The organism is Paenibacillus sp. MER TA 81-3, assembly GCF_023713585.1.
Lineage (GTDB): Bacteria > Bacillota > Bacilli > Paenibacillales > Paenibacillaceae > Paenibacillus_B > Paenibacillus_B profundus.
Genome location: NZ_JAMAWB010000037.1, coordinates 1 through 53399 on the forward strand (window position 1 = coordinate 1; position 53399 = coordinate 53399).

Genomic DNA, 53399 nt, shown 5'->3' on the forward strand with positions numbered 1-53399 from the left:
CCTGAGCCAGGATCAAACTCTCCGTTAAAGTTAGTTTGACTTGCTCATGTATTGCTGACGAGGTTGTTAACCTCTATTACACAAACGTTTCACTCGTTGTTCAGTTTTCAAAGAACAATCTTCATTTCATCAAGCAACCAATTTCTTAGTTGCTTTCTTTTTCTCACCGCCGTATCAGCGGCGACTTATATAATATATCATGTCTTTCAATCGAAGTCAACATCTTTTTTTAAGTTTGTTTGCTTCTTTGTCTTGCCTCCAACCTCTTAACGAGGCAGGAAATAGAATATACCATAGCTTCGCAATAGATTGCAACCCTTTTTTCAAAATTAATTCAAGCAAGATGTATTCAAAGCACGTTCCGTACAAAATCAATTCGCTTCATCTTATACCTAATCGTTGTGACGGACCATTAAACAGGCTCATCTGACTTCGGCTTTTTCATTGTACTTATCACCGCTTTCTTCTATATATAACGCAATCAATTGTTCATCTCAAATATCATGGGGATGCCCGGTAATCATCAGGCACGATCACGGATCATCCCGTCATCCTTAACGTTTAGCTTAAGCGTTCTGTGCCAACTGCTTCAGCCTCTTCTGCACCGCCTGTTTCTTGGCTGCATTTTTCGTCTGATCGTAACACGCTTCCATCAGTTTCAAATCTCCGGTGGTCGGATGCTGAATACGTTCCAAATACGTAAGCGCCTTCGCATAGTCTCCGTCCTGTTCCCATTCAAGACCGCTGAAATATATGCGTGCGATTTTACGAATCGCGTCTTCCGAGCCTTCCCGTTCATACATAGCAATGGCCTCGGAATATTTGCCATCCAATGCCAAGCGATCCGCTTCCGTGAACCCGGCAGGTGAAGTGGTCAGCAGCGGCAATTCGCCTGTAAACTGCATATAATCGTTCGAGCTGCTTATTGCATTATCATTATGATCATAGCCTTTTACTGTCCATTTCCACTGGCTCCCCGGATAGGCAATTCCAAGAACATAACCATTATCAATATAATAATGATTATCGAGCGTTAGATACGTAGCTCCTCCTACTAATGGATAGTGCCGCAATTCATCCACCGTATACTCAGCTTCAGGCTTCACATGCTTCTCCTCAAACAGATGCGTCCCCTTCATCTCCCATTTGCCTTCTGCCTGCTTCACGACTTCCGTCAATTCAACCTTATAGTAGGCAGCCTCTGGATCAGAGCTCCAGCGTAACGCGACAACATCCTCCGCATCATACACCGGCTGGGAGACGGGTTCATATCGGATGTTTTTTCGAAATCGCACATCCACAGTCTGCGTGCTCTTATCTGAGGAAAGTTCGATTTCATCAACACCCGCAGATGATAGCGTATGGCCCTTGATATTTCGAAACACGGTGCCGAGAGTCAACGTATACGCTCCAGCTTCAATACCATAGAAGCGAAATCGCCCATTTTCATCCGTCATTACGGTCGGATAATGATCTGGCGGGGGCATATAATAAGAAGAAGCTTCTGTCGGAACAAGAGATACATATGCCCCTGGCAATGGCTTCTCCTCCACCAAAACAGTGCCGCTGAGCTTCGGCAGCTCATATGGCCGTTCATGTCTGGTGGCTAAGAACTTTATTTCCGATGCATTTCGGGAGTTGATATACTTTTCATTTTTTGACAGTTCCTGAAATATCTGCTCCGCCTCATCCCAGCGGTTTTGGTTCATATATAAATAGGCAAGGCGCCCCTTGGCTGCATTCACATATTTATAAGTAGGGAAATGATGAAGCAACCATTCCAAACGCCGTACCGCCTCCTCTTCCGACATCGGTTCAGGCAACTCGGCAGGTCCTGTCATAAATGTGCCTTTCTCGCCGACATAGATCATTTGATTATCCCGAACGAACACCCCATCAGTACTCTCATAAAGCACATCCGCCATTACCGCAGAAGTTGGAAACCACCGGATTATGGTATTGTATTTTCCTGCTTGATAAAACAATGCCGGAGCAATAAAGTACATCATTAGCGTTAGCACGCAGGCAAGTCCCAGCCCCAATACAAGATGCTTCACCTTTATTTCAACGATACGCATCCTTCTCCCCCCTCGACAGCAAATCCTCACGTACCAGCCACTTTCCCTCTACAATATATGTAATCTGCTGTTGTCCCGGGACCGCATCTGTCTTCACGTACGACGAAGCCGCAAATGGCAGCCACAAGGGCGCTACAATAAGCAGCATTCCAAAACAACCGCACGCAATGGCTCTCGATAACCGAAAGCGAACGGTCCGCTCCCATATTGATGGTCGAGCCTGAGAGAGAATGTAAACCTTCACCGCATCATCCAGCTCATATTTGGACATGTCCTCCTGCAGCTGTCGTTTGATCTGTTCATCCTGTTGTGTCATCCTTCTCCCCCTCTTTCCATAATAGAAGCATGTGTTCACGCGCTCTCGATAAGCGACTCTTGATCGTCCCCTCGGACGTTCCCAGCATATCGCTCATTTCGGCCACCGATTTATCGTGAAAATAATGAAGCACGACCACTTCCCGATAAGGATACGATAGCTGTCCGATGCATTTCTCCAGGCTTATCCGGAGCGCGATTCGGTCGACTTGGCTTTCCTCCACCGCTTCGGGCAAAGACCCTCCTTGCCTGGGAGTCAAAAGAATGAGCCGTTTCCATGCGGCCTTGCGCATGTAGGCTCTGCATAGATTGACCGTAATGGATATCATCCAGGGACGCAGGCAGTCTGGATCACGAAGCTGGCCGATTTTGCGGTACACCGTCAAAAAGACCTCTTGAGCCATATCCTCCGATGTATGCTTATCTCTAAGCAGAAGCAACGCTGTCCGATACACCTCACCGCCATAGGCGTCCATCAGCAACCCCAGTGCTTCCCGGTCTCCAGACCGCAGTCGTTCACCCCATTCCCGCTCCGCTTCCATCTCCTCACCCCGTTTCTCTCTATAAGTATAGAGGAGGCAAGGAATAAATTAGGTTGCAGGCTGAAGCATATTTGTAGAATTGCCTTCAGTTCCTGAGCTGTTCATTGCACTATCTGAATCATGGGGAGAGTGAACAAAAGGGCGCTTCGACAACTCTTAATCATACTCAATCTGAGTCACTGGGTGAATGGACAAAAGGTCATACATCACACGTCACAGCGTTTAGAGATACATAAGCGGCAGAGGGAATTAACAAAAGGAAAGTCCATCCCCATCTGACAAGGGAACGAACTTTCCTCAATAAAAGCTTATAGCTCGTTATGGATTATACTTCATCCCATAGACGGCGCAAATTTTCGAGTCCGAGCCGGGAGCCCATTCGGCACTCCTCCATCCCTTCGAATTCGAGCGTAATGTAACCGTCATAGCCGGATTGCTTGACAAGGCGCAAAATTTCACGTATCTCCAAGTCACCCTGTCCGAGAATGGAGCCGCGCAGGAAGTTACCGTGGGCCGTCTTGAACCAGTCGCCGCCGCCCGGAGGTTGGTAATACGGACGGAAGTAGAAATCTTTGACGTGAACGAGCGAAGCATACGGTAAATTCTTCTTCACGCCGATAAGCGGATTCTCGTCTACACACATAAAGTTGCCGACATCGAGCGTTGTTTTGAAATTAGGACGATTTACCGATAACAGCACGCGCTGTACGCGGTCGCTCGCCTGTGCCGAGAATCCGTGATTCTCCAGCGTCGTCGTAATGCCGAATGGAGCCGCATAATCGGCGATACGGCGGCTTCCCTCCACCATTAGATGCAGATTGCTCTCGAACCATTCGATGCTCATCTGCTCCTCCGGTATCGTAAATGCCGTGACATCGTGGCGCATATGCTTGATGCCCATGCGTACGAGCAAATCAACGTGCTGCTTCACCCGCTCCACTTCCGCCTCGAATGCTTCCTCCGTATCCTGCACGAAGTTCGCCGGCATGGAATAGTTGGACAGGGCGATGCCGCGGGACTTCGCCTTATCGCGTACTGCATCCGCCAACTCTGGATTGTCTACCAGCGTAAAACCATATGGGACAATTTCCATATGCTCGCCGCCATTATCCGCAATCCAATCAATTACGTCAAGGACCGTCATTTCTTCTGCTCTAATCGCCTGCAGCAGACTATACGTACTGAGACCTACCTTCATCGTTCCACCCCTTCGTTGGCTAGAGTTACCGTATTCAAAATGAGATATCGGTAACATTCAAGCCCGATTGTAATCGCTTACCGATTACTTAACTATATCATAGTTTTATGGAAGAATCATGTATCACCAATGCATTCTAACTATGCTAGCCAAATAAAACAAGCTGCCGAAAGCTTCGGCAGCCCGATGTGATGACGCTTATCACTCTACTGCAATGTGACAGTGACAACGTATTATTCTATTTTTATGCCGCGATGCCTAAAGGAGAGAACAGAACATACACAGCAATCATCAGCACCACCATAACGATCGTAAACGCTTTCGCATGTTTCCATGGCGTCAGATCGACTTTGCCCGATTCATACAGCTTGAAGTCTTGCTCGCGCGGTTTTATTTTGCCTACGATAAGCATGACCAGAACACAGACCGGGAACAACACGCTTAAAATGTACAAGAAATTGAGCGTACCTAGATAGAACTTGGATAGCGTGTACAACACGATGTGCACGACAAGCGCAATCTTCGGCGCGATAGCCGGCACCTTTTTGCTGAAGAACCCTACGACGACTGCAGCGATAATCGGGATGTTATAAAATCCGAACATTTCCTGCAAGTAGTAATACAGTCCTGAAGGCGCATACAAAATGAATGGCGATACAATGACGGCCACGATACCGAGCGCTACGGCAAAGATTCTGCCTGCCTTCACCAATTGTTTATCCGTCGCATTCGGCTTGAATATAGGTTTATAAATATCTAATGTGAACAAGGTTAAGGAGCTGTTCAACGCCCCGTTAAAGGAGCTTAAAATCGCACCGAACAGGACAGCTGCGAAAAATCCGGACAACAATGTCGGCAACACTTTAATAACGAGCGACGGATAAGCCATATCCGCATTGCTTAACGAATTGTTGAACAGATGATAAGCGATGATGCCAGGCAGCACCAGATAGAAGGCGCCAAAGATTTTGAACATGCCGGCGTACAACACGCCTTTCTGCCCTTCCTTCAGGTTCTTCGCCCCCAACGTGCGCTGGACGATCGCCTGGTTCGTACACCAATAGAACAGGTTGTTGAAGAGCAGCCCCGCGCAAATCGTAATCCACGGCACAGGAGATGAGCTGTCTCCAATCGAGTTCAATTTTTCCGGCTCTTTGTGCAGCAGCGTGCTCACACCTTCGACCAGATTGCCACCGCCGAGCGCGAACAAGCCGAGAACAGTAATGAGAAGCCCGCCGATAATGAGCCCGACACCGTTCAACGTATCTGAGAGCGCGCACGCGCGCAGGCCTCCGAGCACGACATAGGCGATACCCGTTATTCCGATAGCAAGGGACATAATCAGAATAATATTGAAATCGCTTAGACCGAACAGGTCTGAAATGTTGAATATCGTATCCAGCACCAGCGCCCCGGAGTAGAGCACCGTAGGCAAATAAGCAACGGCATATCCGAGCAAGAACAGAACGGAAATAATCTGGCGTGTCCGTAAATCATAACGCTGTTCCAAAAAATCCGGAATAGTTGTAATGCCTGTCTTCAAATAACGCGGTAAAAAGATGAAGGCCATAAAAATCAACGCAATCGGAGACGTCACTTCCCAAGCCATGACGACCATGGACGTCGCGTAGCTCTGTCCATTCAACCCGACCATTTGCTCTGTTGACAGGTTCGTAAGCAACAGCGAGAAAGCGATTACAACGCCGGTCAAGCTGCGCCCACCGAGAAAATATCCATCCGAGCTGTCGAGGTCAATGCTGCGCGTCTTGTACCAGGAGTACCAGGCCACGATTCCGGTATACAATAAAAAGGTAATGACAGTAATGTAGGTCATGAGAGCCCTCCTTCTCCATGCATAGAGAAATCTGTTTGCTTACCGCGCCTTGTGCGGGCTGCATAATGCCGCTGGCGTACTCACCTCAACCAATTGCCCGGTCTCGAACGATTCCTTGCATGCATAGCCAAGCGCAGTCGACAGCACGCCATCTTCTACCTTCACTTCTGGCTGTCGTCCATCTAGAATCGCCCGCACAAAGTCAATGGCTTCGTCCAAGTAAGCCTGCTCGAACCGCTCCAAGAAGCCGTTCGCACATTCGCGCACCACACCGCGGTCATCCATAATTGCCACCTGGTTTTTCTCTGGCACCGTACCGATGCGCAGCGTTCCGAGTGTGCCGATAATTTCCGTTTCAATATGGTAACCGTGCGCGCAGTTGCGCCCCGCTACGAACATCCCCATTTTATTCCCGGCAAATTGAACTAGAGCCGCACCCGTCTCAGCATCTTGCAGCTGTGCAAGCTCTGTATAGCGGTGAGATCCGCCAAGCGCCCACACCCGCTCTGCTTCCGCACCCAAGTACCACCGTGCCAGATCGAGGTCGTGAATGGCCATATCCAGGAACAAGCCTCCGCTGTAGTTGCTCTTAGCAAATTGTAAAAAGCCGGGCATAGCTTGAGCCGGATCAATGCCATAGCAGCGGATGAGCACAGGTTCGCCGATCGCTCCCGCTTCAATTTTCCGCTTGGCATAGACATAGGAACGGTCATATCGCCGCATAAAGCCGAGCATAAACACTTGATCGGGGTGACGGCGCACCGCCTCTTGCACGCGCAGCGCTTCCTCCATATACAGTCCGAGCGGCTTCTCGCTGAATACATGAAATCCTGCCGCCAATGCCTTTTCAATCTGATCGCAATGATAAGAGGACGGTGAGGCAATAAAAATAGCGTCCAACTCTTTGTTGCGCAGCATTTCCTCATAATCGGTATAGCCGTAAGGTACGCCAAGCTGCGCCTGTGCCTCCTCAACCTCCTCTGGCTTGATGCTGCATACCGCCGCCAGTCTGCAGTTCGGAATGCGGAATGCCAAATTGTCGGCGTGCTGTCGTCCGAGCCGTCCTAAGCCTACGAGCCCTACTGATACACATCTGTTGTGTCCCATATGTCAGCCTCTTCCCTTCCTCATATAGAGGTTGTTCAAAAAGTCACCTTTTGATCACGAAGTATACCGGGAGGCACATTCGACATCGAATCGGGCGCTCACCATCGAAAAGCTGATGCTTCTGGTTCATGCAACCTTCTCGGTGCTGAAAAGTCGACTTTTTGAACTCGTAATTATACGCCTGCTTGCCGTAAAATGTAGTCTCTCGCTTTTAACGCATATTCGAACGGATTCGCTTTGGCAGGATCCTGCTCCGCTTCTACGAGCATCCATCCGTGATATTTAGCCGCGGACAAGGCTTTGAACGCTGGAGCAAAGTCTATGCAGCCGTCTCCAGGAACGGTAAATACCCCTTCCTTCACCGCTTGCAGGAAACTGAGCTTATCTTCACGCACGCGGCGCGCCACATCGGCACGAACGTCCTTCAAATGGACGTGCTTAATCCGATCCATATAGCGGCTCAATATGCTCAATGGCTCTTCGCCCGAGAATACGAGATGGCCGGTATCATAGAGCAATGACACCAAGTTCGGGTCCGTGCCCTCCATGAGACGGACAATTTCCTCTGTAGTCTGAACGCCTGTACCCATATGATGATGGTACACAACATGCATCTCTTTCTCCCGGGCCAGCTCTCCGAGAACATGCAAGCCATCGATTAAGCGCTTCCAATCATCGTCGCTGAATACTGGCTTGCTATCGAACAGCGGCGTATTCATCTGACCTTGGACACTGTGTCCCTGCTCGGATACGACAATGACCTTCGACCCCATCGCGTGCAGGAAGTCACGGTGCTGAACGAATGCAGCCGTCGTTTCTTCCAATGGCTTTACGGTAAGGAACGCGCTGAACCAAGCGCTGGCCACCTCCAGGTTGCGCAAACGGAGCGCCTTTTGTAAGACACTTACATTCCGCGGGTACTTATTGCCCACTTCCGTTCCCGCATATCCTGCGAGCGCCATTTCGCTTACACACTGCTCGAACGTATTCTCACCGCCCAATTCGGGCATGTCGTCATTCGTCCAACCGATGGGCGCAATCCCAATCTTTACGCTGCCTGCTGCAAACACGTCTATTCCTCCCCGATGTCATCGTAGCTTGGCAGGGCTGGCCGGGCGGCGCAGCCCCGATGGCCGTTACATGCTTTATTCTGATAGGTTGCATGCTCCGAGCCATCCCGTATCGCATGATATCTTCCTTCTATGCGATTATCATGCCGCTCTGCGCGCCCGCTCCCGCCAATCTGCGATCTTTATTGTAGCTTCCGTGTCAATAAGGTCTCGCCTGCTGCAAAAATCGGCGGCGCTCCTCGCTTGCCTGCGCAATTTCCGGCTTGCCGGAAACTGCCGCGACGCCTACATTCCACCAAGCGCCGTATCCATTCGTCATTGTCTTCGGCAGTACTTTAATATCAATGAGCGTAGATACCGTCTGCCGCTGTGCGGCCGCGACGGCTTGCTCCAATTCCTCTAGCGTGCGAACCGTATACGTGAGCGCGCCGTAGCCTGCTGCGCTGAGGGCAAAATCAATGCCCACAAGCGGACCGTCCAGCTTGCCGGTCGACTCGTTGCGCGCGCGGAATTCAGTGCCGAAGCTGCCCATGCCATTGCCCATTTGCAAGTTGTTAATGCAGCCGAAGCCATTATTGTCGAACAACAGCACATTTATCTTCTGTCCTTCTTGAATGCTTGTGACCAATTCAGAGTGAAGCATGAGATAGCTCCCGTCACCCGAGAATGCATACACTTCGCGATCCGGCTCCGCCATTTTCACACCAAGCGCCCCGGAAATCTCATAGCCCATACAGGAGTATCCATATTCCATGTGGTACGAATGTGGCGCTTCCGCCATCCACATTCGCTGCAAATCTCCAGGCAGACTGCCCGATGCGCCGACGATGACTGCGTTGTCTCCAAGCAGCCTGTTCAATGCCGCGAGCACCTGTGTCTGCGTCAGGCAGCTGTCAAGCTCCTCCGCATATTCCGGCAGCGCCTCATCCAAGTGCCCCGCGATTTCTGGCGTGAATGAGCCTTGAACGTATTGGATGCCGGCCAGCCGCTTCCATTCCTTGCTCCATGCGGCGCGCGCCGCTTCAATCTCCATCGTATAGGCAGAACGGTATCCTGCTGCCTCCAGCCGCTGCTGCATGGCTGCAAGAGCTGCCTTCGCATCTGCCACTACCGGCGTTGCATCGAGCTTGAGCGCTTGGAACTCCGACACGTTCACGGTCAAAATATCTGCGCCAGGGCGGCCGAACAGCTCCTTCGAGCCGGTCGTAAAGTCGGTAAAGCGCGTGCCAACGCCGATAATGAGATCGGCTTCCTTGGCGATCTCATTCGCCGCTCCGTTGCCCGTCACCCCGATGCCGCCGAGGTTGAGCGGATGCGAACCAGGCACCGCGCTCTTGCCCGCCTGCGTCTCGGCTAACGGAATGTGGAACGCCTCCGCGAAGGCTTGCAGCGCCGCTCCTGCCTCGGAGTAGCGCACGCCGCCTCCGCATATGAGCAGCGGCTTGCGCTTGCGCGCAATGAGCCGGACCGCGTCTTCAAGTGCTGCTTCCGTCGCCGGGCGGCGGTCTATCCGATGCACACGCTTCGCGAAAAATGATGCGGGATAATCATACGCTTCCCCCTGTACATCCTGCGGCAGCGCGATTGTGACAGCTCCCGTATCGGCCGGATTCGTGAGCACGCGCATCGCTTGAATGAGCGCAGTCATCAGTTGCTCCGGCCGCACGACGCGGTCCCAATATTTGCTCACCGGGCGGAACGCGTCATTCGTCGATACCGTCAGGTCATGCGGCTGTTCAATCTGCTGCAGCACCGGATCCGGCTGGCGCGAGGCGAACGTATCCCCCGGCAGCAGCAGCACGGGGATTTGATTGGCCGTAGCGGTGGCTGCCGCCGTCACCATATTGGCGGCGCCAGGGCCGACAGACGATGTGCAGGCACAGATCTGCTTCCGCCGCATCTGCTTGGCGAACGCCACTGCCGCATGCGCCATCCCTTGCTCGTTGCGCCCTTGATACACTTCCAAGCCGCCGCTGCCTTCTTCCAGCGCCTGACCCAATCCCAATACGTTGCCATGGCCGAATATCGTAAAAATGCCTTTGACAAAGCGCTGCTCCACTCCATCAAATTCGACATATTGCTGATTGAGAAACTTTACGAGCGCTTGCGCCGTAGTCAATCGAATCGTTTCCATACCGAACACCATCCTTACCAGCGCAAAGTGACCATCTTTTTACGAGTGTAAAATTCCACCCCATCCGTGCCGTTCGCATGCAGGTCGCCATAGAAGGAATCTTTCCAGCCCGAGAACGGGAAGAACGCCATTGGTGCCGGAACGCCTACATTCACCCCGAGCATGCCTGCATCGATATGTTCGCGGAACTGGCGCATATACGCGCCGCTCGTCGTAAAGAGACAAGCGCCGTTGGCAAACCGGGATTCATTCGCCCACGCAATCGCTTCATCGATATCCTTCACGCGCACAATCGACAGCACCGGCGCGAAAATTTCATCCTGCCAGATCTTCATTTGCTGGGTTACGTCATCAAAAATCGTCGGTCCCATAAAGAAGCCCTCGCCGTTGGCTTCCGCATCTTGGCGGCCGTCGCGGACCAGACGCGCCCCTTCCTTGACGCCTGCGTCAATATAGCCGAGCGCGCGCTCTTTATGAGCTTCACGGATAACGGGACCGAGGAATACGTCCTCTTCCACGCCATTGCCGATAATCAGTTCATCGGATGCTTTCACCAAGCGGGATACAAGCTCATCTGCAACCGATTCCTGCACGAGCACGACAGAGCAAGCCATGCAGCGCTCTCCGGCGGAGCCGAAGGCAGCGTTAATGATTTGTGTCGTGGTCTGCGCCAAATCGGCGTCCTCCATGACGATCGAGTGGTTTTTGGCCCCCGTCAACGCTTGCACACGCTTCAAGTTGGCAGTACCGCGCTTATAGACATACTCGCCTACAGGCTGGGAGCCGACGAATGAGATTGCCTTGACCTGCTTATGGTCGAGCAGACCGTTCACAACGTCATGTGCACCGTGCACGATGTTAAGCACGCCTTGAGGCAGCCCCGCTTCTTCCATCAGCTCTGCCAGACGGCAAGCCAGCATCGGCGTACGCTCGGAAGGCTTCAGCACGAACGTGTTGCCGCAAGCGATAGCCAGCGGGAACATCCAGCACGGCACCATCATCGGGAAGTTGAACGGCGTAATTCCGCCGACAACGCCAATCGGATAACGGTACATGCCAGATTCGATGTTCGTCGCAATGTCAGGCAGTTGCTTGCCCATCATAAGCGTCGGCGCGCCTGCGGCGAATTCGACGCATTCGATGCCTCGCTGCACCTCGCCGTACGCTTCTTTGTAGTTTTTTCCATTCTCCAATGTAAGGAGCTTCGCCAGCTCGTCCCAATGCTCAACCAGCAGCTGCTGGTATCTGAACATAATGCGCGCCCGGCGCGGCACGGCGGTGCGCGACCACGTCTTGAACGCCTGATCAGCCGTCTCTACCGCCTCATTCAGCTCTTCCATGCTTGAAAGCGGCACGTGCGCGATAATTTCACCTGTTGCTGGATTGAATACTGGCTCGGTCTTGCCCGATGTGGACGCTTTCCACTCTCCGCCGACATAGTTGCGAATGGTTGTTACTTCTGCCATGTTCCATTCTCCTCTCGTCATTTCCGTTGTCCGTCTTCATTAAGTCTTCATTAAGCTTGCAGCGCATGATGCGCGTTCAGCAGCAGCATCTTCTTCTTCGCTCATTCGGATCGGTCAGACGCGCCTCCACGTTCAACGCAGGATCGCTGTAGCCGACCGCTCCGATTTCCGCTTCGACGGGGATGCCGCAAGCATGCGCCATCTTCACGATTTGTTGCGTGTTCCGAATGTTTTCTTGGAGCGGCAGCTGCGAGCCGTCGTACATGATGGACGTATAGCCGCTCATAATCGCTTCCGCCGCTGTCTCGTATCCGTCGCCATGGTCCAGATGGATGCAGACCGGTACGCTTGCCCGTTCGGCCAAGCTCCGATACAAGGCCCCTGACACCTGCAGCGGCATATAGCGCATTGCAACCTTATTCGTCGCAAAATAACCGGCGCCTTCACTTCCTCCGCCGCACCGATAACCGCGGCAGCATCTTCATAGCCGAATACATTGAACGCCGGCACGGCGCCATTTTTCTCGTCATTTCCGTCAAGGTGACGAGCATGTGCCGTTCCTCCCAACCTGTCTCATATATGTGCCTTCGCTATTCCTTACTCCCCGCGCTCCGCACTAGCTATCAACGTATCCAGCTCTTCTGTTGTCGGCATGGCGTCAGAGCAGCTGTGACGGGAAATGACGATGGCGGCGGAAGCACTTCCGTATTCCATCGCACGCGGCAGCTCCCATCCTTGCATCAAGGCGTAAATCATAGCGGATGCGTAGGAGTCGCCGGCACCGAACGTTTTCAGCACCTTCGTCTTAAAAATACCGCCTTTATATGCTCCGCCTTCCTTCGTGTAAGCGATGGAGCCGTCCGAGCCGTGCTTGATGAGCACCACTTGCGCGTGATGCCCGAACCATTTCTCTGCCGTCAGCTTGTCATCCGCCTGATGACCCGCGAACTTCTCCATCATGTCGAACTCTTCGCGGGTGCCGATGATGAAATCGCACTTTTCCGCCGCAAGCTGATAATAGATCGAGGTTTCGGCAACGTTCTTCCATGTGTAAGGACGGTAATCCAAATCAAAGAACACAAATACCCCATGCTTGCGCGCATAGTCCAAGGCGACAAACACCGCTTCGCGCGACGGGCTGGCCGCAAGCGCCGTCCCCGAGATAAGCAGCGCCTTCGTCTGCTTGATATACTCCTCCGACACTTCCTCCGGCTTCAGCAGCATATCAGCCGCATTGTCCCGGTACATCAGAATGCTGCAGTCGGTTGGACTTTTGATTTCTGTAAAAGCAAGACCGGTCACAGCGCCCGTATCGTCCACAGACAACTGCGACGTATCTATTGATTTATCGTTTAAATATTGTTCAATGTAACGCCCCATTTGGTCATCGGCCAGCTTGCCGATAAAGCCGCTCTTCATTCCGAGGCGGGCCGCGCCAATCGCTATATTAGCCGGTGATCCGCCCACATATTTCGTGAACGTTCTCGTCTCTTCCATCGGCCGATGAATTTCGTTCGCATTCAAATCAATGCACAATCTCCCGATTGCAATCAGGTCAAACGGCCGATTCGTTGGAAATGTTAATGCACTCATGCCCAGTCAGCACCTCCGTGTGGTCTGCTTCAAGCAATATCCAGCAGGCTGAAGCAAAGCTATGATGTAATCACTGAATTCATGCAATTTGAGTTAAGCGCTTACCTTGATGATAATTATAAACACACCTTTTTGGGAATGTAAACGCTTTTCCATACAAATTTTAAGTTCTTTTTTTCACAATCATATGTCTTTTCATATTGAAAATGATTCGCATATTTATCAACGACGACGCTAGTTTTCTCATTTCATATGCGCTTTTCATCTTGCCAATGTCTTGCTTATCACGTATAGTTAAATTATGAGTTAAGCGCTTTCTCTTGCTTTGACTATTTCATTATTCAGAAAGCAGGGATGTTCATGCTTCAAGTTGGAATCATCGGTGCCGGACGAATCGGCAAGCTGCACGCAGACCATATTCAACACATGTGTAATGTGCGTGTCCGCGCCATATCGGATGTATGTATTACGGGATTGGACACTTGGGCTTCTGAGATGGGAATTCCCATTGTAACGAGTGATTATCACGATGTGCTCCATGATCCGGAAATTCAAGCGGTGTTCATCTGCTCGCCGACGAGCACACACGCTGCGATTATCCAGGAGGCTGCAGAAGCAGGCAAGCATATTTTCTGCGAGAAGCCCGTCAGCTTCTCTGTAGAGACGACCGAACAAGCATTGGCAGCGGTGAAGACAGCCGGCGTAAAGATGCAGGTCGGCTTCAACCGCCGTTTTGACCATAATTTCAAAAAAGCGCGTGACGTTGTGCAAGCGGGCCAGATCGGAGCTCCGCACCTGCTGCGCATCACGTCCCGCGATCCAGAGCCGCCTTCGGCCGAATACATTTCCAAATCCGGCGGCTTGTTCATGGATATGACGATTCACGACTTCGACATGGCGCGTTATGTCATGCAGAGTGAAGTGGTCGAGGTGTATGCGCAAGGAGCCAATCTGATCGATCCGAAGATCGGCGAATTGAACGATATTGATACGGCCGTAATCAACCTCCGCTTCGCCAACGGTGCGCTGGGCATCATTGAGAACAGCCGCAAGGCGGTATACGGTTATGATCAACGCTTGGAAGCCTTCGGTTCCGCAGGCTGCGTCACCACGAACAATGACCGCGCATCCACAGCCATTGTCGCAACGGCTGACGGAGTGCAGATGGACAAACCACTGTATTTCTTTTTAGAGCGGTATACGCAAGCCTATATTCAGGAGGTCGAGGATTTCGTCCGCGCCATTCTCCATGACGGGCCTATCGTGTGCGACGCGAACGACGGACTGCAGGCGGAACGAATCGCGCGTGCGGCGAAGGAGTCGCTGCTTAGCGGACGTCCTGTCAAGCTGGAGCATGAATCGGCACCTATGCAGCATCAATAAGCGCAACATTTGCAGCAGGAGTTTGGAGTTCGCAAGAAATAGCGGATGTTTGGAGTTTTTCGCAGCGCCAGTCGCCCCCTTTTGGCACTGGACATGTTCAATTGGCTCAGGAGGAGGTTCATTGATGTCGAAATTAATAGTAAAACCTGCACCGAGAGATGAAGAAGGCAATGTTTTATCCGTAACGCCGCAAAGCGCGGGCTGGAAATATGTCGGATTTGACCTGTATTCGTTGCGCCCGGGCGAGACCTTGCAGCGGGAAACGAAGGATCGGGAGGTCTGTCTCGTATTGTTGAGCGGAAAAGCAACGGTCGATACCGGCAAGCAATCATTCGGCGTGCTCGGACGTAGAATGAGCGTCTTCGATCGCATTCCGCCCTACTCCGTCTATGTGCCGAACGATGATCGCTACACGGTTCAGGCGGAGACGGCACTGGAACTGGCCGTATGCTCGGCGCCGGGGCGAGGAACTTATCCCGCTCGGGTCATCGCGCCCGAGGATGTCGGCGTGGAGACGCGCGGTTCAGGAAGCATTGAGCGGCATATCCATAATATTTTGCCGGAACAGAAGAAGGCGGACAGCTTGCTTGTCGTGGAGGTATTCACGCCTGCGGGACATTGGTCCAGCTATCCTCCTCATAAGCATGACCGTGACAATTTGCCGGAAGAGTCTTATTTGGAAGAGACGTATTATCATGAAGTCAATCCAGGACAGGGCTTCGTCATGCAGCGCGTCTATAATGACGACCGTTCGCTCGACGAGACGTTGGCTGTTCCTCACCGCCACGTTGTATTGGTTCCGGAGGGGTACCATCCCGTTTCGGCTCCTCCAGGCTACGATTCCTATTACTTGAACGTGATGGCCGGACCAGAGCGGACATGGAAGTTCCACAACGATCCTGATCATGAATGGCTGTTTACAAAATAGCACGTATAAGCTATCGAACTACTAAGGGAGAATGGGTGTAGTCCATTCTCCTTTTGTTGTCTATAATTATAGTAAAGTATAAGTGCGTGTTCACAATGGCCTCTTTTGATCACGCACAATATGTTTTCATTTGATGAGCCAGAGGAGTTAGGTATGAAATCAACTATTTATGACGTCGCCAGAGCTGCCGGCGTCTCTATCGCCACCGTATCGAAGGTCGTCAATCAGACTGGAAACATTAGCGAGAAAACGCGGGAACGCGTGCTTCATATTATGAAAGAGCTGCAATACCAGCCGAGCGTCGTCGCGTCAGCGCTGACCGGAAAGAAGACGTCTACCTTCGGACTGCTCATTTCCGACTTGGCGAACCCGTTCTTTGCCGAGGTCGCTCGCAATTTGGAGGATCAGGCCCAAGCGGTAGGCTACAGCATTGTCATGTGCAGCACCGACAACAAAGATGATAAAGGTCTTAATTATATTTCACTGCTGCAGCGCAAGCAGATCGACGGACTTATCGTTGCTTGCCAATTCTCCAAATGGTCACTGTTGCAAGACAGCGTCACCGCCAATTTCCCCGTAGTGCTGTTCTCCAAAGACATTCCTTCCTTATCCATGCATACGGTCACCGTGGATGATTACAAAGGAGGCTATGAAGCAATACAGCACTTGATTTCCTTAGGGCATAGCCGCATCGGTGTCGTCACGGAGGACAGCCCGAGCGGCGATCACCGTGTGCTCGGTGCGAAGCAGGCGATGAGCGATTCCGGAATTACAGTCAATGATGATTGGATCGTGAAGGTGAATTCATCCATTGAAGACGGCTGCGAAGGCGCTGCGCGTGTGCTTCAGCTAGAGCATCGGCCAACGGCATTATTCACCTGCAATGACCTGATCGCCGTCGGCTCCATGCAGTCAGCGCAGCGGTTGGGCTTGAGCGTGCCAGGCGATCTGTCGATCATCGGCTTTGACGATACGATTCTGTCCAAAATCGTCGTTCCGCGCTTGACGACCATTTTGCAGCCAATCCAAGAGATGGCCAAGGAGAGCATTCAACTGCTGCTGCGCCAATCCGACACCCCTGATATGCCGAAACAGAAGATCGTGTTCCAGCCCCAACTGGTTGAAGGCCTCTCTACAAAGCTGCTGCAATCGGAATAATCGGGGGACTTATCGAGCTTCGTGAACGCATCCCGCGTTGCCATTGGATAACATACAGCCAAATGTAGGGATAGTCCGGCTAAAGGGTATGTAGACTGCATTTTATCCAGTGGATCTGGCTGTTTTCAGAATTTGCTGCGGAATGAGTGTCAAAACGCTGTATGAATTCCAATGAAACCTGCCGTAATGAGATATACGCTGCTGTCGCAATGTATAAAATCCACGGAAGAAGCGGTATGGACGGATACACCCCGTACTTCAGCCATGCTTCATCAGTCGTAAGAGGATAATAGGATGAGGTCATTTTGGAAAGAGATTATGCGGGATAACACGGTTGTAGAATAAAGGGCTGGACAAACTCCCCCCTCTGGGTTGAGAGGCCACCTAACCGGTGGCCCGCCCCCATAGAACCCGGCGTGAGGTTTTCCCTCATCCGGCTTGTATGCCGATACTACCCTATGCTTAAAAATTACGAACTTATCATCATCTATTCTACGATAAGCGGAACCACTTGGCCCGCATGTGTGTCGATTAAGCCGAGATCCGTCAGCTTGAGCGCCGGACTCACCGGCAAGGAATGCGTGCTGATAGACATTATCGGATTGTAATGCTCATATCCGATCGACTCCATAGCGGCCCGCAAATCCTTAATGGTCTCCCCGAACGTGCTGAGCGGCTCTTCGGAGAGAATGCCGCCTACCGGCAGCGGGACGTGCGCCAGTACTTTGCCGTCTGCGACGACGCAGAAGCCGCCTTGGTCGGCAATGACCGTATTCGCCGCGAGCGCCATGTCCTCAGGCGAGTGGCCGACGACGAGCAGGTTATGATTGTCGTGGGAATACGTCGTCGCAATCGCGCCGCGCTTAATCGTGTTGCCGGTAATGAGGCCGTAAGCGCGGTTGCCGTTCTTGCCATAGCGCTCGAACGTCGCGATAAGTCCGAACGGACTCGCCTCCCACTGCAGCTTGCCGTCCTGCGCCTGCACTGGCTTATGCAGCTCGGTCGTATTCGTAGTGCCGTTCTTGACCTCCATAACGCGGCATAGATGCTCGCCGTCCGCAGCCTTCACATCCACTGCGAAGTCGGCCGCGCTCATCGGCTGCAGCTGCACGCTGCGATAGAAGTGCGGCGGGAACTGGCCTTCCTCGCGCTCCTGTTCATATGGCGCCTGCGCGTCATATGCCAGCCGGCCATGCTTATACACCGCCTCGATTCGGAACTGCTCCACATCGCCGAGCAGGATGAAATCCGCCACCTTGTTCGGCGCAATCGCCCCGCGGTCATGCAGTTGCATGCGTCTGGCAGGCGTGTAGGTCGCCGCATAAATGGCACGCTCCGGCTTCATGCCCATGGCAATCGCCTTTTTGACGAGATGATTCAAATGCCCGTCCTGCACGAACGTATCTGCCATCACATCGTCGGTAACGAAGCAGAACAACTCAGCCACGTCCTCTTCGATGAGCACGTCCATAATATCGCGGTTCATCGATTTCTCCTGAATTTCCAGGAACATGCCGTTGTAGAGACGGTCCTTCATGCTTGCCACTTCTTGCTCAGTATGGTCGGAATCGACGCCAGCGAACATGAAGCGCGCCAGATCAAGATCGACCAGCTTCTTAGGCGTATGCCCCTCGACCACGAGGTTCGGATAGTTCGTGCGCACATGGTTCAAAATGCGGTTCGTCTTGCAGTCCGGGTTGCGCAGCACATCGACGGAGTTCATAATCTCGCCCAAGCAAATGACACGCTCATCCTGCAGCAGCTCATCGATATCCGCGATATCGATTTCCCCGCCTGTCGTCTCAAGCGGTGTCGCTGGAACCGAGCTTGGAATCGCATAGAGGATATCCGCCGTGCAGCCCTCGCTCGCGCAAATCATTTCCTTCACGCCTTCCACGCCGCATACGTTCGCCATCTCATGCGGCTCGGATACGATCGTCGTCACGCCGTTTTTGATGAGCCCGAACGAGAACGTCTTCGGTGTCACCATCGTGCTCTCAATATGAAGATGAATGTCCACGAGGCCCGGAATCATGTAGCGCCCTGCGCCATCCACGACGCGCTCCGCTTCGAAGGTATCCTCGGCACGCGAACCGATGTATAGGAACCGCCCGTCCTTCACGGCCACATTGCCTTTCACGAACCGTTTCATATATGCGTTATAGACCTGCACATTCTTCACTAACAACTCGATGTTCATTTCTGCACGCTCCCTCTTGTTTGTTAGTTCCCTTAACTGAATCTTGCAACCTTATCGGCGCTGAAAAGCGACCCATTCCGATTCGATTGCGCAGTGTATTCGCAGAACATCTGCCCGGCGCCCTGCTTGTTCCGGCGGCTCTGCGCTTTGAACCAGCACGACCTGCGTGCTGCGGTTACTTCGAGCTCTGTACCAGCACGACCTTCTCTCTCGGAAGCACCAGTTTCACCGCCGTACCGCGGTCGAACGGCTGCTCCATTTCACGGTTCACCGTAAATTCGCCGAGCGGCGTGTCCACGACATATTGATAGCTGCGGCCCAAGAAGGTGCTGATTTTCACACTGCCGTTAATGACATTCAATCCGGACGCCAGCTCGGCAGCCGTCAATCCGCCGACACCTTCCGCACACTCGCTGTCGGTCGCAACGAGCAAATCATCTGGGCGGATAGCACCCTTCATCGAATCCGTCAGCGGATGGCCAGAACGGTGACTGACTTCAAGACGTGTGCCTTCGGCGCCGTGCAGCATGACGACACTGCCATCATTATGCATTTCCCCGTACTCGATAAAGTTGTTGAAGCCGATAAAGCGGGCAACGAACTCGGTCGTCGGGTATTTATAAATGGTCGACGGCGCATCCAGCTGCTCGATGATGCCTTTATTCATTATGGCCACCTTATCCGAGATAGAGAAGCACTCCTCCTGATCATGGGAGACGTATACCGTCGTAATGCCGAGCTGCTTCTGAATACGGCGGATTTCGACGCGCATGTTGACGCGCAGGTTCGCGTCCAGGTTGCTAAGCGGCTCGTCGAACAGCAGCAAATCGGGCCGGATGACAAGCGCGCGGGCAATAGCGACACGCTGGCGCTGACCACCGGACAGTTCACCCGGGAAGCGCTTCTCGAAGCCCTTCAGGTCAACGACCTCCAGCATTTCTTGCACGCGCTTCGCGATCTGCGATTGGTCTACTTTGCGTAAGCGCAGGCCGTAAGCAACGTTGTCATATACCGTCATGTGCGGGAAGAGCGCATAGCTCTGGAATACGAAGCCGAAGTTGCGCTTGTTGACAGGCACGCGCGTATAATCCTTCCCTTTGAACATGAATTTGCCGTCTTTCGCTTCGAGGAAGCCTGCAATGAGGCGAAGCGTCGTCGTCTTGCCGCACCCCGACGGGCCGAGCAGCGAAATTAACTCGCCTTCCTGAATATGCAGATTGAAGTCCTTCAAGATTAGATTTTTTTCGTAAGCTACGGATATATTTTGCAGGGATAATAATTCCATGGTCGTCTGGCCTCCGATGTATGCTAGTTATTTTTCGTAAAGTAGGAGAGTCCCATCAAGCGTTCAATCGAGAACATGAGCAACGCCGTTACTGCCATCAACAGCACGGAAATGGCCGCAATGGTAGGGTCGAAGTAGTTCTCCACATAAGTCAGCATCTGAATCGGCAGCGTGCTTACTCCCGGTCCGGTCATGAAGACCGAAATATCGACGTTGTTGAACGATTCCAGAAACGCAAGCAGCACGCCCGCGATCAGTCCGGAACGGATATTCGGAAGCACGACCGTGAAGAACGTCTTCAGCCGGCTGGCGCCCAAGCTCATTGCCGCTTCCTCGACCGCATAATCGAAGTTCGATAAGCTCGATGCAATGACACGAATGATGAACGGAAGCATCAGCACGACATGACCGATAAGCAAGCTCGTATAGATCGGCAGATTGAAGGTGACGACCAAATATTTCAGCATGGTAAAGCCGAGAACAACGCCCGGAATTAGAATGGGCGAAATAAATATCGTATTTAACAACCCCTTGCCCTTAAAGTTAAAGCGGCTTAACGCGTATGCAGCGGGAACGCCGATCAACAGTGCGATCAGGTTGCCAGCCAGCGCCACCACTATCGTCACTTTAAAGGTGGTCATGAACATTTCCACATCAAATATATTTTTGTACCATCTGAAAGAGAAGCCTTCCGGTGGAAACTTCAACACCGTGCTGTCTCCGAAAGATGTGGCCATAATGATGAACAACGGCCCGAGCAAAAAGATAAATACCAGTGTCGTAAATAGGGCTAGTCCGCGATGTTTTTCCTTCATGTTCGTTACCCCCGTTACCCCTTCGGATTCAATTTGCGGGCAAGCTGGTTCATAAGCCCGATAATAATAAAGGTGACGACGATCATAACCGTAGCAACGATCGAAGCCATGTACCAATCGTTCAGCGTCATCGCATTCTGATACAGGAATGTCGCTACGACCCGCTGCTTGCCGCCCAGCAGCTGCGGAGTCGTATAAGCCGTCAGGCTGCCGACGAATACCAGTATGCTGCCGACGATAAGACCCGGCACACACAGCGGCACGATAATGCTCATGAACCCTTTCATCCGCGAAGCGCCCAAGCTTTCGGAGGCTTTCAGCAAATCTTCGTCGATATTTTCCATGACGCCGACAAGCGAAATAATCATCAGCGGCAGGAACAGGTGAATAAGACCGATCATCATGGCGGTCGGCGTATATAGGATTTTCAGCGGCTCGGCGACGAGGCCGACACCGACCAAGAAGTTATTGACCAATCCATTCTTCCCGAGAATGACCATCCAGCTGAACGAGCGCACGATGGCGCTAGTCAAGAGCGGAAAGAGCGCCAACGCAAGCAGGATGCCTTTCGTGCGCGCCTTCTGCTTCGAAATATAGTAAGCGGTCGGAAACCCGAGCAGGATGCACACGATGGTTGTAACGAGGCTCACTTGCAGCGTCGTGCCTAATATTTTCAAAATGTACGGATCACCGAGCAGCTTGACATAGCCTTCTATCGTGAATGTGCCTTCGTGGAAGAAGGTCGAGCCAATCGTCATAAAGATAGGAATGATCATAAACAATGTCAGGAACAAGAGCCCCGGAAGCAGTAAAAGCCATAAATATTGTTTTTTCATGGATATTGTTCTCCTGTTGTCTAGGCTATGATTAGGAACTATGCTGGTTGTTGTTCCGAGAGAATATAAAAGGAGGGTGCTACGAAACGGCAGCCCTCCAACGTTCCAACTATACCTTGCTCATGAACCCGTTACTCGATTTCACGATTCCAACGGTCTATCCAGCCGCTCATTTCTTGGTTTACTTTGCGCAAGTCGAGCGTCTTCAAGTTCTCAACGACGTCTGCGCCGTACGTCATGCCTGCCGCTTGCTCCTCTGTCAATTCGACCAGCTTGTTCGTCGGGGAATCGACGCGGTCGATTGCATTCGCTTGCTGCACTTCTTGACTGAGGTGCCAGTTGATGAACTTCTCTGCCAATTCTTTATGTTTAGAGCCTTTGACGACATTTACGGTGTTCAACAGCGCATAGGCTCCTTCTTTCGGAGTTATAAACTTCGCGGATGGGACGGCTTGGGACACGCTGCCATAGAACGTATCTTGCATTGGCGCCGCAACCACCTCACCTTGAGCAAACATGTTGACAAGGTCCGCGGATTTGGAATAATACTTCACGACACCCGGGTTAATTTCGGTCAGCGCCTTGAATGCGGCATCACTATTCATATCTTGGCTGCCTTCACGCTTGGCCGCCATGTCCATCAACATCGGACCGGTCGTAATCGTAATGTTCGGAAGTGCCAGCTTGTCCTTGAATTCCGGCTTCCACAGATCGTTCCACGACTCCACCGGAGTCTTCACTTCATCCCCGTTCACGACGAGCCCAAGCTGAGCTACCGTGTGGGCCGGACCGTAGTCATCGCCAAGCGGGGCTTTTGCAATATCATACAAATGATCCAGGTTCGGAATGTTCTTGCGGTCAATCTTCTCGAATAATCCTTCTTCAATGCCTTGCAGCGCATAGTAGTCAGACAAGTACACCAAGTCTACCTTCGAACTTCCTTGACGGATTTTATTCAAGCGGTCGGTATTGTTCCCGATTTCCGTCACAATCTTAACGTTGTACTTCTTCTCAAACGGCTCGTATACGTTTTTCTTCATCGCATCTTCTGCAAATCCCCAGGTGGAGATAACAAGCTCTGTCGGTTTGTCTTGGCCGCCTTCCGCATTGTTGCTGCTGGAGCATGCGGCAAGCAGTGTGCCGAGGGATAATACGATAGCGAGAGTCAAAGCGATTTTTCTCATGAAGTCATGTCCTCCTAGATGCTAAATCTGGGTGAGCCGATTGGGTTAACCATTTCGTTGCTCGTGCATATGTTTGCATGTGTTGTTCATCAAAATATTGAAAAGCTGTCAGCCAACCAGCGTTGAACTTGTTCTTCCTGCTCCAGATGGAGAAAATGTCCCGCTCCGTTCAATATAGTAACAGCGCTATTCGGGACAGTGTCCGTTAACATCACGGCATCATGCCAGCCGACGATGCTATCCTGCTTCCCGACAATGATGCGCATCGGATAAGCCGGCGGTTCGTCATGCTCGTCCGGCGGACACGACAAGGCGTATCCACCGCTGCGCAGCGGTGTCAGCACATCCCAGTCGGCGAGCGCTTGTGCCGGCAGCACTTCCTCCGTGTATCGCTGCCATACCGGCTCGGTCTGCACGACCAGCTTCCGCGCGGCGACTTCGCGTTCCGCAGGCGTCAGCCTCGCGAGGAACGCATCGTCACGCACCTTCGCTTGAAGCAGCGGCACAGTACGCACGGTCGGATGCACGACTGGAGCCAGCAGCACGAGCGCGCTGATTCGTTGCGGCATCAAGCGTGCGAGCCCGCGCGCAAGGTAAGCGCCGTACGAGTGACCGCAGATGGCAAAGCTTCCGTGAGGGATGACTCGCTTCACGAATGCCGCCAACACCTTCAGCATGTCATCCGAAGCCGTAACAGGACCGCCCGAGTGGGGCCGCCCCATTCCGGGGAGATCCGCATAGATGCGCAGCCAGCCGGATGAACCAGCCAACACAGGCTCTAGCGTCCGCATCATCGTACGGTGATCCAGCGTAAATCCGTGAAGCACGAGAAGCGGCTGTCCTTCGCCTATAGCCTCGAAGCAGATGCGATTCGCCGCTTCCTGGGTCGTTCCACATATTCCAGTCATGCACCGATTCCTTCTGTATTCACGGCAATCCGCTGCCGGATTGATGTAATGCCAGTCTGATTGGAGTGATTAGTGTCCGCCCATCGCCACATAGCGAATGATGACGAGCACGAACAATATCCACATGAGCCAATGAATTTTATATTTTTGCTCTCCTTTGCCAAATACGTTCGCTACGAATGCAAGCAGCACATAAGCGAGAATACCGAAGGAGACCCCGTTCGCAATGCTGTACGTAAAAGGCATGAAGGCAATTGTCATGAACGCCGGAATGCCGATGACGAGGTCTTGGAAATTGATCTCGCGCACGGCCTGCATCATGAGCACGCCAACCACAATCAGCGCGGCAGCCGTTGCGGAGCCTGGAATAAGCGCCACAGCCGGTGCCAGGAACAAGGACAGCAAGAAGCAAATGCCTGTCGTTACCGAAGTCAGACCGGTGCGGCCGCCTGCCGCTACCCCAGCAGAGCTCTCGACGAATGCCGTTACCGTGCTTGTGCCGAGTACCGCGCCGCCGCCGACAGCGATGGAATCGACGAACATCGCTTTGCCGACGCGCTTGTTGCCTTCTTCGCGGTTCTTCATGAATCCAGCGCGATTCGCCGTCCCGACGAGTGTTCCGAACGTGTCGAACAATTCCACGAAGGTGAAGGTCAAAATGATGGATACGATACCGACGCCCATAATGCCGGCAAAGTCGAATTCAAAGAAGCTAAGCTGTCCCAAATCCGGGATCCATGGCGTCTTGTCTGTCGACAAGTTGTTGAAGTCAACGACACCCATGAAAATACCGATGATGGTCGTGCCAAGAATACCGAACAAAATCGCGCCCGGCACATTCAGAATCATAAGCACCGATATAAGCGCCAAGCCGATAATGGTCAGCAGCACACTTGGATCGGTGAAGCTGCCCATACCGAATACCGATTCGAAGCCCATAAGCGGCGTGAACGTTCCCTTCGGAACATCATTCACTGTCTCGACCGATACGGACAACAGCCCGCTGTTCTTCAGGCCGACAATCGTAATGAATAGCCCGATACCGACCGTAATCGCATGCTTCAATGCATCCGGCACAGCTTCCAGCAGCATTTGGCGTATGTGTGTAATCGTCAATAAGAAAAAGATAATACCTGAAATAAAGACCGCCGTTAGAGCCATCTGCCACGTAATCGGATGGTCCGATCCAGCCGTGGAGACGACGACCGTCGCGAAATATGCATTAAGTCCCATCCCTGGCGCCAATGCGACCGGAAAGTTAACGAAAATCCCCATAGCAATGGTGAATACCCCGGCAGCAATGGCCGTCGCGAGGAATACAGCGTACCAATCCATGCCCGTTTTGCCGAATGCAGTCAAAATGTCCGGGTTAACGGCCAAGATGTAAGCCATCGTCATGAAGGTCGTAATCCCTGCCATTATTTCTGTCTTAATTGTTGAACCTTGCTCCTTGATTTTGAAGAAGCGCTCCATGCTCGTAACATCCTCCCCATGAACTCTCATGAATGTTTACTTGTTTACTCCCCAGCAACCTATACGGACAAAAAAAGAACTCAGGATGATGATCTCCCGAGTTCTGGCATTGAAAAGTACGGCGTGCTTCTTCCACTGTCCCTGTACATACATCTATGCATCACAAGTTCCCATCTTGAAAATGACATTCAAAACGCTTAGGGAGCAGGATGGTAGAGACGAATGGTATCGATTCGTCAGACAGACAGCGCCGATGCTCTTCGTAGCCAGATCATTTACGGTGATCCGTAGAAACTCTCAGGCCAATTCCCGAGATTATACGAAAAAACTTGACGTATTAGGTTATCTACAACCATTGTAAAGCGAACCTAGAAGGTTGTCAACGCTAAATCCGAACATTTAAACAGTAAATATAATCCTTGTTCGTGTTTAACGTTTTTCGTAGAGCGTTCATAGATTAGTATGAAGTCTTTCGAAAGGAGGGAACAGATATGATGAACTTGGATTCACTCATCAAAAATATAGACGCTCTAAAAGACAACGGAAAAGACATTCAAGGTTTTGCGAAAAATCTAGACAAACTTAAGCAAAACCTGACTGAACTAAATAATACGGTAAAAGGGTTCGAAACGCTCTGCCAAGAAATTGAAAAGCCTGCCCGGGAAAAATCGTAATCTATCAACATGCCTTGTCCATTATAGTTGAATTCTAGTAAATGTTGTAGCAATTGGGGAAACGTCGTTACCGTAATAAGTTTTATCTTCATATACTATCTCAAGCTCGGTAACAAAGTCATAGGGCAGATAAGAAATTTTGGCTTTGCCGCTGAGCTTCGCTTGCAGAAGATATGGGGTGGTGATAAAGGTGACTGAACAAAATAAGAAAAACAAAAGCTCCGAGATTGGACATGGCGCAGGTAAAAATGGCGTAGATGGTTCACACGGAATTAATGGAAGTAACGGGTTAAATGGAGTAAATGGAATCGATGGCGACGGTACAAGCTTGGGCTTGGATGGTGATAACGGGCTCAATATGGACATTCAGGGCGTCAAGCTGAATATCGACGTTGCGAAATTGATTCAACGGCTTATTTCATTGTCGAACCTTCAGAAGTAGCTTTCATGAAGCAAATTCAAATCTTATGAAACCATTAAAAATAATAGGAGTGATCTAAGATGTGGGGAGAAGAAGAAAAATATTATCCAAATCATCACAGAAAACGCGAAGTTGAAATTGAAGACAGCGGTAACGGCGGCGACGGCGGCAACGGTGGCGATGGCGGCAATGGCGGCGACGGCGGCGACGGCGGCTTTGGGATCGGCGTCGGGGTAGCCGTAGCAGCTGCAGGATCCATCGCAACTGCCAACGGCAATACAGGTAATGGCGGCGATGGCGGCAATGGCGCTGCCGGCGGTGCTGGCGGCGACGGAGGCGACGGCGGCAACGGAAATGCTGAAATCGAAAAAGGCGTATAACTGACAAAATAATTCAGGCTTTATCAAAAGAATATACAAACATGTTAGGGTGATGACGTTGAGTGAAGCTCGTCAGGACGAACAATTCGATAGCCAAAACGGTGACGAAGCAGGTGAGAACCTGGATTCAAGTATCGGCGCGAATGCAACTTCCAGCGCCATTGGTCAAGGCGGCGTTGGAGGGGCCGGTGGAGCCGGAGGCACTGGTGGACAAGCTCTTAATATTACGTACGTGGACAACTACTCCATCATCACGATGTTATACACCATAATCTTGATGCTAGCGGATGGGACAAGCAATCAGAGGGCAAAAATGGCTTCTTTGCTTCCGATGCTGCATTCGATTATGGAGGAGCAGAAGGAGTATCGCCAAACCTTATTGGAAACCCTCCAATCGGTACAGAAATAATTCCATTTCATTTGGCCTAAATATAATTACCGGGCAAAGCCTAATTCTCCGATTCACTGATGGAGGGCTAGGCTTTCTTTTGGTTGGAAAGGACATGCTCACCATGTTTTTCGACTATTGACTCCAAGCAAGCCAAGGTTTATGTGATATATCGATTAGATATATCTTATCGATATATATAGTAGAGCAACAGCTCCACATTTTATTTAGAAGGTGAATCCATGCTTGAACATATCATTCTCGGTCTGCTGCTTGAAAATGAGATGAATGGGTATGAGTTGAAAAAGACAATTATCCCCGGCACCCGCAACGAGATCCGCCGTGCAGATAGAGCGGAACACACCTCTTAATACATAAAAAAGGGCCGTCCCGCAGTCTGTATAGACTGTAGGGCGGCCCTTTATCTGCCTTACACTATTCCCATTCAATCGTTGCTGGCGGCTTCGACGTAACGTCATAGACGATACGGTTCACGTTGTCCACCTCATTGACGATACGAACGGAAATCTTCTCGAGAATATCCCATGGAATGCGCGCCCAGTCAGCGGTCATGCCATCAATGGACGTTACGGCGCGGATGCCTACCGTGTAGGAATACGTGCGCGCGTCGCCCATGACACCAACGCTCTTCATGTCAGGCAGTGCTGTGAAGTACTGCCAAATTTCGCCGTCCAAGCCTGCCTTGGCAATCTCTTCGCGCAGAATCGCATCGGATTCGCGCACGATAGCCAGCTTGTCCTCCGTTACTTCGCCAAGCACGCGGATGGCGAGTCCCGGTCCCGGGAACGGCTGCCGCCATACGATTTCGCGCGGCAGGCCAAGCTCTTCGCCCACCTTGCGCACTTCGTCCTTGAACAACGTGTTCAACGGCTCGATGAGCTTGAACTTCATATCTTCCGGCAAGCCACCCACATTGTGGTGAGACTTGATCGTCTGCGCCGTCGCCGTGCCGCTTTCCACGATATCCGTGTACAGCGTGCCTTGCGCTAGGAAACCGAAGTCACCAAGCTTCGCAGACTCTTCGTCAAAGCAATAGATGAACTCGTTGCCGATAATTTTCCGTTTTTTCTCCGGATCCGATACACCGGCCAGCTTGCTCATGAAACGCTCACGCGCGTCAATCTTCACCACGTGCATGTCGAATTTGCCAACGAACGTCTCCATAACGCCTTCGGCTTCACCCTTACGCAGCAGGTTGTGATCGATGAACATGCAAGTCAGCTGATCGCCAACAGCTCTATGAATGAGCGCCGCAACGACGGAAGAGTCCACCCCGCCACTCAAGGCGCACAACACTTTGCGGTCGCCGACCGTTTCGCGGATTTCACGCACTTTGTCCTCAATGAACGTCTCCATCGTCCAGTCGCCGTGGCAGCCGCAAATGCTGAACAGGAAGTTGCGAATCATTTCATTGCCGTAGACGGAGTGCCGCACTTCCGGATGGAACTGCACCGCATAGAAACGCTTCTCCGGATGACTCATCGCCGCGATCGGCGCATGCTCCGTACCCGCGTCCACGCGGAAGCCCTCCGGCAGCTCGACAACCAGATCAGTATGGCTCATCCATACCGTCTGATTTGGCTCTAGGTCATGAATCAAGCCGCTATCCGGTTGGAAGACTACATCGGCTTTACCGTATTCACGCTTGCCTGCGCGTTCCACCTTGCCGTTCAATTGATGGGACATCATTTGCATGCCGTAGCAGATACCAAAAATCGGCAGACCCAAGTCATAAATACGCGGGTCTACGAGTGGCGAGTTCTCTTCGTACACACTTGCCGGACCGCCAGAGAAGACAATGCCCTTCGGATTCAGCTCCTGAATGCGTTCTACTGGTGTATTGTAAGGAATGAGTTCGCTGTACACGCCCAAATCGCGAATGCGGCGTGCGATGAGCTGGTTGTATTGTCCTCCAAAGTCGAGAACAACGATCATTTCATGATGTGGCTTTGTCATTGCCGTGCCTCCCTAAACATATTGTCCCTAATTATAACGAACTGACAAAAGCGGAGTCAATCTGCAATCTAACCGCATCCGCTAGAACCGCGCTTACTCAGGCAGTATTTGAGCGGGGGATGCCCTTGAATTCCATGAACACCCGGTTGAACCGCTTGATATGTCCGTACCCGACGCGCTGACCGATACCGGCCAATGAGCGCTTCAGCATCCGAATCGCCTCCTTCATGCAATGATTAAGGTTGGTTGTAACAGTCTGTCCGCCATATGGATGTAGTAAACACCACTGTTGTCCGCCCCCCTCCTTGATTTCCTTGATTAGGGAGCATAGTCTATGGATTGTCGTTAGTGTTGGGATGAAGTCCCTTTTTTATGTCTGAAATCCTTGTGGTTCAAGAGCTCTGATTAATGAAAAACGCTCTGAATAAAAAAAGCACCTTATACAGGTGCAAAGTGGAATCCCAATTATTTGGTTGTTTTAATAGCCAATCCACTAAATGATATAGGACCTACTACATCAGCCCTAGTTCCCGCTGTGGTGTTTTCTGCAGTTACCGTATAGGTATGCGAACCCGATTCTACGTTAAAATCTATGGCTTGGAAAGTTACGATATAATTTTGCTCCGAGCCTGCGGATTCGATTCCTTGCTTGGTATTGAAGATTTCTGTTCCATCACGAAAGATCTTAAATAAAATTTGGGCAATGCCTGTGATTCCGCGAACACCGACGCTCGCAATTAATTGCACTCGATTCGCGCGCTTCGGAAGGCGCAGCCGTATCGATGCAAGGCGAACCCTTCTTGGGGAAAACGGGATAGTGAACGATTTAGCTCGGTTAAATCTCCGAAGTGGTTCCGTTGCTTTATAATCAAGAATCCGTGCCAAAAGATCATCTCCTCTGGATTAGTAACACAGAATTCAGAATATGTAATCCATGAGATGGTTGTTTGTGCGAAAGCCTACTCGGTATTTTTATCATAATAATATAATGCGCTTATCGATTAAGAAAACAATGCCCCGCTGCCGAGTACTCGACTTGCGGGGCATACACTCTTTAGACCAGATGACAAGCCACATAATGATCCCCGCCCATATGGCGAAACACGGGTACCTGCTCGCGGCAAACATCCGCAGCAAACGGGCAGCGCGTATGGAACTTGCAGCCTGCTGGCGGATTGGCCGGATTCGGGATGTCGCCCTTCAGCACAATCCGCTCCCGCTTCAGCCTGGGCACAGGAATCGGCACCGCTGATAACAGCGCCTTCGTGTACGGATGCAGTGGATTTTTGAACAGCTCGTCTCGCGAAGCGGTCTCCATCATCGTGCCGAGATACATGACGCCGATGCGGTTGCACAGATGCTCTACGACGCTCAGATCATGGGATATGAATAAGTAGGTCAGTCCGCGCGTCGTCTGCAGCTTGCGGAATAAATTAATGATTTGAGCCTGAATCGACACGTCCAGGGCAGATACCGGCTCATCCGCAATGATGAGATCCGGATCCAATATAAGTGCACGTGCTATGCCGATGCGTTGGCGCTGTCCGCCCGAGAATTCATGCGGGAAGCGGTCGATATGATAGGACGATAGACCGCAGGAATCCAGCACGTCCAAGACTCGTTCCCGAACTTCTTCCTTCGGCGCAAGCCCATGGTTGATGAGCGCTTCACCGATGGCATCCCCCACTCGAACCCGCGGATTGAGCGAGCTGTACGGGTCTTGGAAAATAAGCTGCATCTTCGGTCTCAGCTTGCGCAGCTCCTTCTCCGGCACATTGTACAGGTCGATGCCCTTGAACTTCACTTCCCCGTCCGTCTTGTCGGTCAGACGGATAATCGTGCGGCCCACTGTGCTCTTCCCGCTGCCGGACTCGCCGACCAAGCCGAACGTCTCGCCCTGCTGGAGAGTAATGCTAATATCATCCACTGCCTTCACATGACCGATGGTGCGGTTGAATAACCCGGACGTAATCGGAAAGTATTTCTTCAGATGGTTCACTTCTAACAACGGCTTAGACATGCTCGACCACCTCCTCGTACAGCCAGCAGGCCACTTTCTGTCTGCCGGCCACGTTCCGGAGATACGGCAGCTTCATCTGACAGATCGCCATGCAGTGCTCGCAGCGGTCATGGAAATAGCAGGATTCCTTTAGTTCAAGCGGATTCGGAACCTGGCCCGGTATGGAGTACAACTCCTCCTGACGCTCCCCCATAATCGGCTTCGAGCGAAGCAGACCTTGTGTGTACGGGTGCTTCGGATTTTCGAACAGCTCGACGACATCGCCTTCTTCTACGATTTTGCCGGAATACATAACCACGACATAATCCGCGATTTCGGCCACGACGCCGAGGTCGTGCGTAATTAGCAGGATGGACATGTTCGAGTCTGCCTTAATCTGACGCAGCATATCGAGGATCTGCGCTTGAATGGTTACATCCAGCGCAGTCGTCGGTTCATCCGCGATCAGCAGCTTCGGATTGCAGGAGATCGCAATCGCGATCATAATCCGCTGCAGCATGCCACCGCTCAGCTGGTGCGGATAGCTGTCCGCAATTTGCTCGGGTCGTGAGATGCCAACCATTTCGATGAGCTCGATCGCCCGCATGCGGGCCTGTTTCTTGTTCATCCGCTGGTGCTCCATCAACGGCTCCATTATCTGCTTGCCAATCGTGAGCACCGGGTTAAGCGAAGACATGGGCTCTTGGAAGATCATCGCGATGTCGTTGCCGCGAACGTGCCGCAGCTCATTTTTATGAAGTGACAGCAGATCCCGTCCATCAAACTGAATTTTGCCTTCCACCACCTTACCGGCCGGCTCCTCAACGAGTCCCATTACTGACATTGCTGTCACACTCTTCCCGCAGCCGGATTCGCCGACGATGCAGACCGTTTCCCCCTCGCGAACGCGCAGACTGACGTCGTTGACCGCCTTCACGGCCCCTTCTTCCGTATAAAAATAAGTGCTGAGATGATCAATCTCGATTACATTTTTCATCACATGTCATTCCCTTACTTCTTCTGTTTAGGATCAAGCACATCACGTAGACCGTCACCAAAAATATTGATGGCGATAACCGTTGTAAAAATGGCCACACCTGGCGGTATCCATAACCAAGGGTGCTTCTCGAAATCAATCAGGTTGTTCGCCGCATCAATCATATTCCCCCAAGTCGGCGTCGGAGGCATGACGCCAAGACCAAAGAAGCTCAATACAGATTCACTCAAAATAGCGCCGCCAATGCTGAGCGTAGCAACGACGATGAGCAGCGGAATGATGTTCGGAATCATATGATTGAACAGCTTCCGCCGATCATTTAAGCCGAGCACGATCGCCGCCTGCATGAATTCACGCTCGCGGATGCTAAGCATCTGGCTGCGAACGAGCCGCGCCAGTCCCGGCCAGCCGATGAAGCTGAGCATCAGCATGACGATATACATGCGATATTCGGATGGGATTTTCCACTCTGAGAGCAGGGCGCCCATAATAAACAAAATTGGCAAGCCTGGAATCGTTAGCAGCAGATCAGCCACGCGCATGATGATCTGATCAACAATCCCTCGATAATAAGCAGCAATTGCTCCAAGAATAGACCCGAGAATCACGGAAATACACATAGATGCAATGCCGACAGTGAGAGAAATGCGACCCGCCTGCAACAGCCGTGTCAGGACGTCCCTTCCGAGCATATCGGTGCCTAGCCAATGCTTCAGCGACGGCGCGGCATTCATATTGGCCGGATTAATCTTGTTGTCGGCATATGGTGAGAACAGAGGCCCTGCAAAACAAGCCAAAAGCATAAACACAATAAAAATAAAACCGGACATCGCCAGCTTATTTTTGCAGAGGCGGTGGAGCGCTTGACGCCACAATGATGAACGGATCGGCGTAACTGCTGCCTGACGAGCTTCCGTCTTCGTCACACTGCCTGATATGGATGACATGGTGAAACCTCCCTATTCATGCTGTTACAATCTGACGCGCGGATCGGCAGCATGGTATAAGATGTCCGACAAAAGCGTGCCGATGACCGTCAAGACGGCGATAAACATGGTGAAACCCATCAGCAGCGGGTAATCCCTCACAGTGAAGGACTGCATATACAATTGGCCGATACCCGGCCAGTTAAATATTTTCTCGATGATGAGCGATCCGCCGAACAAGCCCGGCAGCTCGAAGCCGACGAGCGTGATGGCCGGCAGCATGGCATTTTTCAACGCATGCCGGTACAGCACGACTCGTTCCCGCATTCCTTTAGCACGGGCGGTACGAATATAATCCTGACGGATAACATCGAGCATGTTGCTGCGGAAATAGCGGGTCAGCGAACCGACACCGAGCAGCGTCATGACGATAACCGGCAGCATCATATGATCGACGACTTCGCGAACGAACTCCATGCCTGTGGCATTGCTCCCTGTCGTCAGCATCCCGCCCGGCGGCAGCCATTTCAGGTCGACAGCGAACATCTTGATCAGGAAGAGACCGATAAAGAACGACGGAATCGACATCGCGGCGAAGATGCCGATCATGACCAGCGTGTCGAACCATGAATATTGTTTATAGGCGGCTATGACTCCGATAATGACTGCCAACAGCCATGTGAAGAAGGTCGACGTTACCGCTAGCAAAAATGAATTCCAAATATATTCGTTAAACAAGGTCAATACGGGCTTCTGCTGCGCCAACGAATAACCGAAGTTGCCGTGGAAGGCATTGTTCATCCAATTGAAATAGCGTTCCATAACAGGCTTGCTCAAGCCGTATATTTCTCGCAGTTCGGCTTTGCGTTCTGCGGTCAGCTTCATGTTGTTCGAGACGAAGTCGCCCGGCATCAATGCATACAACATAAATATGAGCAAAGACGCCGCAAACAATATAAGAATCATGTACAGAAATCTTCGCAGCAAATATGTACTCATGATCGGCTCCTTTGGAAGTCATTCACCCCCGTCAGACGGGGGCATAAAGTTCGAGTTTGAACAACCTCTACAATCCTACTTCAGCGACCAGTCAGGCAGGCTGGTGGCGAGTCCACGGAACGGACTCACGATCAACCCTTCAATACGTCCGTTGTAGGCGTATACTGATTTTCGATAGCTGGTGAAAATGTAAGGCGCATCATCGTTGATGACTTGATATAGCTCTTTGTATATCTTTTTTCGCTCTTCGATATCGGTGGTCTCCAAGCCTTTGTCATACAGTTCCTTCACTTTCGGATTGTCGTAGCCCTTCACTTCTCCGTTGACAAAAGAAGATACGCCATCAGATGGATCTATCAGCATCGGTGTAGAGAAGGATACGAGATCAAAATCACGACTTTCGAACTTGGACGACAACGCGTTGAAATCCGCGAACTGCTCAGCTTCCAACTGAACGCCAATCGCCGCATAGTTCTCTTTTGCCACCGCAATAAAGATATCCGTCCCTTTGCTCTTCGAACCGATGAAATGAATCGTCAGCTTCTGTCCGTCCTTCTCCCGAATGCCGCCAGCCCCTTCTGTCCAACCGGCTTCATCCAGCAAGGCCTTTGCTTTTTCCGGATCGTAGTTGTATGGGTTAATCCCCTCTTCCGTATATGACCATGAGATCGGCGCTGTCGGAACGTTCGCGATTTGTGCGCCGCCTTGGTTCGCATCGACGTAAATGGTTTTACGGTCCAAGCCGTAAGTCAGCGCCTGACGCAGCTTTTTATCCTTGAGCGTTGCATGCTCCAGATTGAACTGCAAGTAGCCGTAAGAACTGCCTGTCGACGGAACGATGTTAAGGAAGCCGAGCTTCTTCAGCTTATCAATATTGTCTTGTGTCGCCGTAAAGCTGCCATAGTCTTGCTCCCCCGTCTCGATAAACTGCCATGTGTCGCCTTCTGTCGTTTTGTAAATAAAATGTTCTGTCTTCGGCTTGCCTTTGTAATAGTATTCATTAGCTATGAAGCGCACCTCTTGACCTGGAATGAACTTATCCAGCTTGTAAGGCCCATTGCCCACCGGAGTGGCATGCAGCTTTTTAATATAATCCAGACTGCCGAACGTATAATCTTTCCCGTAGTAAGCTTTCGACAGCACATTATCGCCAAGCGTCAGTAAAGCCTTCGCGTTGACCTTCTCAATAGTTACCGAGATCGTCTGCGGATCGATAATGGTAATGCCCTCAATGGACTTGGACTTGCCCTCCTTATAATCTTGGCCGCCCTTAATCCTGAGGACCGTCGGAACTTCAGAGTCTCCGTCGTACGCCTTGTCATGGAGAATCGTCCATGTGAATGCCACGTCCTCAGCCGTTAGCGGGGAACCGTCACTGAACTTCAAGTCTTTGCGCAAATGGAATGTATATGTAAGCCCGTCTTCGGAAATGTCCCAGCTCTCCGCAAGGTCTGGAATCGGAAGTCCCTTGTCATCCACCGTCACAAGTGAAGCGTACAGGACGGAAGACACGTTGCCGTCATAGCCGCTCTGGTGGAAATAAGGCGTAAACGCGCCGCTCGGATCCGTAAGCCCAACAATTATCGTATCTGTACGCTTCTTCGCTTGCTCCGGAAGCTTCGACATGTCGGAGGCTGCGACCGGACCCGCAAGCAGTTCCGCGGCATTCGCCTCTGTCGTCGTACCGCCCGAATCAGAGCTGCTTGCCGGCGCGGCCTGATTGCCGTTGTCGGAGGCAGGTGCGGAGCTGTCGTTAGAGCAGGCTGCAAGAAGCAGGCTGCTAGCCATCGTCAAAGATAATAACGTCATCAATATTTTCTTCATGGTGACCCTCCCGTTAATACGGATATTTTAATAATTTCTTATTATTCCTATAAACTCAGTAGGAATTATAATGACCCCTATTATAAGCCTCTAGTAAAATTATGTAAACCATAAATTTAAAAATACTTATGCCTCATTTTGACCTCTGTAATTTCAAGGAACATACTATCCACTCTACTTGGTTAAGCATGACAATTGTTTAGCTTTCGAGTGATTCTAGGGGTAATATATGTATCAGTTTCAAAAAGTAGAATTACAGCGTTGCACGGTACTGTGGCTAAGCTTCCGTTTTCATTGGCGAGGTGGATGTATACTATTTTTAAGGAGTGTCCGTGATGTGGATATATGCAGGACCAATAATTCTATCGCATCATATAAATCCGAGACTGATCGTGAATATATGATTATGCTTCAGTTGCATGCGGACGGGTGCGTTACAATAATAAGGAGCGTCTTCCCGCATTGAAGGTGAATGCGGGAAGTCGTTGACGCATCACCTGACTCATGATGCATGGTGGTGCGCCAATCCCTTGCGATCGTTGACCGCAAGGGACTCTTAGAAAGGGCGGTTATTTCGAAGAGGTATAACGGTCATACGCCGCTTGGTAGATCTCTAGATAACGCTTCACATTCATCTTATCCAGCTGCTGCACGTAGCTGTCCCATTGGTCGAAGCCGAGGGCGCCAGAGGCGAACTTGTCGCGCATCTCGTCAACGAACGTGTGGATGTCCGTCTGAATTGTCGTTAATTCATCCTGCTCTTCCGGCGTAAAGTTGAATGCCGGCCAGATGTCGTCCAATTTAATGGAATTAGGCGCCGCATCCTCGGCGTTCTTGACAGAAGACGGCAAGCCTTCCGCACCTTTGAAGAACTGTTGCTTGACGATGCCCGGATAGTATCCGCCAGGCCACACGAGGTATTGGCTTACAGCCTGATCCAGATTCAAGCCGTCCGGATTTTTCGCAATGCTGTCTAAATACTCATATTCCCCTTTGTCGGTCATTTTGTACGTGACACCCTCAAAACCCATGAAAAACATCTTCGCGCCTTCATCGCTATAAAAATGATCCATCCAACGGATGGCGGCTTCCGGATTTTTTGCCTTGTCTGTCAGTACGAACATGCCAATATTGCCGAGCGGCGAGCCGATATTAGTTGCCATCTTGTCTCCATACGGCCCCTCAAGGATCGGCATCCCCACATAACCTTCCTGATTGTAAATCGCCTTCGGATCGACACCGTCCAGGAAGCCGTACACACCCGCGGTCGCCTTGGAAGAGATGTCGGTATCCTTCATCGTGAATGTCTCTTTGTCGAACATGCCGTCACGGTACAGCTTGGCCACATACTCAAGCAATTCCTTGTACTGCTTCGTTGCCGGCACGAAGCGCAGCTTGCCAGTGTCTGGATCGAGATCAACGTTTGGATTCGCGACACCGTTCTTGTTCAGGCCGAACGAGCCTTTCAAGTAGTTGATCATAATCCATACGCCTTTGGAGCCCCACGGAATTTCATCATTTTTGCCATTTCCGTTCGGATCGCCTTCCTTGATGGCCTTCAACACGTTATACAGCTCATCCAGATTGGTCGGCGGCTTCAGGTTGAGCTTGTCGAGCCATTCCTGCTTCATCCACGGCGTACCATAGAAGAGCGATATGAATTCCGGATCAAATACCGTCGGCAGTCCATAAATGCTGCCATCTGGCATCGTAATGCCTTTTTTGACGATCGGATATTTCTCCATCATGGCCTTGAAATTGGGGGCATTCTGATCGATGAGATCGTTCAGCTTCAGGAATGTGCCCTGGCTGCCGTACTTAATCAGATCGCTCTTGGCGAAGGCCGAGGCGAAGAAGATTTCCGGGTAATCCCCGCCTGCCAGCTTAATGTTGCGCTTCTCCTTCAGGCTGTCAATCTGCACCGTTTCCCAGTCGATATGAACGTTCGTTATCTTCTCGTACTCTTCCCACAGCATGAGCTTGCTCCAATCGGCTGATGCATACAGCTTCGCGGCAAAGCCCGTCATCGTTATTTTCTCTTTGGCGATCGGCATGCCTGCTTGATTCAGGTTCGCAAGCCGCTCCTCGCTCTTCCCCGAATCCGTTCCTTCATTACCGCCGCCTCCACCGCACGCCGTTACGAACAGTGAGAGGCTAAGCACCATGCTCATTGTCATCGCAAACCATTTCATTACAAGTCCCCCTTACGTATTGAAATTTATCCTTTTAGAGCCCCAATCATGATGCCTTTCACAAAATAGCGCTGCAGGAACGGATACAGGATGAGCATTGGCAAGTTGGCCACGACCAGCACCGCATATTTTAATCCTTCGACGCTCATCTTCATCTTGATGGCCGATTCCGAAGTCAGCTTCACCATATCCCCGGAGTCGCTCTGGATAAGAATTTCCCGCAGGATGAGCTGCAGCGGAAACTTGTCTTTGCTTGTCAAATAAATTAAGGCGTTAAAGTAGGAATTCCAGTGCCCTACCGCATAGAACAACACCATGACGGCAATAATCGGCATCGATAACGGCAGCACGATACGAAGCAGCGTCTGCATGTGGCTGCATCCGTCAATCATGGCCGCCTCTTGAATTTCACCTGGTATCGACTGCTGGAAGAACGTCCGCATAATGATGATGTTCCATACAGCGACCGCATTAGGGATAACCATGACCCATAGTGAATCGAGCATATGCAAATTTTTAATTAAGAGATAAGTCGGGATCAGGCCGCCGCTGAAGAACATCGTGAATACGATCATGCCGGTGATGAGACCCCGGCCGAAAAAGTCTTTGCGCGCAAGCGGGTAAGCAGCGCATATCGTCATGACGAGATTGATGGCCGTGCCGACTGCCGTATACAAAATCGTGTTGCCGTAGCCGCTTAAAATATCTTTGTTCTGAAAAATCGTGTGATACGCATCAAAATTAATTTCCCGCGGGATGAGCCACATCTCTCCGCGCAGCACCGTCTCTGGATTGCTGATCGACGCGCTCATGACGAACAGGAGCGGATACAGCACAATGATCGTAATGAATGATAATAAGATGTAATTGACGACATCGAAGATGCGGTCACCAAATGAACGGTCTATCATGTCTGTCCCTCCTTTACCATAAGCTCGTCTCATTTACACGCCTCGCTATGAAGTTCACAACGACCAGAAGCGTGAAGTTGACAAGTGAGTTGAACAGGCCGATGGCTGCGGAGAAGCTGTACTGAGCGTCCAAAATACCAGCGCGGTACACGTACGTCGAAATGACGTCAGAGCTCTCCAAGTTAAGCGAGTTTTGCATCAGGAAAATTTTCTCGAAGCCGATCGCCATTACGCTGCCCAAATTGAGAATGAGCAGGATGACGATGGTCGGTGCAATGGTTGGAATGTTGATGTGCCAGATGCGCTGCAGCTTGCTCGCCCCATCAATTGTCGCCGCTTCGTGCATCTGGTGATCGACGCCGGACAACGCAGCCAGATATATAATCGAGCTCCAGCCCATCGTCTGCCAGACGTCCGACATAACGTACAGCGTCTTGAACCATTTGGGATCCGTCATGAAGCTGGCGGATTCGCCTCCGAGCGCCACGATGAGGTGATTGATAATGCCTGTGCTCGGATTAAGGAAAATGAAAAGCATGCCGACCACGACGACAACCGACAGGAAATGCGGCGCGTACGTAATCGTCTGCACGGTCTTCTTAAACCATTTCGTCTTCACCTCGTTCAGCATGAGCGCCAATATAATCGGCACCGGGAAGCTGACGAGAAGCGTGTACAGACTAATTGTAAGCGTGTTCAAAATTAAACGTTCGAAGAAATAACTGTTAAAAAAACGTTCGAAGTGCTTGAATCCAACCCATGGGCTCTCCCATATTCCTTTTGACGCGATAAAGTCTTTAAAGGCGATCTGAACGCCGTACATCGGCAAATAGTGAAACACGATGTAATAAATGACGACCGGTGCAATAAGTGCATACAGCTGCCAGTTACGCTTCATGGAACGCCATATCCAGTTCGCCTTGCTCTCCTGGACCGGTAGGCGATTCGCAGCCTGTTCCACCGCGCCTGCTCTGCTCACGCATTGATCCCCCCTTTTTATTTACAAGAAATCCTAATATTTGTTAAATCCCAGATCTTGTAAAAATGAGTGTCCGATGTTATTTTTTAGCTTTTAAAATTTCGAGAATTTATTGGTATGAAAGGGAGCGTCAAAACGCCCCCTCTGTTAGTTATTGTCCAATGCCTTGCAGCGTGGAGAAGTCAGGAGTCGGAGACACTTGAACAACACCGCCTCCGGAACGGATGGATTCTGTGGCCGCACAGCCGACAGCGACGCTCATGCGACCCGCCAGGGGAGTAGCGATCGGCTCTTTGCCATCGAGAATCATGTCGACAAAGTCTCGGCAGATGTTCGGATCTGCCCCGCCATGAGTTCCCTTCGCTTCCTTCACCTCGTAAACGCGGTTCGAAAGTTCACGCGATGAGTTCGAGCTGCGTGTCCATACATACACCTTGTTCTCCAATTCGTTGTTCTCCATGCGCCCTTCTGTGCCGATAAACGTATAATTCCGATGGTAGTCCGGCGTAAAATGGCACTGCAAGTAAGATGCCTTAATTCCGCCTTCTAACTCCATAATGACCATATTGTTGTCTTCCACGTTCACTTCCTCGCGGAATGCGCACTCAATCAAATGCCCCGGGCTTGCTTCCGTACACGTCTCCTTCTCATTGCAGGTCGGGCACGTTAAATCATTCGGCTTGTCACCGCCGTAAAAATCAAGCCCGCCGAACGCCGATACCTTCGTCGCGTAACGTCCGGTAATCCAATGGATGATATCAATGTCGTGGGAACCTTTCTGCAGCAGCAGTCCGGTCGAATTTTTAGAATTCGCGTGCCAGTCGTGGAAATAGAAGTAACCTCCCCAGCCAACGAAATGCCGTACCCATACCGCCTTAATTTCGCCGATGACTCCAGAATCGACAATTTCCTTCATCGTGCGGAACATGTTCATATAGCGCATGTTGAAGCCGACCATCAGCTTCTTGCCTGATTCCTGCCAAGCTTGCAAAATGTTGTCGCAGCCATCGACTGTAATGGCGAGCGGCTTCTCGCAGAACACGTGCTTGCCTGCCTTCAAGGCGGCCACCGCATGCTCCTCGTGACAGAAGTCTGGCGATGTAACCGCAATTGCGTCGATATCATCGCGTGCAATCAGTTCACGATAATCCGTCGTCACGAAGGCGTCTGGATTTACCTCCTGCTTGAACTCCTCCAGCTTCTCTGGATAAATGTCCGCTGCGCCGACGACGATCGAACGGCCATCCGGCTGGTGCCAATATTTGGCGATGCCGCCTCTTCCGCGAGCTCCAATCATTCCAATTCGAACTTGCTTCATGTTGCATTCCCCTTTCGGATTGTTTGTCAATGCAGTAAGTTAATGAACTAAAGCAACATAGTAAATAGGTTTGCTACTTTCCTCATCATATTGAAAGTCATCTGCCGCACTCTCTCTATATAAAACGCTTACATATTACGGTGAATATACACCGGCGGCACATGTTTACTGCTTGAATGCATTGGCGTAGATTTTGGTCTCAATTTGGCTAATTGACTGTGCATAGTGCAAATATATCATTTCAATTTGGGTATAATTATTGTGGAGTTTTGCATTGATATGGAATTTATTGTTGTGGGAAATCTCTATGGTGACGGCTTGTGGTCATTATATTACGATGTCAACTTTGGAGTCAATACGTTTTTGTTCACATTTTAGAAATTATTTTGCGCTTTATTTGGGCCCAAATAGATGGGTTCACCCTCCTGCTTTTCAGGTAGAATTGGGAGCTTAACTCTATCGAATGGCATACGTTTGGATTAGATTATTACTTCGCCGATCCATCGGCACGCTTCTCCATCGGGCTTCCGTTGAACTCAGTACGTTGTTATTTACCCCTTAGCTGCACTCTCCCTTTGCATCAGAAAAGATTGTTCCTCATCTACACTGAATTCAGAAAAAGTTGCTTGTCATCTAGACTGTACTCAGAAAGCGCTGCTCGTCCATCTCATCCTAACAAGGGAATAACGCCAAATATCGATGATCGTCTCATCGATCCGATATCATCTCCTAACCCGCTTCTATTTCCTGAGTTCAAGGGAGATTGGGCATATATATATATAAACAGCACGCCTTCCTATCAGCTCATTCGCTGCAGAAAAGCGTGCTGTGCCGCACTATAACTTGCATCTGTCGATTATATTCAGATCAATCCAAATTCTTTGCCCACCTTCGTCAATGCTTCCAGTGCGAAGGCCAGGTCTTGATCGGTGTGCTGCGCCGTAATGATAAGGCGCACGCGCCCCTTATCCATAGCTACGGTCGGATAGACGATGCCTTGAGCGCAGATGCCTTCCTCCAACAGACGGCGGGAGAAATCCAGTGCGCGCGCCGGCTCGCCGACGATGATCGGAATGATCGGCGTTTCGCTGCCCCCGGTGTCGAAGCCCGCGGCTTGCAAGGAAGCGCGGAACGAATTCGCATTCTTCCACAGCCGTTCCGTCAGCTCCGGCTCGTTCCGCAGCACCTCAATCGCAGCTAGGCAAGTAGCGGCAACCGATGGCGGGAGCGCAGTGCTGAACAGGAAGGAACGTGCCGTGTGCGTCAAGTAATCCTTCAGCACCTGCGAGGTTGCGACATACCCGCCCACGGCGCCGATCGCCTTCGACAACGTGCCGACTTGAATATGCACGCGGCCATGCAGGCCGAAATGGTCCGTGGAGCCTTTGCCATGCTTGCCAAGCACGCCGCTGGCATGCGCATCGTCTACGTAGACAAGCGCGTCATAGCGTTCGGCCAGCTCGACGATCTGCGGCAGCGGCGCAATGTCGCCGTCCATGCTGAAGACGCCGTCCGTCACGACGAGGCGTTGACGGAATCCTCCGCATTCCTTCAGCACCGCTTCCAATTGATTCAAGTCCTTATGCCCATAAATACGCTTGTTCGTCTTCGTCAGACGAATGCCGTCGATAATGCTGGCATGGTTCAGCTCATCGCTGATGACCACATCGTCCGGTCCAAGAATGGACGACAGCACTCCTTGGTTCGTCGTGAAGCCAGATTGGAATACGAGCGTCGCTTCCGTGCCTTTGAACTCAGCCAAGCGGCGCTCCAACATATCATGAATGTCCAGCGTTCCGGTAATCGTACGCACCGATCCTGCGCCGACACCATAGGTCTCGGTCGCTTCGATAGCAGCTTTTTTCAGACTTGGATGCTGTGTAAGCCCTAAATAATTGTTCGAAGACATTTGCAGCACCCGCCGGCCGTCATTCAGCGTCATCCACGAATCCGAGCCGCCTTCCCATACCGTAAGCGGACGATAACGCCCCGCTTGCTTCAACTCGTTCAGCTGCTGTTCGATATGTTGAAACCCTGCCATGCTTCAGCACCTCCGTTATGTTTCTTCGTTATTTGTTATTTATCATGCCAGAATACAATCTTGCCGCAGTTCCCGGAAGCCATCAATTCAAACGCTTCTTCATATTGATTCAGCGTGAAATGATGCGTCACGAGCGGGGCCAGATCCAATCTGCCCCAACCCAAGAGCCCTTTAATCTGGTACCACGTATCGAACATGCGCCGCCCTGTAATGCCCTCAATATGCAGTCCTTTGAAAATAATGTCCTGTGCCAAATCGAGCGGCACCTCTTGGGTCGGGATACCGAGCAGCGATACGCGTCCTGCCATTGCAGCCGCTTTCAAAGCGTCGCGAATCGCATCCGGATGGCCAGACATTTCGAGCACGACCTCGACGCCTTCCCCATTCGTCGCTTCCATCAGCGCCTGTGCCATCGGCACCTCGCGGCTATTAATGACGACATCCGCTCCCATCGATTTGGCCATCGCCAAGCGATACGGATTAATGTCCACGGCATAGACAGATCCGCTGCCGCACGCTTTCGCCACGGCAATCGCCATCAGCCCGATCGGTCCAACCCCGATGACCGCTACGCTCTTTCCAACCACGTCTCCCGACAACGCCGCTTGCACAGCATTGCCGAGCGGATCCTGCAGACACGCGATGTCGAACGGCAGCATCGGATCATTCTGAATGATATTGCTCGCCCGGACGACTGCATACTCGGCGAAGCAGCCCGGAATCGTAATCCCGAAGCTCTTCGTATTCCGGCACACGTGCGCATTTCCAGTGCGGCAAGCTTTGCACACCCCGCATACGACATGGCCTTCCCCAGATACATAATCGCCTACCTTGACATTCGTTACCTCATCGCCAATCGCCTCGACGACACCTGCAAATTCATGCCCGAATACATTAGGAGTAACGACCGTGCGCGCTGCCCAATCGTCCCACTTATAAATATGCACGTCCGTGCCGCAAATGGAAGAGGCTTTGACGCGCACCAGCACTTCATGGGGACCGCAAGTTGGAACAGGCACTTCCTTGAGCACGGCGCCGGGTTTACGTTCTTCTTTCACCAAACCGATCATCGTTCTTGTCATAAACCGATTGCCCCTCCTTCGATTTTTTTTTACAATAGAAAGAAAAACTACTTTTAAACACCCATCTGTATAACATATTATACGTTTGTGCGTTATATTGTACATGGTGTTTTGTATTCTATTGGAAACCCACTGTACGAATCGTTGGAGAGGAGATCGGCAATGCACGAACCGATACACAAAAAAATCGGAAAAAACCTTCAGGATATACGCAAATCGCGGAATTTAAGCTTGGATCAAGTGTCTGAAATGAGCGGTGTCAGCAAGGGCATGCTCGGGCAAATCGAGCGCGGAGAGTCTAATCCTACTATCTCTGTATTATGGAAAATTGTGAACGGCTTGCGCATTTCCTTCGCTACGCTGATGGAGGAATCGACACCGAACGTCACGGTTGTCCATATGGAAGATACCTCGCCGCTGGTGGAGGAAGAAGGATCGTACCGCGCATACCCCATTTTTCCTTTTGAACAGGACAAGGGATTCGAAGTATACAGCGTCGTCATCGAGCCAGGCTGCTCCTATACGTCCGAGCCGCACTACGACGGAGTGGATGAATTCATCATGGGCATGGAAGGGGAACTGCACGTTGTTATCGGCGGCAAGACCTATGTGCTCCATCCCAGCATGGCAATGCGCTTCACGGCGAATCAAAGCCACACCTATACAAATGTAACAGACAAGCCGATCCGTTTCATTACGCTAATCCATTATCCGGCTGCAAATAAATAAGCCGGAGGGGCGATATCGTCCTCCGGAATGACAACACACCTTGACGGATAAAAATTCCGCTCAAGGTGTGTTTAATGGGTCAAGATAGTTACTGGAGCTTCATCGTCGACTCCCGATTCATGAGGCGAAACGGCAGCAGCATCCGGAACGGAAACGGATACGGATTGTGCATGCTGTCCAGCAGCGTCTTGGCGGCGGCATAGCCCATCTCAAATTTTGGGATATGAATCGAAGATAACGGAGGCGAGCTGTATCTGGAAAATTCGATATCATCGATCCCGATGAACGCCATGTCATCCGGAATGTGCAGCCCTTGCTCGATGACAGCCCGCATCGCCGCAATGGCCATCATGTCGCTGGCACAGAACATCGCCGTTGGACGGTGCTTCTGCTGAAGCAGAAGCTGCATTTCCTTATAGCTGCGATCGGCATCCCACGCGGCATCAATCGTCCATTCCGGTCGAACTTCGACCCCCGCCTCCTCACAAGCAAGCTTGTATCCGCGGTATCGCTTCTCCCGTTCCATCTGCCCGAACAGACCTGCCCCTCCGATAAATCCGATGTGGCGGTGTCCGTGATTGAGCAGATGCTGCACGGCTGTTCGCGCGGCATTCATGCGATCGTAGGAGATGACCGGAATATCCGGATCCGCCACATCGATGCCAACCATAAATGGAACCCGCTCCTTCAACCAGCGGTAGGTCGCTTTATCCATGCCTTCCACACAGATGATGCCGCTTGGAGGCCTGTCTTGCAGCAGCGCATGCCGCACAGCCTCGCTCTTTAATTCAGCCTGTGTATGAATGAAAGAGAGCGTAATGCCCTCTTCCAGCAGCTTCGCTTCAATCCCCTGCAGAATCGGGGAATAGTAGGGATGATTATACTTGTTGTCCGGCAGGGATAAAATGCAGCCGATTGTTTTGGCAGAAGATTGGGACTGAGCTCGCTGCCCCGTTGTTGCCGAACGTCTGGGTGCGAGGTTCGTGCGGTAATTGAGCTGCTTGGCCGCCTGCCAAATTTTGTGCTTCGTCTCTTCACTAATGCGCCGGCTGTTATCGTGATTCAAGACGCGAGACACGGTTGAAATGGATACTCCGACTTGTTCTGCAATATCCTTCATGGTGGCCATACTCCGCTTCCCTCCCGATTACAAATTCGTTAGGCTTTTGCAATGATTTTGTATGGTAAATTATACTGGCTGGATGGACGAATGAAAAGAGCTGGAGCATGGTGCGCATCGATACAGACGTTCGCCCGAATGCATCAACGTTTAGGCGAGAAGCCTATTCCCTCGTTCCTTGATTTGCATTTACTGTATACAGAATGACTTCTCGGTCCTTACAGTCCTTCCCCATTCGGACGAACCGCTATATAATATCAATTCGCTTAAACTAAAGATTCATGTTCAATAGAAATGAAATGATGGGAGCAAGGGGGCAGGGATGAACCATGCATCACTTTCTTATTATTAACGCGGATGATTTCGGATTATCACGCAGCGTAAATGAGGGAATTGCAGCAGCACACCACGCCGGAACCGTAACCAGCACTTCACTCATGGTCAACATGCCTGGCTTCTATGATGCGGTTTCGTTAGCGAAGGCCATCCCTTCGCTCGGAGTCGGTTTGCATTTTAACTTAACTTATGGAAGCCCCATATCCGAACCGGCACAAGTCCATTCTCTTATTCGTCATGACCGAACATTTAACGGTACGCATGCGGATTGGATAGAACAAGACGTCGAACGAGAGCTGTACGCTCAATATCGTCTCATGATATCCAATGGGCTAGCGCCGACACATGTCGATTCGCATTGTCATATTCATTTTGACAGTCCTGTCGTATATCGGGTCTTGAAGCGATTCGCCCAGCTTCTGCGTCTGCCATTGCGAGTGCATCCGGATCGTCCGGACATCGAGCTTCCTTACGCCGCCGACCATCTCATTATGCATACGTATGATCGGGACACTAGCGTTCAACATCTCATCTCTCTTCTGGATCAACTGCCATGCGGTGTGTCGGAACTACTATGCCATCCCGGTTATATTGATGCGGACGTACGGCGATATTCCCAATGGATCGAGCCGCGTGAAGCGGAACTGCGCGTATTTACAGACGCTTCCATCATGTCCGTTCTCCAGAACAGGCCACACATCCGGCTTATCCATTATGGACAATTGGCTGAAGCAAGAAACATACTCGTGGAGATGACAGATGCCGCGTTGTCAACACCAAATCAGATTTTGATACCCGCTCATGAACCGCGAACCGCAAGAACCCGCCAGAGTGCTTCTCGCCTGAGAAAGCGGAGAGGCAAAAAGAGCAGGGCCACACGACATAACTCCAGTACATCCGTAAATCAAAAAAAACGCAATCGAAAGCAAGGCCGAAATCGAACGAGCAGACCGCACCGGTAACAACAGGTTGCGGTCTGCATCAGCGGCAGGAGGCTTTTATGATACTGCAGTTATATGGCATCCGTCAGCGTACATGAACTATCGCTGCATATGGCTGCTATATTACGTTATATTACGTGCATTGGCGAAGCACGAAGGCGCACCCATCTAAAAAGCGCTGCCTCACCGCCCGCTCTCCCTGTGGGCCGGCAAAGATCAGAGCATTGCAATCCGCAATGAATTGCTCGAGTGGCGAACCGCTCAACGGCTCGGACAAGCTCATTGAATTGCGCTTCATAGTCAAGTATTCGCTCCATGTCATGCCGCAAGGGCGCTCGCCATACTTGCGTTCGATAAGCTGCCAAGCAATGCGTCCCATTTCTTGCACACGTTCGTTCTGGAATCGGCGCTCTTGCTCCCGAACGAGCCGGCGCAGACGCCACTGCGGAGCCATCTTGCGCCACCGCTTAACGCTTAGGAACAACAGCAAGGCAATCATCCACACACTAAGGATGATCAATATCGGCATCCGTGTTATGAGATGGCGAAGGAGAGCCGCAAATGCGGACAAGCCCTCTTCTCCAGAGGTCAGCCGCTTCCATACCGAGCTAAGCTGTGTCAGTGTCTCCCATTCCGAGACGAAATGCTTCCTTATCTCCTCCACCCCATTCCGCCAAGCTTGAACGGCGACGGAGCCGGCATGCTGCACCCGCTCCCAGCCGGTGAGCGGCGCTTGCGGCTGCAGTGATTGCTCGAGCAATTCTTTGACATCCGCTGGCGTATCATAGGTTAATACCATCGCATGTGAGTCAGTTCCACCAGCCTCCGCCTCTATCCGATCTTGGGCGACAGAATGCATAACGACATCCGCCACCCCCGTATCAGACCCGCCTGTCAGACTGATAGCTGGGGTCGCTTCGAACGGAACCCAGCCGACAGCAGGAAAATACACTTCCACCCATGCATGCGCATCCGAAGCGCGCACGGCATAATGGCCGGGTGATTGCGCTTCGCCTGGGGAGAATCCTTTAACCCACCGTGCAGGAATTCCTTGCGTGCGCAGCAGAATGGTCATTGCTGTCGAGAAGTGATTACAGTACCCTTGGCGGGCATCGAACAAAAAGTAGTCGACAAAGTCCCTTCCCTCTGGCGGAACGGAAGTCTCTGTCTTCGTGTACGTATATTCCCGCAGCAAAAATTGTTGAATGCGCTGCACCTTGTCGTACTGCGTGTCTGCCCCGGCGGTCAACCGGGCACCGAGCTCGCGCACACGCCCCGGTAAAGAGGCGGGAAGCTGCAAGCCAAGACGCCGGACCTCTTCTGGCAGTTGGGTCTCTCGCGGCGCGGGACTCTCTGCAACTGTCCGCAGCATCTCTTCGTCCAAGCGGAACACGCGCGTTTCATATTGATACGTTACGGATGAAGCTTGCCCAGACGTTGCCGCTTCATATCGTTCGCCGATAGGATGGTAGCGCAGTACCGGCAAGCTCTGCGCCAGGTCAGGGTCAGCCCCATTGCGTGACCACGAAATAAGCCTCTCCACTTTGCCGCCGAACAGAAGCGGAAGCTCCGGCATGAACCGGGACTCCGTTATCGTCTGCGTGATCGGGTCCGACCATCCTTTGAGCGTGGCGGTCGAATCGTCCCGCAGCGCTCCCGACGCATCCAATGTCTGTGCCTGCTCCGGCTTCGACGTCCACCCTTGTCCGGTATAGACTGTCTTGCTCTCCCCGCGCCAATACGTCGGCTCCGGCGAAGCAGCTGTGAACAGCAGGCGCGAATCATCCTGAATCGGACCGCCTAGCTGCGTATCGTCTTGACTATATCCCGTAAGACCTGTCTGTGGATTCACCCCCTTATTGACGGCATAGGCTGCTGTCTGTCCCGGAGGGTTGAAGCTTGAACTGTAGGAGGCGGTCAACGACTTCGTCCATTCCTGCAGCGAAGGCAAGGATCGCGGATTTGCCCACTCATGCGCGTTCAACAGGCCGACCCCTATGCCGACTACCGCCGCTGTTGCGATTAGGGAGGACAGCAGCCAGCGGAACGAGCGGCTGCTTTGGCCGCGTTCCGTCTCCAACGCCAGGTGATCGTCCAGGTGGAGCCACGCCGACAGCAGCAAGCTCCAGCCCACCGTGCGGATAATCGACATCGTCGCATCCATGCCGAATCCCCATTGAAATCCGAATAAATAACAGAGAGTAGCGATAGAAAAAAACAGCACCGTCCGCCTGCTCAGCATCAGCGATTGAATGGAAGCCGTCAGCATCGCCCAGCCGATTAGCAGCAGCAGCGTGCGTGTCTCCCCGCTCGTGCTGAGCCACTTCCCATCCAGCCAGCGGCTCACATCCGATGAGAGGGCCGACGCCATGAGCGATAACCCTTCCGACATGATGCCCGAAAAGAAAGAGAGCACCCCGCTGACGGAATCTGCTTCATAGTTATGCCGGACGGAGCCGAACATCCATGCAGTTACGCCGATGGCTGCTGCTCCCCGCAGGATAAGGGAACAGGCTGTGTTGCGGATAACGAGGCCTATCCCTAAATAAATAGCTATCGCCCATAAAAAAGGCCGAATGTCATCTAAATCAATCTGTCGGCCGAATTGATGCAGCGGATAAAACCATTCGGCGAACAATGCATACAGCAGCGCGGAAAACACGGCGTGCTTCCACAAGGTCAATCCATTTCGCCCTGACTCCCGTTGCGCCTCGGCAGGCCGTCCCGCTTGATGCTCGTTACCCTTCAAATGTTGCCGGATGCTCGGCGTGCGCATCATTCTCACCTCTTTTTCGCCCGGCGCGTCCAGGTCCGGTAAATGCGAACTTAGCGCGATAGGGCCGTTCGTTGAAATTAGCAGCTGAATTGGCTTGGGCCGATTGGAACGCTTGAACAGCTTCAAGGTGTTGCTCAGCAACAAGCCACCGCTCAATATCCTTGGCGCCAGCGTATGCCAGCACCCGCTTGACAGCGGCCCCATCCCGGCTCAAGCTTACGACCGTCAGTTTCCCGCTTGTCGTGCTGTCCGGCTGCGACGGTCCCTGATCCAGCTTCCAAGGAAGCTCGACGCGCTCGCCTAGGCGTTCCGCCGCAAGAGCAATGACCGCATTCCAGGTCCCTTCAATCGCAGTGCCGTCGCTAAGCCATATGAGCCGGACGGAGATGTCATTCTCCGTCGCCTCCCGTACGGCCATCGCTGCTGCGGACAGCACGGCTTCCATCTCTGCTGCATGCCGGCTTATGGCGCCAGAGCCGTCCCGGTTTGTATGCCTCGGAGCAGACTTGTCACTGTCACTTGAAGCAGTCCGCCAGTCAGTGTCATCGACAACGAGATCGAGGCAAGCGGCCGCCGTTCCCGACTCTAGCGGCCGGACGGCAAGAACACGGCGCTTGGCATAGGTACGCCAGTCGATGGCTCGCTGCGGAGCACCTGTACGGTAAGGCTGCAGCTCCACTCCAGGCATTCCGGATGCGCTGTGCCGCATTACTCGGCTCGCATCGCCATCGACTTCACTGCTATCATTCGCGTCCGGCTCCATATCCCATGGCGCTGCTCCAGCTTGCACAGTTCTGTCGAAGGGCTCGCTTACAACGGCAAGTGGCGGGATGACGCGTATCGGCGCGTCCGCTTCTTCTGCAGCGAGCGACACTGTTCGTCCGAACCAGCCGAACCAATCCCCGATCGTCAGCTCCGTCCGAGCCAGCTGGTAGACGCCGCGCGGCGCTCCCTCGAAGGAACTCATATAGGTGATCGCGCGCCGGCCGCGGGGAAACAACAGCCTGCGGCAGATCCAAGCTCCTCCATCTCCGCCTGTGCGCGTCCATACATCCGTCGCCATAAGCCAGAGCGCAGGCAGACGCCGCCTTGAGGCAAGCGTAACCTTGAAGCGCATCGCCTCCAGCCCTGAGCTCCATTCGCCAGAAGGCTTATGAACAACCTGTACGGAGCGCAGCTTGGTCCCTGTCCGGTAGAGCCATAGCCCGTGCATCAGCATAAAGGCGAGCAGAATGGCAAGGAAGCATTCAGCCGCGCTCTCGCGATACAGGCCGAGAAAGGCGAGCAGCCCGCAGCCAAGCGCAGTGAACGCATAACGCAGCGACAGCTTCATCGGAACAACCCTCCGAACCAGATGCGGCTGCCTGCCGAACGAGCGGGAGCCCCTGACACCGGCCGCGTTCGAGGACTGACGTACCGGGATGCCGCTCGCCCGCGCTCCTCTGGCTGCCGCATCGGCTTGGCAGGTCTGCCTGCACCTTTCGCGCCGGTCGGAAATCCAGGGACTGCCGTGTGCAGCAGCACCTCGGCCAGCACCTCTTCCTCCGTTGCGCCCGCTAGCGAGGCTTCGCGCTGCAGCAGCAGCCGATGCGCCAACACCGGCAGCGCGACCGCCTGCACGTCTTCGGGAACGGCATAAGTACGCCCCTCCACCCAAGCATGCGCTTGGGCTACCCGCATCAATGCCAACGTTCCCCTTGGGCTCACGCCCAGCTTGACTGCCGGATGGCAGCGCGTCCCATCAGCCAAGTCCGCCATGTAGCGGCACAGGACGACGTCGAGGTGAACCTGACGCACGCGCTCGATTAGAAGCTGCCACTCCTCCGGCGACCAGAGCGGCTTCAGACGGCGCAGCGGCGTTCCCTCCTGCTGCCGCAGCAGCATGTCTGCCTCCTGATCCGCCTGCGGATAGCCAAGCGACAGCCGCATCGCAAAGCGGTCCATCTCCGCCTCCGGCATCCGGTACGTGCCTTCGAAGGCGATCGGGTTTTGCGTCGCCACTACCAGGAACGGCTGCGGCAAAGCGCGCGTCACCCCGTCCACCGTGACCGTCCCCTCCTCCATCGCCTCCAGCAACGCGGACTGCGTGCGTGCCGGAGCCCGGTTCAGCTCGTCCGCCAGCACGACGTTCGCGTGCAACGCGCCTTCGCTGTACCGCAAGCTGCCGGAGGACGGCTCCCACATCATGCTGCCGGTAATATCGGCAGGCATCATGTCAGGCGTCATCTGTATGCGCCGGAAGCTGCCGGAGGACGGCTCCCACATCATGCTGCCGGTAATATCGGCAGGCATCATGTCAGGCGTCATCTGTATGCGCCGGAAGCTGCCGCCCGCCACTTGCGCCAGGGTGCGCGCCAGCAGCGTCTTGCCGACGCCCGGCACATCCTCGAGCAGAATGTGCCCGCCCGACAACATCGCCAGACCGGCCAGGCGGATCACCTCCCGCTTCCCGACGACTACCTGCTCCAATCGTTCCATGAAAGAGGTCCAGCCTCGTTCCGCAAACGCGGCAAGCCATACATCATAATCCCGGGCAACAGGACCATCCTTGCTAGATTTCATATCATTGGACACGTGATTCCCTCCCTTGCAAACTTATCCATATTCATAGATTGTGAAATGACAACAACAAAAAGCCCGGAACGATTCCCGCGCATCTACGCACGTACTGTGAACCGTCCCGGGCCGTTCTAGCATTAGTCTCGCCCAAATTAATAGTTTATAAACCTGCTAGAGGATGTTTAAAATGGACTCATTTGATAACGATGCTGCACTGACAGTATCTCGGCTTCGAAACTCGGACTCATGTGGAAACTCCGGTACTCACGTAGGTTTCCCCTACGCTCCGTTCCTCCTTTCTCACTTTCATCCCATTTTCTCGG

General features: G+C 52.1%; 45 protein-coding genes and 1 riboswitch. Of the genes, 10 read left to right on the forward strand and 35 right to left on the reverse strand.

Annotated elements, in window-relative coordinates; all coding sequences use genetic code 11:
• Positions 1-566 precede the first annotated feature (566 nt).
• The 11 genes from M3650_RS30330 to iolC form a co-directional block, all read right to left on the reverse strand.
• On the reverse strand, positions 567-2078 hold the full coding sequence (locus tag M3650_RS30330; RefSeq protein WP_251580028.1) for a tetratricopeptide repeat protein: 1512 nt from the start codon (positions 2076-2078) through the stop codon (positions 567-569).
• The gene (locus M3650_RS30335) at positions 2065-2394 is read right to left on the reverse strand and encodes a hypothetical protein (protein WP_251580029.1); all 330 of its coding nucleotides are present in this window, start codon (positions 2392-2394) and stop codon (positions 2065-2067) included. Before M3650_RS30335 ends, M3650_RS30330 begins: the two co-directional genes overlap by 14 nt.
• Complete coding sequence (locus M3650_RS30340; protein ID WP_251580030.1) at positions 2378-2935, reverse strand: RNA polymerase sigma factor; 558 nt, start codon at positions 2933-2935, stop codon at positions 2378-2380. The genes M3650_RS30335 and M3650_RS30340 overlap by 17 nt, the downstream gene beginning before the upstream one ends.
• 325 nt (positions 2936-3260) lie before the next feature.
• The gene (locus M3650_RS30345) at positions 3261-4133 is read right to left on the reverse strand and encodes a sugar phosphate isomerase/epimerase family protein (protein WP_251580032.1); all 873 of its coding nucleotides are present in this window, start codon (positions 4131-4133) and stop codon (positions 3261-3263) included.
• 244 nt (positions 4134-4377) lie between these two features.
• Positions 4378-5967 carry a solute:sodium symporter family transporter gene (locus tag M3650_RS30350; protein ID WP_251580034.1) on the reverse strand — a complete coding sequence of 530 codons (1590 nt, stop codon included), beginning with the start codon at positions 5965-5967 and terminating at the stop codon, positions 4378-4380.
• A gap of 39 nt (positions 5968-6006) precedes the next feature.
• A complete protein-coding gene (locus M3650_RS30355; protein WP_251580036.1) occupies positions 6007-7074 on the reverse strand; it encodes a Gfo/Idh/MocA family oxidoreductase in 1068 nt (355 codons plus the stop codon).
• A 173-nt stretch (positions 7075-7247) separates the two neighbouring features.
• Positions 7248-8144 (reverse strand): myo-inosose-2 dehydratase, encoded by an 897-nt coding sequence (iolE, locus tag M3650_RS30360; RefSeq protein WP_251580038.1) that lies wholly within the window; start codon positions 8142-8144, stop codon positions 7248-7250.
• A 199-nt stretch (positions 8145-8343) separates the two neighbouring features.
• A complete protein-coding gene (gene iolD / locus M3650_RS30365; protein ID WP_251580039.1) occupies positions 8344-10278 on the reverse strand; it encodes a 3D-(3,5/4)-trihydroxycyclohexane-1,2-dione acylhydrolase (decyclizing) in 1935 nt (644 codons plus the stop codon).
• Positions 10279-10292: 14 nt separating this feature from the next.
• The gene (locus M3650_RS30370) at positions 10293-11744 is read right to left on the reverse strand and encodes a CoA-acylating methylmalonate-semialdehyde dehydrogenase (RefSeq protein ID WP_251580040.1); all 1452 of its coding nucleotides are present in this window, start codon (positions 11742-11744) and stop codon (positions 10293-10295) included.
• Positions 11745-11820: 76 nt separating this feature from the next.
• On the reverse strand, positions 11821-12153 hold the full coding sequence (locus M3650_RS30375; RefSeq protein WP_251580041.1) for a class II fructose-bisphosphate aldolase: 333 nt from the start codon (positions 12151-12153) through the stop codon (positions 11821-11823).
• A 188-nt stretch (positions 12154-12341) separates the two neighbouring features.
• The gene (gene iolC / locus M3650_RS30380; protein ID WP_251580042.1) at positions 12342-13337 is read right to left on the reverse strand and encodes a 5-dehydro-2-deoxygluconokinase; all 996 of its coding nucleotides are present in this window, start codon (positions 13335-13337) and stop codon (positions 12342-12344) included.
• Positions 13338-13691: 354 nt separating this feature from the next.
• Between iolC and iolG the strand changes: the two genes are divergently transcribed.
• From iolG to M3650_RS30395, 3 genes are all read left to right on the forward strand, one after another.
• Positions 13692-14720, forward strand: a complete 1029-nt coding sequence (iolG, locus tag M3650_RS30385; protein ID WP_251580043.1) for an inositol 2-dehydrogenase — start codon at positions 13692-13694, stop codon at positions 14718-14720.
• A gap of 124 nt (positions 14721-14844) precedes the next feature.
• Entirely contained in the window at positions 14845-15648 is an 804-nt protein-coding gene (iolB, locus tag M3650_RS30390; RefSeq protein ID WP_251580044.1) for a 5-deoxy-glucuronate isomerase, read from the forward strand.
• Between the two features lie 153 nt (positions 15649-15801).
• On the forward strand, positions 15802-16806 hold the full coding sequence (locus tag M3650_RS30395) for a LacI family DNA-binding transcriptional regulator (protein WP_251580046.1): 1005 nt from the start codon (positions 15802-15804) through the stop codon (positions 16804-16806).
• 487 nt (positions 16807-17293) lie between these two features.
• Here the strand turns inward: M3650_RS30395 and M3650_RS30400 are convergent, their stop codons facing one another.
• The 7 genes from M3650_RS30400 to M3650_RS30430 all read right to left on the reverse strand — a co-directional run bounded on the left by M3650_RS30400 (position 17294) and on the right by M3650_RS30430 (position 25507).
• Positions 17294-19006, reverse strand: a complete 1713-nt coding sequence (locus M3650_RS30400; RefSeq protein ID WP_251580047.1) for an adenine deaminase C-terminal domain-containing protein — start codon at positions 19004-19006, stop codon at positions 17294-17296.
• 175 nt (positions 19007-19181) lie between these two features.
• Positions 19182-20291: an ABC transporter ATP-binding protein gene (locus M3650_RS30405; RefSeq protein WP_251580048.1), complete on the reverse strand. Its 1110-nt coding sequence runs from the start codon at positions 20289-20291 to the stop codon at positions 19182-19184.
• Between the two features lie 23 nt (positions 20292-20314).
• Positions 20315-21106 carry an ABC transporter permease gene (locus M3650_RS30410; protein ID WP_233697503.1) on the reverse strand — a complete coding sequence of 264 codons (792 nt, stop codon included), beginning with the start codon at positions 21104-21106 and terminating at the stop codon, positions 20315-20317.
• 14 nt (positions 21107-21120) lie between these two features.
• Complete coding sequence (locus M3650_RS30415) at positions 21121-21942, reverse strand: ABC transporter permease (protein ID WP_019420231.1); 822 nt, start codon at positions 21940-21942, stop codon at positions 21121-21123.
• A 131-nt stretch (positions 21943-22073) separates the two neighbouring features.
• Positions 22074-23126: an ABC transporter substrate-binding protein gene (locus M3650_RS30420; RefSeq protein ID WP_251580049.1), complete on the reverse strand. Its 1053-nt coding sequence runs from the start codon at positions 23124-23126 to the stop codon at positions 22074-22076.
• An 89-nt stretch (positions 23127-23215) separates the two neighbouring features.
• On the reverse strand, positions 23216-24034 hold the full coding sequence (locus M3650_RS30425) for an alpha/beta fold hydrolase (protein ID WP_251580050.1): 819 nt from the start codon (positions 24032-24034) through the stop codon (positions 23216-23218).
• A 69-nt stretch (positions 24035-24103) separates the two neighbouring features.
• Positions 24104-25507 carry an NCS2 family permease gene (locus tag M3650_RS30430; protein ID WP_019420234.1) on the reverse strand — a complete coding sequence of 468 codons (1404 nt, stop codon included), beginning with the start codon at positions 25505-25507 and terminating at the stop codon, positions 24104-24106.
• 243 nt (positions 25508-25750) lie between these two features.
• Positions 25751-25850, reverse strand: a riboswitch (purine riboswitch).
• Between the two features lie 148 nt (positions 25851-25998).
• Here M3650_RS30430 and M3650_RS30435 point away from each other — a divergent pair.
• The 5 genes from M3650_RS30435 to M3650_RS32155 all read left to right on the forward strand — a co-directional run bounded on the left by M3650_RS30435 (position 25999) and on the right by M3650_RS32155 (position 27741).
• Entirely contained in the window at positions 25999-26181 is a 183-nt protein-coding gene (locus M3650_RS30435; RefSeq protein WP_251580051.1) for a hypothetical protein, read from the forward strand.
• Positions 26182-26371: 190 nt separating this feature from the next.
• Positions 26372-26623, forward strand: a complete 252-nt coding sequence (locus tag M3650_RS30440; RefSeq protein ID WP_251580053.1) for a hypothetical protein — start codon at positions 26372-26374, stop codon at positions 26621-26623.
• Positions 26624-26682: 59 nt separating this feature from the next.
• Positions 26683-26982, forward strand: a complete 300-nt coding sequence (locus M3650_RS30445; RefSeq protein WP_251580054.1) for a hypothetical protein — start codon at positions 26683-26685, stop codon at positions 26980-26982.
• A gap of 58 nt (positions 26983-27040) precedes the next feature.
• Positions 27041-27391, forward strand: a complete 351-nt coding sequence (locus M3650_RS30450; RefSeq protein WP_251580055.1) for a hypothetical protein — start codon at positions 27041-27043, stop codon at positions 27389-27391.
• Between the two features lie 221 nt (positions 27392-27612).
• Positions 27613-27741 (forward strand): hypothetical protein, encoded by a 129-nt coding sequence (locus tag M3650_RS32155; protein ID WP_285848776.1) that lies wholly within the window; start codon positions 27613-27615, stop codon positions 27739-27741.
• 64 nt (positions 27742-27805) lie between these two features.
• Here the strand turns inward: M3650_RS32155 and guaA are convergent, their stop codons facing one another.
• From guaA to tdh, 13 genes are all read right to left on the reverse strand, one after another.
• Positions 27806-29347: a glutamine-hydrolyzing GMP synthase gene (guaA, locus tag M3650_RS30455; protein WP_019420241.1), complete on the reverse strand. Its 1542-nt coding sequence runs from the start codon at positions 29345-29347 to the stop codon at positions 27806-27808.
• Positions 29348-29812: 465 nt separating this feature from the next.
• On the reverse strand, positions 29813-30232 hold the full coding sequence (locus tag M3650_RS30460; protein ID WP_251580056.1) for an exosporium protein C: 420 nt from the start codon (positions 30230-30232) through the stop codon (positions 29813-29815).
• A 169-nt stretch (positions 30233-30401) separates the two neighbouring features.
• On the reverse strand, positions 30402-31367 hold the full coding sequence (locus tag M3650_RS30465; RefSeq protein ID WP_251580057.1) for an ABC transporter ATP-binding protein: 966 nt from the start codon (positions 31365-31367) through the stop codon (positions 30402-30404).
• Entirely contained in the window at positions 31360-32343 is a 984-nt protein-coding gene (locus tag M3650_RS30470) for an ABC transporter ATP-binding protein (protein WP_251580058.1), read from the reverse strand. The genes M3650_RS30465 and M3650_RS30470 overlap by 8 nt, the downstream gene beginning before the upstream one ends.
• A gap of 14 nt (positions 32344-32357) precedes the next feature.
• Complete coding sequence (opp4C, locus tag M3650_RS30475) at positions 32358-33290, reverse strand: oligopeptide ABC transporter permease (RefSeq protein WP_251580059.1); 933 nt, start codon at positions 33288-33290, stop codon at positions 32358-32360.
• Between the two features lie 24 nt (positions 33291-33314).
• Positions 33315-34268 carry an ABC transporter permease gene (locus tag M3650_RS30480; protein ID WP_019420247.1) on the reverse strand — a complete coding sequence of 318 codons (954 nt, stop codon included), beginning with the start codon at positions 34266-34268 and terminating at the stop codon, positions 33315-33317.
• A gap of 75 nt (positions 34269-34343) precedes the next feature.
• Positions 34344-36092: an ABC transporter substrate-binding protein gene (locus tag M3650_RS30485; protein WP_251580061.1), complete on the reverse strand. Its 1749-nt coding sequence runs from the start codon at positions 36090-36092 to the stop codon at positions 34344-34346.
• A gap of 569 nt (positions 36093-36661) precedes the next feature.
• The gene (locus M3650_RS30490) at positions 36662-38284 is read right to left on the reverse strand and encodes a type 2 periplasmic-binding domain-containing protein (protein ID WP_251580062.1); all 1623 of its coding nucleotides are present in this window, start codon (positions 38282-38284) and stop codon (positions 36662-36664) included.
• 26 nt (positions 38285-38310) lie between these two features.
• Positions 38311-39195 carry a carbohydrate ABC transporter permease gene (locus tag M3650_RS30495; protein ID WP_019420250.1) on the reverse strand — a complete coding sequence of 295 codons (885 nt, stop codon included), beginning with the start codon at positions 39193-39195 and terminating at the stop codon, positions 38311-38313.
• A 13-nt stretch (positions 39196-39208) separates the two neighbouring features.
• The gene (locus M3650_RS30500) at positions 39209-40093 is read right to left on the reverse strand and encodes an ABC transporter permease subunit (protein ID WP_285848777.1); all 885 of its coding nucleotides are present in this window, start codon (positions 40091-40093) and stop codon (positions 39209-39211) included.
• A 232-nt stretch (positions 40094-40325) separates the two neighbouring features.
• Positions 40326-41492, reverse strand: coding sequence for a Gfo/Idh/MocA family protein (locus tag M3650_RS30505; RefSeq protein WP_251580063.1), 1167 nt, complete (start codon positions 41490-41492; stop codon positions 40326-40328).
• A gap of 862 nt (positions 41493-42354) precedes the next feature.
• A complete protein-coding gene (locus M3650_RS30510) occupies positions 42355-43533 on the reverse strand; it encodes a glycine C-acetyltransferase (protein ID WP_251580064.1) in 1179 nt (392 codons plus the stop codon).
• 35 nt (positions 43534-43568) lie between these two features.
• Entirely contained in the window at positions 43569-44615 is a 1047-nt protein-coding gene (gene tdh, locus M3650_RS30515) for an L-threonine 3-dehydrogenase (RefSeq protein ID WP_251580065.1), read from the reverse strand.
• Positions 44616-44777: 162 nt separating this feature from the next.
• On the opposite strand from tdh, the gene M3650_RS30520 reads away from it, so the two are divergent.
• Positions 44778-45344 (forward strand): helix-turn-helix domain-containing protein, encoded by a 567-nt coding sequence (locus tag M3650_RS30520; protein ID WP_019420255.1) that lies wholly within the window; start codon positions 44778-44780, stop codon positions 45342-45344.
• Positions 45345-45432: 88 nt separating this feature from the next.
• Here M3650_RS30520 and M3650_RS30525 read toward each other — a convergent pair whose 3' ends face one another.
• Complete coding sequence (locus tag M3650_RS30525; RefSeq protein WP_019420256.1) at positions 45433-46473, reverse strand: LacI family DNA-binding transcriptional regulator; 1041 nt, start codon at positions 46471-46473, stop codon at positions 45433-45435.
• Positions 46474-46793: 320 nt separating this feature from the next.
• On the opposite strand from M3650_RS30525, the gene M3650_RS30530 reads away from it, so the two are divergent.
• Entirely contained in the window at positions 46794-47762 is a 969-nt protein-coding gene (locus M3650_RS30530; RefSeq protein ID WP_251580066.1) for a carbohydrate deacetylase, read from the forward strand.
• A 112-nt stretch (positions 47763-47874) separates the two neighbouring features.
• Here the strand turns inward: M3650_RS30530 and M3650_RS30535 are convergent, their stop codons facing one another.
• From M3650_RS30535 to M3650_RS30545, 3 genes are read right to left on the reverse strand one after another with little or no spacing between them, the layout of a single operon-like run.
• A complete protein-coding gene (locus M3650_RS30535; RefSeq protein ID WP_251580072.1) occupies positions 47875-50520 on the reverse strand; it encodes a transglutaminase TgpA family protein in 2646 nt (881 codons plus the stop codon).
• Entirely contained in the window at positions 50480-51850 is a 1371-nt protein-coding gene (locus M3650_RS30540; RefSeq protein WP_251580067.1) for a DUF58 domain-containing protein, read from the reverse strand. Before M3650_RS30540 ends, M3650_RS30535 begins: the two co-directional genes overlap by 41 nt.
• Complete coding sequence (locus tag M3650_RS30545; protein ID WP_251580068.1) at positions 51847-53091, reverse strand: AAA family ATPase; 1245 nt, start codon at positions 53089-53091, stop codon at positions 51847-51849. Before M3650_RS30545 ends, M3650_RS30540 begins: the two co-directional genes overlap by 4 nt.
• Positions 53092-53399 lie beyond the last annotated feature (308 nt).

Excerpts from the sequence above, each read along its gene's own strand:
- M3650_RS30370 (WP_251580040.1), bottom strand. The coding sequence starts at position 11,744 with ATGGCAGAAGTAACAACCATTCGCAACTATGTCGGCGGAGAGTGGAAA.
- M3650_RS30330 (WP_251580028.1), bottom strand. The coding sequence starts at position 2,078 with ATGCGTATCGTTGAAATAAAGGTGAAGCATCTTGTATTGGGGCTGGGA.
- M3650_RS30500 (WP_285848777.1), bottom strand. The coding sequence starts at position 40,093 with ATGAAGCGTAACTGGCAGCTGTATGCACTTATTGCACCGGTCGTCATT.
- M3650_RS30520 (WP_019420255.1), top strand. The coding sequence starts at position 44,778 with ATGCACGAACCGATACACAAAAAAATCGGAAAAAACCTTCAGGATATA.
- M3650_RS30430 (WP_019420234.1), bottom strand. The coding sequence starts at position 25,507 with ATGGAGCGCTTCTTCAAAATCAAGGAGCAAGGTTCAACAATTAAGACA.
- M3650_RS30495 (WP_019420250.1), bottom strand. The coding sequence starts at position 39,195 with ATGATAGACCGTTCATTTGGTGACCGCATCTTCGATGTCGTCAATTAC.
- M3650_RS30465 (WP_251580057.1), bottom strand. The coding sequence starts at position 31,367 with ATGTCTAAGCCGTTGTTAGAAGTGAACCATCTGAAGAAATACTTTCCG.
- opp4C (WP_251580059.1), bottom strand. The coding sequence starts at position 33,290 with ATGTCATCCATATCAGGCAGTGTGACGAAGACGGAAGCTCGTCAGGCA.
- M3650_RS30345 (WP_251580032.1), bottom strand. The coding sequence starts at position 4,133 with ATGAAGGTAGGTCTCAGTACGTATAGTCTGCTGCAGGCGATTAGAGCA.
- M3650_RS30470 (WP_251580058.1), bottom strand. The coding sequence starts at position 32,343 with ATGAAAAATGTAATCGAGATTGATCATCTCAGCACTTATTTTTATACG.
- M3650_RS30355 (WP_251580036.1), bottom strand. The coding sequence starts at position 7,074 with ATGGGACACAACAGATGTGTATCAGTAGGGCTCGTAGGCTTAGGACGG.
- M3650_RS30485 (WP_251580061.1), bottom strand. The coding sequence starts at position 36,092 with ATGAAGAAAATATTGATGACGTTATTATCTTTGACGATGGCTAGCAGC.
- M3650_RS30420 (WP_251580049.1), bottom strand. The coding sequence starts at position 23,126 with ATGAGAAAAATCGCTTTGACTCTCGCTATCGTATTATCCCTCGGCACA.
- M3650_RS30525 (WP_019420256.1), bottom strand. The coding sequence starts at position 46,473 with ATGGCCACCATGAAGGATATTGCAGAACAAGTCGGAGTATCCATTTCA.
- iolB (WP_251580044.1), top strand. The coding sequence starts at position 14,845 with ATGTCGAAATTAATAGTAAAACCTGCACCGAGAGATGAAGAAGGCAAT.
- tdh (WP_251580065.1), bottom strand. The coding sequence starts at position 44,615 with ATGACAAGAACGATGATCGGTTTGGTGAAAGAAGAACGTAAACCCGGC.
- M3650_RS30350 (WP_251580034.1), bottom strand. The coding sequence starts at position 5,967 with ATGACCTACATTACTGTCATTACCTTTTTATTGTATACCGGAATCGTG.
- M3650_RS32155 (WP_285848776.1), top strand. The coding sequence starts at position 27,613 with ATGCTTGAACATATCATTCTCGGTCTGCTGCTTGAAAATGAGATGAAT.
- M3650_RS30505 (WP_251580063.1), bottom strand. The coding sequence starts at position 41,492 with ATGAAGCAAGTTCGAATTGGAATGATTGGAGCTCGCGGAAGAGGCGGC.
- guaA (WP_019420241.1), bottom strand. The coding sequence starts at position 29,347 with ATGACAAAGCCACATCATGAAATGATCGTTGTTCTCGACTTTGGAGGA.
- M3650_RS30375 (WP_251580041.1), bottom strand. The coding sequence starts at position 12,153 with ATGCGCTATATGCCGCTGCAGGTGTCAGGGGCCTTGTATCGGAGCTTG.
- M3650_RS30415 (WP_019420231.1), bottom strand. The coding sequence starts at position 21,942 with ATGAAAAAACAATATTTATGGCTTTTACTGCTTCCGGGGCTCTTGTTC.
- M3650_RS30405 (WP_251580048.1), bottom strand. The coding sequence starts at position 20,291 with ATGGAATTATTATCCCTGCAAAATATATCCGTAGCTTACGAAAAAAAT.
- M3650_RS30435 (WP_251580051.1), top strand. The coding sequence starts at position 25,999 with ATGATGAACTTGGATTCACTCATCAAAAATATAGACGCTCTAAAAGAC.
- M3650_RS30535 (WP_251580072.1), bottom strand. The coding sequence starts at position 50,520 with ATGATGCGCACGCCGAGCATCCGGCAACATTTGAAGGGTAACGAGCAT.
- M3650_RS30335 (WP_251580029.1), bottom strand. The coding sequence starts at position 2,394 with ATGACACAACAGGATGAACAGATCAAACGACAGCTGCAGGAGGACATG.
- M3650_RS30425 (WP_251580050.1), bottom strand. The coding sequence starts at position 24,034 with ATGACTGGAATATGTGGAACGACCCAGGAAGCGGCGAATCGCATCTGC.
- M3650_RS30395 (WP_251580046.1), top strand. The coding sequence starts at position 15,802 with ATGAAATCAACTATTTATGACGTCGCCAGAGCTGCCGGCGTCTCTATC.
- iolC (WP_251580042.1), bottom strand. The coding sequence starts at position 13,337 with ATGAGTGCATTAACATTTCCAACGAATCGGCCGTTTGACCTGATTGCA.
- M3650_RS30540 (WP_251580067.1), bottom strand. The coding sequence starts at position 51,850 with ATGAAGCTGTCGCTGCGTTATGCGTTCACTGCGCTTGGCTGCGGGCTG.
- M3650_RS30400 (WP_251580047.1), bottom strand. The coding sequence starts at position 19,006 with ATGAACATCGAGTTGTTAGTGAAGAATGTGCAGGTCTATAACGCATAT.
- M3650_RS30490 (WP_251580062.1), bottom strand. The coding sequence starts at position 38,284 with ATGAAATGGTTTGCGATGACAATGAGCATGGTGCTTAGCCTCTCACTG.
- M3650_RS30410 (WP_233697503.1), bottom strand. The coding sequence starts at position 21,106 with ATGAAGGAAAAACATCGCGGACTAGCCCTATTTACGACACTGGTATTT.
- iolD (WP_251580039.1), bottom strand. The coding sequence starts at position 10,278 with ATGGAAACGATTCGATTGACTACGGCGCAAGCGCTCGTAAAGTTTCTC.
- iolG (WP_251580043.1), top strand. The coding sequence starts at position 13,692 with ATGTTCATGCTTCAAGTTGGAATCATCGGTGCCGGACGAATCGGCAAG.
- M3650_RS30480 (WP_019420247.1), bottom strand. The coding sequence starts at position 34,268 with ATGAGTACATATTTGCTGCGAAGATTTCTGTACATGATTCTTATATTG.
- M3650_RS30445 (WP_251580054.1), top strand. The coding sequence starts at position 26,683 with ATGTGGGGAGAAGAAGAAAAATATTATCCAAATCATCACAGAAAACGC.
- M3650_RS30340 (WP_251580030.1), bottom strand. The coding sequence starts at position 2,935 with ATGGAAGCGGAGCGGGAATGGGGTGAACGACTGCGGTCTGGAGACCGG.
- M3650_RS30530 (WP_251580066.1), top strand. The coding sequence starts at position 46,794 with ATGCATCACTTTCTTATTATTAACGCGGATGATTTCGGATTATCACGC.
- M3650_RS30510 (WP_251580064.1), bottom strand. The coding sequence starts at position 43,533 with ATGGCAGGGTTTCAACATATCGAACAGCAGCTGAACGAGTTGAAGCAA.